Genomic DNA, 56,409 nt, shown 5'->3' on the forward strand with positions numbered 1-56,409 from the left:
CCGCCGTGGCCCATGCCTTGCGCGAAAGCCTGCGCCTCATCAGCAGCGCCGAGGGCGAGCAGCGGCGCGCGCATCTGCAGCAACTGATCATCCAGCTGCGCACGCAGCTATCCGCCCTGATCGGCGCGCACCCGACCCTGGGTTGGCGGCTGGCGGACTCCAGCACCGCGATTCAGCCACTGATCGTGGGCGACAACGCCGCCGCCCTGGCCCTGATGGCGGCACTCGATGCGCAAGGTCTGTGGGTGCCGGCCATCCGTCCGCCCACGGTGCCGGTGGGCACGGCCCGGCTGCGCATCACGCTCAGCGCCACTCATAGCGCCGCGGATGTGCAGCGCCTGGTCGATGGCCTGGCCTGCGCAGCCCGGGAGTTGCCATGACAACACTGCCTCCGTTACACGGCGGTTTCGTCACTCGCCGCGTGGCGGCCCATCTGGACAATACGGCCCTCAGAAGCGTGTTTTCATGGCTATCCCTTTTTTCTCTTCCCTCTTCACCTGAGAAATGCACTCATGATGAGCATTGCCACGATTCCCGTTTCGTCCCTGCGTCGCGCGCCCGCGCCCACCACCGCGCCGCAGGCACCGCTTCGCTGGCAGGTCGAAGACATAGCCGCCCTGTACGAACTGCCGTTCATGGACTTGCTGTTTCGCGCCCAGCAGGTGCACCGCGAACACTTTGACGCCAACGAAGTGCAGCTGTCCACACTGCTGTCCATCAAGACCGGCGGCTGCGCCGAAGACTGCGGCTACTGCCCGCAGTCGACCCATTTCGAGACCGAGGTGAAAGCCAGCAAGCTGATGCCACTGGCCGAGGTCATCGAGGCAGCCCGGGCCGCCAAAGACCAGGGCGCCACCCGCTTTTGCATGGGCGCGGCCTGGCGCAGCCCGAAAGAGCGCGACATGGAGCGCGTGACCGAGATAGTGCGCGAGGTCCGCTCGCTGGGCCTGGAGACCTGCATGACCTTGGGCATGCTGCAGGCCGAGCAGGCCCAGGCCCTGAAGGACGCCGGGCTGGACTACTACAACCACAACCTGGACAGCGCGCCCGAGTTTTATGGCGACATCATCAGTACCCGCACCTACCAGGACCGGCTCGACACCCTGGGCCATGTGCGCCAGGCCGGCATCAACGTCTGCTGCGGTGGCATCGTCGGCATGGGCGAAAGCCGGCTGCAGCGCGCCGGGCTGATTGCGCAGCTGGCCAACCTGAGCCCCTACCCGGAGTCGGTGCCCATCAACAACCTGGTCCCGGTGGCAGGCACGCCGCTGGCCAACACCGCGCCGCTGGACCCGTTCGAGTTCGTGCGCACCATCGCCGTGGCCCGCATCACCATGCCGCTGACCATGGTCCGCCTGTCGGCCGGTCGCGAGCAGATGGATGAAGCCCTGCAGGCGCTGTGCTTCGCGGCGGGCGCCAATTCGATTTTTTATGGCGACAAGCTGCTCACGACCAGCAACCCGCAAGCCGATCGCGACCGCCAGCTGTTTGAGCGCCTGGGACTAAAAACCCAGGGCGCTCGCCCCGCAGCGCAACAGGCGCAGTAGACATGAACGCAGACCTGAGGCCGCCAGCGCCGGCGTACCCCATCATTGATGCCGCGTTCCTGGCCAACCCTTACCCGACTTACGACGCCCTGCGGGAGGCCGGCGCTATCCACTGGAGCGAGGAGTTTTTTGGCGGTGCCTGGCTGGTGACACGCCATGCCGATGTCGAACTGGTGCTGCGCGACCCGCGCTTTTCTGCGCAGCGCACGGGCGCCTGGGTCAAGGACCGCGAAGAAACTTCGGGTGAACTGAGCGGCTTTCAACAGCTGTTTGCCCGCGCCTTGCTGTTTCTCGACGCACCGGACCACCCGCGCATCCGCAAGGTGCTGCATGCGGGCTTTCGGATGGATGTGCTTCAGCGGCTGGTGCCGCACATTGAGCAGGCTGTCACTGAACTGCTCGACCAGGGGGAGGGCGCTGACTGCTTCGATTTCATCGAGACGGTCGCCCGGCCGCTGCCGGTGCGGGTGATCACGCGGCTGCTGGGCATCGAGAACCTCCAGTACGATGACTTCATGGCCTGGTCGGAGGATCTTGCCAGCTTCATCGGCGCACCGCAGCCCACGCGGGGGCAGGCGCGCCGGGCCCAGGTGAGCCTGTTGGCCATGAGCCGCTACTTCGAGACCCTGCTGGAACAAAAACGCCAGACGCCAGGCGACGATCTGACCAGCCGCCTGGCGCAGGCCGAGGCCAGGGGCGAGATCCAGGGTGGCGCCGAGCTGCTCGCACAGTGCGCCATGCTGCTGTTTGCCGGCTTTGAGACCACGCGCCATTTGCTGGGAAGCGGCTTGCAGGCATTGCTGGCGCATCCCGACCAATGGCAGCGTCTGCAGCAAGCCCCCGAACTGCTGCCTGGCGCGGTGCGCGAGCTGCTACGTTTTGACAGCCCGGTGCAGTACACGGGACGGCGCGTGAGCACCGATCTGGTTTTGCACGGCCAGCAACTGCGTCGCGGTGACCTGGTCGTGCCCCTGATTGGCGCCGCCAACCGGGACCCAAGGCGCTATGCGCAGCCAGACGTTCTCGACATCACTCGGCGCGACGGCAGTTCGCTCTCATTCGGTTCGGGCCCGCACGTTTGCATTGGCGCGGCGCTCACGCTGATGGAGGCCGAGATCGTCTTCCAGCAACTGCTGCGACGCTGGCCGGAACTCAGTCTGGTCGATGCCACGCCGCGCAGGATCACCAACCCGCTTTACCGCGGGTTGGTGACGCTGCCGCTGCGGTGCAGGGCGCCCGCTTAACCAGCGGCACTCAAACCAGCATGGCGCCGTTTGCAATTTCTATGCTGTCAACCACTACTCAAGCAGCCGGGCCGGGCCGCGCCGCTCGATAGGGAATACGACGGAAAGGCTGGGAAGTGGGCTCGGTCGATTTTGACTGGATCATGGGCAGGTTGCGAGCGAAATTCCTTTAAAGCCGATCGACAAACACCGGACAGTCAGACGCGTGGTGCTGAGTACGCGCTGAAGACTGACTCCAGACATTCGGGGCGGCCGACAGCAGTCGTTCAACGTGGAGCTAACCGGCCGCCGGAGGCCGAAGGCCGGAGGGAACCCAACAGCGCAGCTGTTGGGCGGTCCGCGTTGAGCGTAGGGTTAGACATTGGCATTGGATAAGACTTCCACAGCCTCGACCTCGACACGCGAACAACGCAATATTCCACCGAACCCCCAGATTGACTCAATTGCAACACGGAGGTTGGCAGATTCGTCTGTTGTGACTGGAGTAACCACTATGGCGTCAATTACGTTTTGGTGATTGAACCCGGAAAACTCAAAATCGCATGCCCCGGTAAACAGAAAGTGGATGAGCACGCTTGCAGAAAGAACCTGAGCATACTGTGCTGTACCTTCGCCTACGGTTGTGTAATTGCGTACATGAACCGTCATACGAAAGATGGAGTAACCGCACTTGACTGGGAGTGCGCGCTCGGCCGCAAACGAAATTACCTCGGCGTCGTGAAACGTTGGCCAATAACCCAACGTTTCTACGACCTTGCTTGTGCCGATAATGTGCTCGATAGGCTGCATGAAATGTCTAACGTTGGAGTAGACCGGCACGCAGCGGCATTGCGCCGCGAGGCGTACGCTCGCCAGCACGCTTCGCGGCGCAATGCCGCTGCGTGTCCGTGTCGAACGACCTGTTAGCCTGCGTGCTTCGGCTCACGCCGCTACCTTCCCAAAACGAAGTCCAACGCCTGCTCGCCAGGAGGGACGCGCCCGTTGTAGAACTCCGTAAAGCTACACCGACGGCAGATGACGGCGGTGTACTTGGCGCTCTCGACTCCAAACACCGAGCCCAAAAGGCTGCGAGCGGTGCGGATCGCCTGGACCTCAAACTCACCGTTTCCGCACTTCATGCACCTGTACTTCGCCGTTGGCGACCGTGACTCCAGCTCTTTCTCCAAGAGCGGGGTCACGTGCAGATAGTGCCCGGGATTCACCTTGCTGAGGCGGAGATGTTCCGAAAGCTCGCTGTGACTGAGGCGAGGAATCGCTTCGGCGTCGGGCACAGACCAAGAGTGGTTGGACATTGTTCGCGCAGGCTAACGAATAGCGTTTATCTGCCGCGAGGCGATGCAAGAGATGCAAGCGATGTTCATACGCGGCAGATAAACCTTGTTGGACTGAACCGGCGTCCAGGATGGCCGCCGGTGGACGGCATAGGGGGTTACTCAAGCGCCCCCGGCCGATTCACTCAAATTATGGCGCAGGCCCGGAGCGTTTCAAGTCTCTTTTTCTGTGACGGATGACCCAACCCTGCACCGCTGCCTGGCCGGCGGCATCGGCAATGTGCTTTGGTCGGCCCCCTTGCAGATGCCGTCCTTTGTCGCCCACAGCGCTGCCCCGAACACCAAGCAAAGTGCCCTGTAAATCCCCCCCCAGAACCCATCCGCCCGGCATGTCACGGTGGCCCTCTGCAATCTACCTGCCCCGTGCGACTGGGCGCTGGCAGCGACTGCTGTCCCTGTAGTCCTGCCGTGACGCGCATGCGCCCCAGCTTGCAACACGGGCACAGCAGCACGTCCAGCTGGGCCACCCGCGCCATGAAGTCCTTCGCCGACTCGGCCGCTTCTCGGTTACGCGCAGGCATCTGCAGCGCCTGGCGTGCAGCCTCCAGCTTGACCCCTTTGCAGCTGGCAGCCAGCACCCCGTAATGCCGGATGCGCTTGACCCCGGTGGGCAGCACATGCAGCAGGAAGCGGCGCACAAACTCCGCACCCGGCAGGCGTAGCAGATGTTTGCCGCCCTTGTCATCGGCACGCACCGTGAACGCCACCGCGTCAGGAGTCACGGCGCGGATGCGCGCGTTGCTGATCGCCGTGCGATGCGTGTAGCGGCTCAAGTACTCCAGCACCTGGGCCGGGCCGCCCAGCGGCGTCTTGGCATACACCACCCAGTGGTGGCGGTACAGCTGCCGGTGCCGCTCGTTCCAATCGGTGGCGTTGCCTTGCGGATCGTGTTCGATCAGGTTGTCGCAATGCGCCGCCGCCAGCGCCGCCAGGAACTTGCCGCGAAACACCGTGGACAGTGCATGCACCGGGAACAGGAAGTCGGGCTGGCGTACGGGTGTAGCCCATTGCCCCGCGCCTTCTGGGTCCAGTACCCCGCAGGCCATCACCGCATGCACGTGGATGTGCCGGCGCAAATCCTGCGTCCAGGTGTGCAGCACCAAGCTGAAGGCCGGCGTGCCGTCTACGCGGCCCATCCATCGGGGGTTGGCAGCAAATTCGCTCAGGGTCTGTGCCGTGCAACGAAACAGCGTATCGATCACCCAGCGCGGATGGGCCCCGTACAAACCGTTCAGGCTGTGCGGCAAAGTAAACACCAGGTGCGCATACGGCACCGGCAGTACTTCGGCCAGCCGCCCCTGCAGCCAGGCATCTTTGGCCCGGCTGCCGCACTGCGGGCAGTGGCGGTTGCGACAGGAGTGGTATTGCCAGTGGCTGTGGCCGCAGGCATCACAGGCCAGTTGCTGACCTCCCAGTGCTGCGGTACGGCAGGCAACAATGCCCCGCCACGCTTTGGCTTGCGGGGTCGAGAGGGAATGGGTTGCCAGATACGCCGCGCCATGCTGGCGCAGCGCATCGGCCAAGGTGGCCATGGCGGGGGTGGCTCAATCTCAGAACAGGCGCAGCGCGGCCAGCAAGTCCAGTGGATCGAGTTCTTTGGGTGGTCGAAACTGGGGGCTGATCAGGTGCAGATAGCGTCCCGTGGTGGCGATGTGGCCGTGGCCCAGCAGTTTTTGGATGGTGAAGAGGTCCACGCCGCCTTCGAGCAAATGGGTCGCAAAGCAGTGGCGCAGGGTGTGGATGCCTCCGCTCTTGGTGATGAGCGCGTGCGCTCGGGCCGCGTGGTAGGCGCGCTGGGCGATCTCGATATTCATGGGCTGGGTACCGCTGGCGTTGGCAAACAGCCAGGTGGTGGGTCGGTAGTTGCGCACATACGCACGCAGCAGATCAAGGAGCGTGGGACTCAAAATGCTATAGCGCCCCTTGCCGCCTTTGCCGCAGGCCACGCGGATGCACATGCGGTCGGGCGCGCTGTCGATGTCGCTCACCCGCAGCGCACAGGCCTCAGACACGCGCAAGCCACTGGCATAGATGGTTTGTAGCAGCATGCGCCGCTTGGGGTGGGTGCAGGCTACCAGCAGGCGCGAGATCTCCTCGCGCGCAAGCAGTTCGGGTTGTTTGGCGGGCACTTTGGCAAACGGAACATGGAAGTGTTCGCGCCCGTGCCCCAGCACGGTTTGGAACAGGAACTGTGCCGCGCAAGCGGCCTGGTTCATGCTGCTGTAGGAGAGTTGCTCATCTTTGACCATGTGCAGCAGGTAGGCTTGAACCTCTTGTGGCGTGTACAGCGCCGGATCGCGTCGGTAGTACTTGGCCATGCGCCGGATGGCGCGGATGTAGCTCTCCTGGGTGCGTGCGGCAAAGCCGCGCTGCACCATGGCATCGATCATGCGCTGACGTAGTTCTGTCATGAGGTTTCTCCTTGAAGGCCGGGGAACATTCCCCGCCCCGAAGGCTTGTCCTCAACCCTCTCCCGCGCAAGCAGCCCACCAATGCAAAACGCGGTGGCGGGCTCAAGGACCACACCACCGCGTCAGCGGTTTAGTTCAACGTAATGTATACCGCAAGGTGCTGCGGTATAACGTGGCGACTTCAACTGCAAAACCTGGCATTTAGGCTTGTCTCATTTGAATAGTTTGCTCCATTAAAGATAGCGACAAACCCGGCAACTTGCAAGAAATGGCGCGACCCACATTTGGAGCGATTCTCGACCAAACGTTGTGATGTGAACATCCCCTATTTGAGGGGGGCGGCCGAAAGACCGCTCTCGCTGCAAAGCGGGTGCTCGTCGCGCTCCAAAGCTGCCCTTGAAGCTGCCAGGCCGATCATTTGTCGCATTGGCCAGAGGTCATTTGAACTATTTTTTTGTAATTTTGACCATCACGATTCGTGAACATCAGGCCATCGAATTAGTTGATCACACTCACTGATGCGCAAAATCTGTAGGGGTGATCATGCGTATCAGTTGCGGCACGTATTTCTCGCGGGGGCTGCGGACGCACTCAGCCGCAGATACGAGCAGTCAGTACAAAATCCCGTACTGATGGCTACATGGTGGCTACATGACCCGAAAAAAGCAAAAGCCCGCTATCAAAACGATAGCGGGCTTTCCTTGTGGATATTGGTGCCGGAGAGATGAATCGAACACCCGACCTTCTCATTACGAATGAGCTGCTCTACCGACTGAGCTACACCGGCGTGGTATGAATTACAGCCCGCAATTATAGCCCGGAGTGGTAGCCGGTCACCCGCTCTACCTCATTTTTGGACCCGAGGATGACGCTGACCCGCTCGTGCAGCTTGCCGGGCTGGATGTCCAGAATGCGCTGTTTGCCGTTGGTGGCGGAGCCGCCGGCCTGCTCGACGATCCAGCCCATGGGGTTGGCTTCGTACATCAGGCGCAGTTTGCCGGCCTTTTCGGGCTCGCGTTTGTCCCAGGGGTACATGAAGATGCCGCCGCGGCTCAGGATGCGGTGTACGTCGGCCACCATGGAGGCAACCCAACGCATGTTGAAGTCCTTGCCGCGCGGGCCTTCGGTGCCCTGCAGGCATTCGTCGATGTAGCGCTTCACCGGCGCATCCCAGTGGCGCATGTTGCTCATGTTGATGGCGAATTCCTTGGTGTCTTCGGGGATGCGCACGTTTTCCTCGATGAGCACAAAGGAGCCCTGCTCGCGGTCGAGGGTGAACATGGCCACGCCGTCGCCCACGGTCAGCACCAGCGTGGTTTGGGGGCCATAGACGCAGTAGCCGGCGGCCACCTGTTTGTTGCCCGGCTGCAAAAAGTCTTTTTCTTCAACGCCGGCATGGTCGTCGGGCTTTTTGAGCACGCTGAAGATGGTGCCGATGCTGACATTCACGTCGATGTTGCTGGAGCCGTCGAGCGGGTCGAACAGCAACAGGTATTCACCTTGCGGATAACGGTTGGGCACCAGGTAGATGCTGTCCATTTCTTCCGAGGCCATGGCGGCCAGGTGGCCACCCCATTCGTTGGCTTCGATCAGCACTTCGTTGGCGATGATGTCGAGCTTTTTCTGGACTTCGCCCTGCACGTTTTCACTGCCGGCCGTGCCGAGCACGCCGCCCAGTGCGCCTTTGTTGACGGACTGGCTGATGCCTTTGCAGGCGCGGGCCACCACTTCAAGCAGCAGCCGCAACTGGGCAGGAATGTGACCTTCCCTGCGTTGCTGCTCAACCAGGTAGCGGGTGAGGGAAATTCTTTGAGACATGGTGTACTCCTGTGGTGTGGGACGTTAATCGCGTTAGTCCCGTTAATCGGCCAGTGCGCGCGTGACGACTTCGAGCGTGTCCTTGCTCAGGTCCGTCTTGGCCGCCACCCGGGCAATCGCTTCGCGGGCTGCGCTGCGGTAAGGCTCGGCCAGTTTGCTCCAGCGGTCGAGCGCACGTGCCAGGCGGGCTGCCACCTGGGGATTGATGGCGTCGAGCTCCATCACGCGGTCGCTCCAGAACACGTAGCCGGCGGCATCCGTGCGATGAAAGGCCGCCGGGTTGGCCTGGCAGTAGGTGCTGATGACGCTGCGGGCGCGGTTGGGGTTGCGCAGGCTGAAATCGGGGTGCTTCATGAGCTGCCTGACGGCCGGCAGGACATTGCCGCTGCGGTCGGGGGCGCCGGCCTGCAGGCCAAACCATTTGTCGATGACCAGTGCCTCGTCCTTGAACATGGCATGGAACTTCGCCAGCGCCTGAGCGGCCAGCGGGTGGCCGCTGGACACCAGGGCGGATAGCGCGTTGAAGCGGTCGGTCATGTTGCCTGCATCCTTGAAGCGCTGCAGCGTTTTGCCGGGCCACACGGTGTCTCCGGTGGTCATCGCGGCCAGGCAGAGCTGGGACAGGGCCATGCCCGCCAGCGCACGGCGGCCTGAAGAGGTGGGGTCGGGTGTGTAGGCGCCTGTGCCCTGGTTGGCTTCGTAGACCTGCTGCCAGTCGCCGGCCAGTGCCACGGCAAGTTGCTGGCGCATGGCCTCGCGCACGGCGTGAATGCGCTGCGGGTCGACCACATCGAGCTGCTCGGCGAGGTAGGTTTCGGAGGGCAGGGTGAGCACCAGTTCCTTGAATGCGGCATCCAGCCTGGGGTGGTGCAGCACGCTGCGCATGGCCTGCACATAGGCCTCATCGAGCGGCGCAGCATCCACGGGATAGGCGACGGCAGCGATTGATTTGATAGCGCGCCTGACGGCCAGCCGCTGGCCGGCTTCCCAGCGGTTGAACGGGTCGCTGTCGTGGGCCAGCAGGTGCAGCAGCTGGGCGTCGGTGTAGTCGAACTCCAGCACCACCGGGGCGGTGAAGCCGCGCAGGATGGACGGCACGGGCTCGGCATCGACATTCACAAAGGTCAGCGTTTCGCTGGCTTGCGTGAGCACCACGGTGCGCGACGTCCCCGCTGCGGCAGTTTCGTGGGCCAGTTGCAGGGGCAGGTCGGCTCCGTCTGCGCCCAGCAGGCCCAGGCCCACGGGAATGACGAACGGCTCCTTGACCGCCTGGCCGGCGGTGGGTGCGCAGCTTTGGGCGAGCGTCAGGGTGTAGGTGCGGGCGGCTGCGTCATGCACGCCCTGGGCATGCACGCGCGGCGTGCCGGCCTGGCTGTACCAGCGCTTGAACTGCGGCAGCAGGCGTGCCAGGTCCGAGCCGGGGTTGGCATCGGCAATGGCTTGCGCAAAGTCGTCACACGTGACAGCTTTGCCGTCGTGCCGCTCGAAGTACAGGGTCATGCCTCTGGCAAAGCCTTCGCGGCCAACCAGGGTCTGCATCATGCGCACGACCTCGGCGCCTTTTTCGTAAATGGTGACGGTGTAGAAGTTGCTGATCTCGATATAGCTGTCGGGCCGCACCGGATGGGCCATCGGGCCCGCGTCTTCCGGGAACTGGGCAGTGCGCAGCACACGCACGTCTTCAATGCGCTTGACGGCGCGGGCCGACGCCTCGCCGCACAGGTCCTGCGAGAACTCCTGGTCGCGGAATACGGTCAGGCCTTCCTTGAGGCTGAGCTGGAACCAGTCGCGGCAGGTGATGCGGTTGCCGGTCCAGTTGTGGAAGTACTCGTGGCCCACCACGCTTTCGATGTTCGAATAATCGGTGTCGGTGGCCGTCGCCTGATTCGCCAGCACGTACTTGGTGTTGAAGATATTCAGGCCCTTGTTTTCCATGGCGCCCATGTTGAAGTCGCTGGTGGCCACGATCATGAACCGCTCCAGGTCCAGCGGCAGGCCGAAGCGGGCTTCGTCCCAGGCCACCGAGTGCATCAGCGAGTTCATCGCATGCTCGGTCTTGTCGAGGTCGCCGGGGCGCACATAGACCTGCAGCGTGTGTTCCTTGCCGGCGCGCGAGGTGATGCGCTGCTCGCGGCTGACCAGCTGGCCGGCCACCAGCGCAAACAGGTAGCTCGGCTTTTTGTGCGGGTCCACCCATTTGGCGAAATGGCGCGGGCCGTTGGGGCCGTTTTCCAGCATGCCTTGTTCCACCAGATTGCCGTTGGACAACAGCACGGGGTACAGGGCCTTGTCGGCGCGCAGCGTGACGCTGTAGCTCGCCATCACATCAGGGCGGTCCAGGAAGTAGGTGATGCGCCTGAAGCCTTCGGCCTCGCACTGTGTGAAGAACGAGTCGTTGCTGACGTAGAGACCCATCAGCTTGGTGTTTTTGGCGGGGCAGGTGGTGGTGAAGATTTCCAGCTCGAAGTCGTCGGGCAGGTTGTCCAGCACCAGCCGGTTGCCTTCCATCCTGAACGAGGTGCCTTGCCCGTTGACCAGCACGCGGGCGAGATTCAGCTCTTCGCCGTCGAGCTTCAGGGGCTGGGTCGGCACATCCGGGTTGCGGCGCAGCTTCATCTTGTTGAGCACGCGCGTTTTGGCCGGGTCGAGGTCAAAACACAGGTCGACGGTGTCAATCCAGTAAGCGGGCGCGACGTAGTCGGCGCGGTTAACTACCACGGCGGGCATCTGTCCGTTTTCTCTGTCATCTGGCATTTGCAGCATGTCGGGTTCCTGAAAAAATGGTTTGTTGTTGGTGATGAACGTCGGCGGCCGTCGTCAGACGCCCTGCTTCAGGGAAGCCTCGATAAACGGGTCGAGGTCGCCGTCAAGCACCTTTTGCGTGGCCGAGGTTTCGTAGTTGGTGCGCAGGTCCTTGATGCGGCTCTGGTCGAGCACATAGCTGCGGATCTGGTGGCCCCAGCCCACGTCGGTCTTGCTGTCTTCGAGCTTTTGCTGCTCGGCCTGGCGTTTGCGCATCTCGTGGTCATACAGGCGCGAGCGCAGGCGCTTCCACGCCACATCGCGGTTGCTGTGCTGCGAACGGCCGTCCTGGCATTGCACCACGATACCGGTCGGGATGTGCGTCAAACGCACGGCCGAATCGGTCTTGTTGATGTGCTGGCCGCCGGCGCCGCTGGCGCGGAAGGTGTCGGTGCGCACATCCGATGGGTTGATGTCGATCTCGATCGAGTCATCAATCTCGGGGTAGACAAACACCGAGGCAAACGAGGTGTGGCGCCCGCCGGAGGAGTCAAACGGTGACTTGCGGACCAGGCGGTGCACGCCGGTTTCGGTGCGCAGCAGGCCAAAAGCGTATTCGCCCTCGATCTTGATGGTGGCGCCCTTGATGCCGGCCGTGTCGCCCGCGGTTTCATCTTCAATGGTGGTCTTGAAGCCCTTGCGCTCGGCGTACTTGAGGTACTGGCGCAGCAGCATGCTGGCCCAGTCACAGGCTTCGGTGCCGCCGGCGCCGGCCTGAATGTCCAGAAAGCAGGGCAGCGGATCGGCCGGGTTGTTGAACATCCGGCGGAATTCCATCTTTTCGACTTCGGTGGCCACCTTGCCGGCTTCGTCTTCAATGGCCAGCATGCCGGCTTCGTCGCCTTCGCCCTTGGACATCTCGAACAACTCGGTGTTGTCGGCCAACTCCTGCGTGAGCCGGTCGATGACATGCACCACGTCTTCAAGCGATTTCTTTTCCCGGCCTAGTTCCTGTGCGCGCTTGGGGTTGTCCCAGACCTTGGGGTCTTCGAGCGCGGCGTTGACTTCGTTCAGTTTTCGTTCTTTGGCAGGGTAGTCAAAGATACCCCCGAAGTTCGTTTACCCGGTTGCTCAGGTCTGCGAGCTGGTTGCCGATGATGTTAATGCGTTCTGCGTCCATGAGTGTTCAATCCTGAAGGGTAGGGGTCGTTTGGCCATTTTTGGCCATTTGGCGGTCTGGCGAATGATCTGGCGATTTATGCCAATTAACCTGTGATTTTCTCACGAGGATAGCCCCCACGCTCCAATACGGTTCAGTTAGCACACCGCATGCAGCGCCGATCATCTCCTTCCCCGCTGGGGGAAGGCCGGGATGGGGGCTCACGGCGTGGGCGTCGGGCCGCCGTGTTGACCTGGTCGCCGCTGGCCCCCACCCCAACCCTCCCCCGGAAGGGGAGGGAGCTTACGGGCCCTTGACTGAACCGTGCGGCCCTTAACCCAGGAAATCCTCGATCCGCCTGGCCAGCTGCTCGGGCTGGTCATGGTGCAGCATGTGGCCCGCATCCTGAACCACGGCGACCTGCGCTTGGGGTATCTGCTTGAGCCTTTCGTGGTATTGCGCCAGGGTGTAGGAGCCCTTCCACCAGGTCGCCAGGGAGTCGTCAGACGCCTCAACGGACAGCGTGGGCGCGCTGATCTGCCGGTAGATCTCCAGCGCTTCGTCCAGCCGGTACAGGTGCGCGCTGGTGATCTTGTGCGCGGCATCGCCCAGAATTCGCCATTTGCCGCTGGCGTCGGGGCGGGCCCAATGGTTGGCCAGCCAGTGGGCCTTGTCGGACGAGAGCCGGGGGTTGGTCCTCATGAGCCGGCGCGCCACGCCGTCCACGTCGTTGTAGGCCTTCAGGTCGAGTTCGCCCCGGTGCAGGCTTTTGAGCTCGTCCATCCATTTCGCATAGCGCGCGGGGGCCTGGCTGGGTTTGCTGGCCGGCAGGCCAAACCCTTCGAGGTTGACGAGCTTGCGAATGCGTGCCGGCCGCACGCCGGCGTAGAGCATGGCTACATTGCCGCCCATGCTGTGCCCCACCAGGTCCACCGCCTGGCCGGCCGCATAGTGGTCCAGCAGGAAGTCCAGGTCGGCCAGGTAGTCGGCGAACCAATAGGTGTCAGCGGCCCCCACGCTTTTCACTTCGTGTAATGCGCTTCCCCCCGAGGGGGCTAATTTTCCTTGGGGCGGCCCGGCGGAAAATTGGGCGTCCCCCACGTGGCGCTGCTCGGCGCTGCAAGTCAGGCCAAAGCCGCGCCAGTCAGGCGCAATAATCGTGCGGCCCTGCGCAAACGCGTCTGACAAGGCATCGACCATGAACTGCCAGGAGGCCGCGACGTCCATCCAGCCATGCACCAGCACCAGGGGCGGGCGGGTGGAGGCGGAGGCGGGGCCAGCTGCGGCCGGCCAGACCTGGACGTGGTAGCTGAGCCCGCGTATAGGGACAAACTCGCTGCGGGAAGAACGTTTTTCTTTGTACATTGGGTCCTCATCATAAGGAGGCCCGAGTTGAAACGCAGTCAAAACAGGGACAAGCCCGCGGGAGGGCCGTCGGGCCCGGCGGCAGACCACTACGCAGCCATGCACAGCGGTTTTCGCTGGCAGGTCCCTGAGCACTTCAACATCGCCGAGGCCTGCTGTGGTCGCTGGGCCCGGGATGGGGGCGACGGGCGGGATGCTGCAAAAAGAATAGCCATACGCGAGCATCAAACCGGAGCTCGCACCACTTTGTATACCTATCGGGCGCTGCAGCAGGCGGCTGACGCGCTGAGCCACGTGCTGGCCGGCCTGGGCGTGCAGCGCGGCGACCGCGTCGCCATCGTGATGCCGCAGCGCTTTGAAACCGCGGTGGCCTACATGGCAATCTTCCAGATGGGGGCAGTGGCCATGCCGCTGTCCATGCTGTTTGGCCCTGAAGCGCTGGAGTTTCGTTTACACGACAGCGAGGCCGTGGTCGCCATCTGCGATGAAAGCGCCATCGCCAGCATCAGGGCAGTCAGGCCGCAATGCCCGGCGCTGCGCACCGTGGTCGCAGCCGGCGCCGCAAAAGGCCAGGGCGATATTGACTACGAGACCGCGCTGGCGGCGCAGCAACAGGCCTTCACCGCCGTCAGGACAAAGGCAGAAGACGCGGCCATCCTGATCTACACCAGCGGCACCACCGGCCCGCCCAAGGGCGCGCTGCTGCCGCACCGCGCGCTGATCGGCAACCTGCCGGGTTTTGTTTGCAGCCAGAACTGGTTCGGATTTGATGGCAAGGCCAACGCGGGGACGGACGCCGTCTTCTGGAGCCCGGCAGACTGGGCCTGGACCGGTGGCCTGATGGATGCCTTGCTGCCCACCCTGTATTTCGGCCGCCCCATCGTCGCGTTCAACGGCCGCTTCAGCCCGGAGTTGGCGTTCACGCTGATGGCCGGGCAGGGCGTGACGCATACCTTTTTGTTTCCCACCGCACTCAAGGCCATGATGAAGGCCTACCCGCGGCCGCGCGAGCATTTCCAGTTGAAACTGCAGGCCATGATGAGCGCGGGCGAAGCGGTGGGCGATGCCGTGTTTGCTTACTGCCAGGAGCAACTGGGCGTGACGGTCAACGAAATGTTCGGCCAGACCGAAATCAATTACGTGGTGGGCAATTGCAGCAGCCTGTGGCCAGCCCGGCCGGGCAGCATGGGTAAGGGCTACCCTGGCCACCGCGTGGCGGTGATTGATGATGAGGGTCAGGAATGCGCGGTCGGCGTGCCCGGCGATGTTGCGGTGAACCGTTACGACATCCATGGCGATCCCGACCCGATTTTCTTTCTGGGCTACTGGAAGAAGGACGCTGCGACACAGGCCAAGTTCACCGGCGACTGGTGCCGCACCGGCGACCTGGCCCGCCGTGACGCCGAGGGCTACCTCTGGTACGAGGGCCGGGCCGACGATGTCTTCAAGGCGGCCGGCTACCGCATCGGCCCCGGTGAAATCGAGAACTGCCTGGTCAAGCATCCGGCGGTGGCCAATGCGGCGGTGGTGCCCAAGCCGGACCGGGAACGGGGCGCCGTGGTGAAAGCCTATGTGGTGCTTGCTCCTGATTTCATGGCTGATCGTTCAGGGTTTCCAGGAGGCGCGGACCAATTCGATCTGGAAATGACTGCGACACTGCAGGCCCACGTGAAAACCATGCTGGCGCCGTATGAGTACCCGAAGGAAATCGAATTCATTGACGCCCTGCCGATGACAACCACCGGCAAGGTGCAACGGCGCGTGTTGCGGCTCCGTGAGGAAGAGCGCTTCAGGGCGTCGCCAGCGCCGCGGTGATCGGGCACAAAAAAAAGCACCCGGGTCGAGTGCTTTTTCCAGCAGGCGCCGCGGATCTGGCTACGCCAGGCCGCAGGCGCCGTCCCCTGCAAGAGGAGAAGGCGCTACACGAAGTGAGCGCCGACAGGGGTGTGTCTGTTATCGCCCAGCGACCTGCTCGGCCACATAGATCTCGACACGGCGGTTCTTGTCGCGGCCTTGCTGCGTGTTGTTGTCGGCAACCGGCTCGCGTGAACCGCGGCCATCGGTTGCGATGCGGGTGCGGGCCACGCCGCGGCTCACCAGGTAATCGCGGGCTGCATTGGCGCGGTCTACGGACAGCGGGTTGTTGATCGCATCCGAACCGGTGCTGTCGGTGTGGCCGATGATGGTCACCGTGGTGACCTGGTTCTGGTTCAGGCTGGTGGCAAACTGGTTCAGGATAGGCGCGAAGTTGGGCTTGATGGCGGCGCGGCCCACGTCAAACGACACGTCGCTGGGAATGTCCAGCTTCAGGCGGTTGTCGGGGGTCTGGCTTACCGCCACACCGGTGCCGGCGGTAGCGCGCTCCATGGCCGCTTTCTGTTCCTGCATTTTCTTGGACCAGATATAGCCGCCACCCGCACCGACGGCGCCGCCCAGCACTGCACCGGTGGCAGCTCCTTTTGAGCCACCGGTTGCCGCGCCCAGCACCGCGCCGGCCAAGGCGCCAATGCCCGCGCCCTTGGCCGTATCCTGCTGGGTTTCGCTCATGTTGGCGCAACCGGAGAGGCCGCCAATGGCGAGTGCTGCGGATGTCAGGGCTGTGATGGCCAGTTTGTTCATGTTCATGTTTATGTTCATCGAAAAGCTCCTCATGGAAATTGATTGGCTTGGCAGCGCGGCAAAGCGCTGGCAGGCAGATGGTACGCCCAGCGAAAGGTGACGATTTGTAAGACAAGCGCGCGACTTCGGCACGGGCGGATAGGCCTTGAAGCCTTAAACTAGCCGTTTTTCGAGTGCTGTCATCGCAGACCAGATGATGGCTTCGCGCTCCCGGTAACCGGGGGCCTTCCTCATTCTTCAGCTGAAATTTTCATGAATAAAGTTCAACTCGGCGCCAGCGATCTGCAGGTCACCCCCATTTGCATGGGCACCATGACGTTTGGCGAACAGGTGGATGAAGTCACGGCGCACGCCATCCTGGACCGGTCTTTTGAGCGCGGTGTCAATTTTCTCGACACGGCGGAAATGTACTCGGTGCCGGCACGGGCTGAAACCTTTGGCGCCACTGAAACCATCATTGGCAGCTGGTTCGCCAAAAATCCCGCAGCCCGCAGCAAGCTGGTGCTGGCCACCAAGGTGGCGGGGCCGGCGCGCGGCATGTCCTGGATTCGCGAGGGCAGCCCGGATCTGACCGCGGCGGATATCACGCAGGCGTGCAACAACAGCCTGAAGCGCCTGAAGACCGATGTGATTGACCTCTACCAGATTCACTGGCCGGCCCGCCATGTGCCGGCCTTCGGCATGCTGTATTTCGAGCCGGCCAAGGACCAGGCGGTGACGTCCATCCACCAGCAGCTGGAGGCGCTCGGCGGCCTCGTCAAGGCGGGCAAGGTGCGCGCCATCGGCCTGTCCAATGAAACCCCTTACGGCGTGCACGAGTTCGTGCGCCTGGCCGAGCAGCATGGCCTGCCGCGTGTGGCGACGGTGCAGAACCCCTTCTGCCTGGTCAACCGCACCGTGGAAAACGGCCTGGACGAAACCATGCATCGCCTCGGTGTTTCGCTGCTGGCTTATTCACCGCTGGCCTTTGGCCTGCTGACTGGCAAATACGACGAGTCGGGCACGGAAGGCCCGCGGGCGCCGAAAGACGCGCGCATTGGCAAGTTCGAGTCGGTGCGCAAGCAGCGCTGGGGCCGCCCGGAGGCCCTTGCAGCTGCGCGGCGCTACAACGCGCTGGCGCGCGCGCATGGCCTGACGCCTGCGCAACTGGCGCTGGCCTTTTGCTACACCAAGTGGCAGGTCGCCAGCACCATCATCGGCGTGACCACTGTGGCACAACTCGACGAAGACCTGGATGCCTTTGGGACCACACTTTCCCCGGAGGTATTGGCCGAGATTGACACTATCCGCTGGGAACTCCGGGATCCGGCGCAGTGAGCTCCACACATGTTTCAGCGCCTGTGATCCGCGAATTGCAAGTTCGAGCCGTGGAACCGGCTTTGCCGGGCCACAGGCGGGCGGCCCCCGAGGGGCTGGAGCCTGCGGCTCCAAAGCTGCTTGAGCAGCTTTGGACAGGCGACAGAGGCGAAGCGTCTCGCGAGCCGCGGCCTGCAAGGCCTCGGGAGCTACACGGAGTGAGCGACCGTGGGGGCTAAGAATCACGTCAGCGAAACGCCAGCCACCCAGATGCTCAAGGCCCATCATGTGGCTTTCACCGAGCATCCCTACGACTACGTGGAGCACGGCGGGGCGCAGCACAGTGCCGAGGTGCTGGACCTGGACCCCTTCACCGTGGTCAAGACGCTGGTCATGCAGGACCAGGACGGCAAGCCCCTGCTGGTGCTGATGCATGGCAACCGCAAGGTCTCGACCAAAAATCTTGCGCGCCAGATCGGCGCCAAATCGGTCGAGCCCTGCAAGCCTGAAGTGGCGAATCGCCACAGCGGCTACCTGGTGGGCGGTACCTCACCCTTCGGAACGCGAAAGCCCATGCCTGTCTACATCGAGGAAACCATTCTGGCTTTGCCGCGGATCGCCATCAACGGGGGCCGGCGCGGTTATCTGGTCGGCATCGATCCGCAGGTGTGCGTTACGCTGCTGGGTGCAAAATCGGTGCAGTGCGCACTTAGCGAATAGCCAGACAAATAACCAGACAAATAGCTAGACGAATAACAAGGGGAGAAGACATTGGTTTATGCATACTCACTCGGCGCAACGCTTGCGGCCTACCTGCTCGGCTCGCTGTCTTTTGCGGTCATTGTCAGCAAGGTGATGGGCTTGCACGATCCCCGCAGCTACGGCAGCAAAAATCCGGGTGCAACCAACGTGCTGCGTTCAGGCAACAAGGTGGCGGCGGTGGCCACCTTGCTGCTTGATGGCTTGAAGGGCTGGCTGCCCGTGATGCTGGTCCGGTGGCTGGGTCGCGACTATGGCCTGGGCGACGGCACCGTAGCGGCCGTAGGCTTTGCGGCTTTTATTGGCCATCTGTACCCGGTGTTTTTCCACTTCAAGGGCGGCAAGGGCGTGGCCACGGCTGCGGGCGTGCTGCTTGGCATCAGCTGGGTGCTGGGTTTGGCAACCCTGCTGACCTGGGTGATCGTGGCGTATTTCTCGCGCTATTCCTCGCTGGCGTCCCTGGTTGCCGCAGTCTTTGCGCCCCTGTATTACCTCTTTGGTGACCGGGCCGCGTGGTACGTGGACAAAGGCATCCTGGTCGCCATGTTCGCCATCAGCGCGCTGCTGGTGTATCGCCACCGCGAGAACATCAACAAGCTGCTGAAGGGCACCGAGTCCAAGCTGGGCTCCTCGGGCAAGACGGCGCGATAGCACCGCAACTGCGCCGGTGCGTGAATGCCGGCGGGTTGTGTGTGGACAGGTCTAGTACCGCTTGTCCAGCGTCATCTGGTTGTTTTCCCGCCTCATCTGAAAGCGCGTCAGAAAACTGTTGCCCAACAGCAGGAAGGGCATGGGTTCGGGTGTTACCACAGCCGCCACGTCGTACACCTCCACGTCGCCGATGCGTACCGAGTTGAGCTGGATGCGAAAGCCCTGCGTGTTGCCGTTGGCGGTGGAGATGCGCACCGGCTGCCCGTTCTTGTAGTTGATGCCCGCACGGTCGGCATCGGCGACGCTCATCGCAATACTGGTGGCACCGGTATCAACCATGAATTGCACGGCGCGGCCATTGATCTGCCCGGCGGTCATGAAGTGGCCGCCTCCGCTTTCCGTCAGGATGATGCGGGTGCCCCGGCCCGCCGAGGCGCCGCTGCCGCCCGTGCTCACCGGTGCGTCACCCACCCGCAGGGTGTGGCGTTTGCCGGATTGCTCAATGACGGCCTGGTCGCCTGAGGTGGAAATGACCTTGACCCCCTGGTGGGTCTCACCCGCCGCCACAGACTTTGGCGTGCTGCCATCAACCACCAGCAGGGCCTTGCTGCCCATCATGCCGGCCAGCGCCACCGACTGGGCATAAGCCGCGCCGTGCAGCAGTGTGAACGCCGTCAGCAACCCTGCTACAACGGAAATACGCGAGGAGGGCAAAGTGCGCCGCGCCGGGCCGCCCCAAGCAAGCACAGCCCCCTTTTCTTGTGAAAGGGGCAGCGCAGTACGCAAAGCGACAAGCGTGGGGGCCATGTTTAATCCCTGAAATTATCAAAGCTCAGTGGAAGATCTTTCATGTCCGCCCGGATTAGCGCCATGGCAGCTTGCAGGTCGTCGCGCTTGGCGCCCGTGACACGGACTTTGCCTTCCTGGATGGCAGCCTGCACCTTCATCTTGCTGCCTTTGATGAGTTGCTGGATTTTCTTGGCCTGCTCGGTTTCGATGCCGTCACGTACCTTGGTCACCTGCTTGACCTTGTCGCCACCAATTTTTTCGATCTTGCCGACGTCCAGAAAGCGGATGTCGACACCGGCCTTGGTGAGCTTGTTGCGCAGAACGTCGTTGATCTGGTCGATCTGGAAATCACTATCGCCCACCAGCGTGATGTCCTTGTCCTTCAGTTCGATCGAGGCGGCGGTGCCCTTGAAGTCAAAGCGGGTTCCGATTTCCTTGCTGGTGTTTTCAACGGCGTTCTTGACCTTGACCATATCGGTTTCTAAAACGGTATCAAAGGAGGGCATGATGCGGGTCTTTGCTGGAAGTAAGAGAAAAGGACAGGTGAAAAAGGGGGGCGTAGAGGGCGGTAAAAGGGCGGGAAGAGGTGGGGCAGGGGCGGGCAGGGATGAGACAATCCCGTGATGTTAGTCGAGAAAAACGTTCCGCTCCAGCATTCCAACAGCTTTGGCATTATGGCCAAGGCGCTTTCCCTCGTCCGGGTCAGTGCCGAGTCCGACATTGCCGCCGTGCTGCAGGATGATGCGTTGCGCGCCATGTCCAAGTTTGTGCTGGGCGGTGGCAGCAACATCGTGCTGACCGGTGACGTCAAACCCCTGGTGCTCAAGGTGGAGATCATGGGCAAGCGCCTGGTCGGCGAAACCGCCAAGGCCTGGATCGTCGAGGCCGGGGCTGGCGAGAACTGGCACGATCTGGTCACCTGGACCCTGCAGATGGGCTACCCGGGCCTGGAAAACCTGGCACTGATCCCCGGCACCGTCGGCGCATCGCCTGTGCAGAACATTGGCGCCTATGGGGTGGAGCTGCAGGACCGCTTCGAGTCGCTCGATGCCGTGGACCTGACCACCGGCCAGCGCTTTACCCTCAATGCCGCGCAGTGCGCGTTCGGCTACCGCGATTCCGTGTTCAAACACACCAGCATCGCCACCAGTGCGGGCACGCCCGGTTTCGGCTTGGCGGGCAAGGCGCTGATCACCCATGTGCGGTTTTCCCTGCCCAAGGCCTGGAAGGCCGTGCTGGGGTATGCCGATATCGAGAAAAAGATGCAGCAGGCCGGGGTCCATGCGCCGGATGCGCAGCAAATTTACGACTGGATTTGCGAAATCCGCCGGGCCAAGCTGCCCGATCCGCAGGTCATCGGCAATGCCGGCAGCTTCTTCAAGAACCCGACCGTTTCACCCGAGCAGTGCGCCGACATCATCCAGCGCGAGCCCAAAATTGTTCACTACCCGCTGGCCGACGGCACGGTCAAGCTGGCCGCAGGCTGGCTCATCGACGCCTGCGGCTGGAAAGGCAAATCCGTAGGCAATGCCGGCGTGTACGACAGGCAGGCACTGGTGCTGGTGAACCGCGGCGGCCCCGGCAACCCGGTGACGGGCGGTGAAGTGATGACCCTGGCCAAGGCCATCCAGACCAGCGTGTACGAACGTTTTGGCATCCTGCTGGAGCCCGAGCCGGTGGTGGTCTGATGGACCTTTTCCATCTGAATTTCCGCCGCCGCATCAACGCGCTCGTGTGGGCGCGGCGCGCGGTGGTGCTGGCCGCGGTGCTCGCGGTATGGGTCTGGCACCGGCATTGGGGCGGGGTGATCGCGCTCGTGGCCGCGGGTCTGGTGCTGGTCGGGTCGCTCCAAGCCTGGGAGGCTAGTGCGAGGCGCCAATTCATCCGGGAAGCCAGCCTGCCGGGTTTCCTCATCGGCAAACTGCGTGCGGCGCATCCGCAACTGCAGGAGCGCGATGCGGAGCTCGTGCTGCGCGGCTTGCGCCAGTTCTTCATGGCGCATCTGCGCAGCAACCGCAAGTTCGTGGCCATGCCCTCGAAAGTGGTCGATACCGCCTGGCATGAATTCATCCTGCACACCCAGGGTTATCAACGCTGGTGCGCTGCGGCCTTCGGTGGCCTGCTGCATCACAGTCCGGCCGAGGTGCTGGGCCGGGACGCGCGCCGCAACGACGGTCTTCGCCGCACCTGGTACTGGGCCTGCAAGGAAGAAAGCATCGACCGGCGCAAGCCGACGCGGCTGCCGCTTCTGTTTGCGCTAGATGCGAAGTTCGGCGTGCCGGGTGGATTCCAGTATGTGCCGGACTGCCAGGCGATCGACCGGCAGAGCGGGTCGGATGCCCATTGCGGCACCAGTTTCAGCGACTCGGGCGGCGGTGCGGGGGATGCAGGGGGTTTCGGCGGCAGCGAGTCCAGCGGCGGCGACGGCGGTTCGTCAGGCGATGGCGGCTCGGGCTGCGGCGGAGGGTGCGGCGGCGGAGGCGACTGATCGCGGCCCCGGCCTCCGCAACGGCTCACTTGCGTTCGTCGTTCTTCAGTTGCGGCGGCGACGCGCCCTGGCCGGCTGACAGCAGGCCGGCCTGCGTGTAGATCGCGAGCTTGTCGCGCGTGTCGACGATGTCGAGGTTGCGCATGGTCAGCTGGCCGATGCGGTCCAGCGGGGAGAACGGCGCGTCCTCCACCTTTTCCATGCTCAGCCGCTCGGGCTTGTAGGTCAGGTTCGGCGAGACCGTGTTCAGGATCGAGTAGTCGTTGCCGCGGCGCAGTTCCACCGTGACCTCGCCGGTGACCGCACGCGCTACCCAGCGCTGCGCCGTCTCGCGCAGCATGATGGCCTGCGGGTCGAACCAGCGGCCCTGGTACAGCAGGCGGCCCAGGCGCCGGCCGTTGTCGCGGTACTGCTCGATCGTGTCTTCGTTGTGGATGCCGGTCACCAGGCGCTCGTAAGCGATGAACAGCAGCGCCAGGCCGGGTGCCTCGTAGATGCCGCGGCTCTTGGCCTCGATGATGCGGTTTTCGATCTGGTCGCTCATGCCCAGGCCGTGGCGCCCGCCAATGCGGTTGGCTTCGAGGATCAACTCAACAGTGTTGGAAAACGTCTTGCCGTTGAGCGCGACGGGCTGGCCTTCCTCGAAGCGCACGGTGACTTCCTCGCGCTTGACCTCGACCTCGTCTTTCCAGAAGGCCACGCCCATGATCGGGTTCACGATCTTCATGCCGCTGTTCAGGTGCTCCAGGTCCTTGGCTTCGTGGGTGGCGCCCAGCATGTTGGAGTCGGTGGAGTAGGCCTTTTCGGCCGACATCTTGTAGCCGAAACCGGCCTGCGTCATGAAGGCCGACATTTCGGCGCGCCCGCCCAGCTCGTCAATGAAGAGCTGGTCCAGCCAGGGCTTGTAAATCCGGAGGTTGGGGTTGGTCAGCAGGCCGTAGCGGTAAAAGCGCTCGATGTCGTTGCCCTTGAAGGTGCTGCCGTCGCCCCAGATGTTGACGTCGTCGTCCTTCATGGCGGACACCAGCATTGTGCCGGTCACGGCGCGGCCCAGCGGCGTGGTGTTGAAGTAGGTGACGCCTGCGGTCGTGATGTGGAAGGCGCCGCTTTGCAGGGCGGCAATGCCTTCGGCGGCGAGCTGGCTGCGGCAGTCGATCAGGCGGGCCTTCTCGGCGCCGTACTGCAATGCCTTGCGTGGGATCTCGTCGTAGTCGGGCTCGTCGGGCTGGCCCAGGTTGGCCGTGTAGGCGTAGGGAAGGGCGCCCTTGAGTTTCATCCAGTGCAGCGCGGCGCTGGTATCAAGGCCGCCGGAAAAGGCGATGCCGACTTTCTGGCCGGCGGGCAGGTTCTGGAGGATGGTGGCCATGAAATGGGTTCCTGAGGGGAGGGGCGATTAACCGAAGTGGCAGATGTAGTGGTAGGCCTCGAAGCCTTCTGCCACGCGGATGTCAAACTTCGCGTTGCCCGGCACGCTGAATTTCTCGCCCGCTGCGGATTTGACCCAGCTGTCGCTGCCGGCCAGCCTGTACTCGCAGGCGCCGGCCACGCATTCCATGATTTCCGGCGCGCCGGTATTGAAGGTCAGGGTGGCGGGAAGAATCACGCCGACGGACTTTTTGGTGCCGTCAGTAAAAGTGATGCCATGGCTCACGCATTTGCCGTCAAAGTAGACATTGGCCTTGGTGGTAACGCTGATGTTGTCGATTTTTTCGGTAATCATGAATGGATGGGGGTAAACAGGAAAAACGTCGCAGACAGAGGTTGCTGCGGTAATCCCTGATTTTAGGTTACCCGGGCCTTGCCCTAGCCCCGTGCCCCACCTCTGCCGAATCCATCTGTCGCTGAAGCCGACAGGGGCATAAAAAAGGGGGCATTCAATGCCCCTTTTTTATGATTCGCTGAAAGCTCAGTTCAACTCAGTTCAACTCAGCTCAACGCCAGTGATGATGTCCGCCATAGCCCCGGCTGTAGCCGAAGTTCAGCGAGAGGCCAATGGGTGCGTAATACGGCGCGTAGTAAGGCCGGGCGTAGTAGGCGGGATAAGACTGATACATCACAGGGGCTGTCACCACGGGCTGCACGTACACCGGCTGCTGCGGTGCCGGCTGGATGAAGCTCTGCGGCTGCGTGGGCTGTGCCGGTTGGGCGCCGGGCGTTATGGCGCCGACCGGTGTGACCTGCAGCCGTACATACTGGCCCGGGTCGTTGGCCATCTGCACGTTGTACTGGGTGCCCTGGTATTCGTACACGACGTTGTAGTGGCTGGGCCGGTTTTCATAGAAGGTCTGCGTGCTGCACTGCTGCACGTTTTGCACCTGGTTGTTGGGCCCCTCGATGCGGTCGCCAATCATGGCACCCCCTACCAGTCCGATGACGGTGGCCACAGCCCGGCCGCCGCCATTGCCGATGGCGTTGCCGGCCGCGCCACCCGCCAGCGCACCCATCAGGGCGCCCGCGCCCGACTTGGGCGCCTGCATGATGACCGCCTCGTTGCTGCACACCTGGCGGGGCACGGCAACCTGCTGCACCACCGGTGTGCTGGAAATCACCCGCGCCAGGATGTCGGTGGCAAAGGCGGGCAGGGCCGCCAGGGTTGCTGCAGCCGCAACGGTGGAAATAACAAATGCTTTTTTCATGATTCAACCCCTTTTTCAGCTGGTGGCTGAGTTTCAAGCGTTTGCCGCCTTGTACCCGGTCCCGAACAATCGCCCTGCGGGAGGCAAGGACTGTTCGCCGGAGCGGCGGCTCAGGCAATTACCCTGATTTTAGTGAATCAGAGCCGTTTTGGCCGGCAGAGTTCTGCAAATTCACTGTAAAGCTGGCTGGCAGTCGCCTTGGCTGCCGCAGTCGTCAGGTGCGCACCCGCGCAGCCCAGCCGGCCACATCAAACCCCAGCGTGATGCCCGTGTCCCACTCTACGACCGGGCGCTTGATGACGCTGGGATTGGCCCGCATCAGCGTCTGGGCGGTAGCGGCGTCGTGCACGGCCGCCTGCGTCGCCGGGTCCAGTTTGCGCCAGGTGGTGCCCTGCCGGTTGAGCAGCTTGTCCCAACCCGCCGCCTGGGTCCACACTGCGAGTCTTTCTGGCGGGACGCCCTGTTTTTTAAAGTCGTGGAACTGGTAGTTCACGCCCTGGGCGGTGAGCCAGGCGCGTGCCTTTTTGACAGTATCGCAGTTGGGAATGCCGTAGAGGATGATCATCTGTTTATTCTTGCAGAGTGTTAGAGGAATTTGGCTTTTTACCCTGATTCGACGGGGACCAGAAGCTATCAAATAAATAGCTGATCCGGTGGATTCCGGCAAACCGGGACGCCCGCGACGGTGCCGTCGGTTGATGGTGGGCCAACACTGGAATAATGCCAGCACGCCCCTGCAGTAGCCCGTAGCTGTTGCGGCCTTTTCCCTGCCCCCATTTTGATGGACGACGCCCATGACCTCCTCGGCCTCTGACCTCCCGACCCGCCCTTCCGGCCGCTCCAGGCCGTTTCTCTACCCGCCCATCGAGCCTTTCCGCACCGGCGTGCTGGAGACGGGTGACGGCCATTCGATTTACTGGGAGCTGTGCGGCAACCCGGCAGGCAAGCCCGCGGTTTTCCTGCACGGCGGGCCTGGCTCCGGCTGCTCCCCCGACCACCGGCGGCTGTTTGACCCCAAGCGCTACTGTGTTTTGCTGTTCGACCAGCGCGGCTGCGGCCGCTCGCGCCCCAGTGCCTCGCTGGACAACAACACCACCTGGCACCTGGTGGCCGACATCGAGCGGCTGCGCACCCTGCTGGGCGTGGAACGCTGGGTGGTATTTGGCGGTTCCTGGGGCAGCTCACTGGCGCTGGCCTATGCCCAGACGCACCCCGCCCAGGTGTCGGCCCTCATCGTGCGCGGCATTTTTACGCTGCGGCGCGCCGAACTGCTCTGGTACTACCAGGAGGGGGCCTCCTGGCTGTTTCCGGACCTGTGGGAGGCGTTTCTGGCGCCCATCCCGCCGGCTGAGCGAGGCGATCTGATGGCCGCCTACCGCAAGCGGCTGGTGGGGTCCAACCGGGCCGAGCAGCTGGCCTGCGCCCGGGCCTGGAGCCTGTGGGAGGGCCAGACCATCACGCTGCTGCCCGATGAGGCCGCCACCGCCAAACATGCAGCGGATGACTTCGCGCTGGCATTCGCCCGCATCGAAAACCATTACTTCGTGCATGCCGGCTGGCTGGAGGAGGGCCAGCTGATCCGTGACGCCGGCAAGCTGGCTGGCATTCCCGGCGTCATCGTGCAGGGACGCTACGACATGGCCACGCCCGCCAAAACCGCCTGGGACCTGCACCGCGCCTGGCCGGAGGCGGACTTTCACCTGATCGACGATGCCGGGCACGCCTTCAATGAGCCTGGCATCCTGCAGCAGCTGATGGCCGCGACCGACCGTTTCGCAGCATGAACGAGCGCTGGATGAGGCGTCTCGCGTTAGCAGGGGCCGCCGGTCCGGCTTTGCCGGCCGCAGGCGCCGCCCCCTGCAAGGGGGGAGGACCCTACACGCAGTGAGGGTCAACGGGGGTGTGCCATGGCTTGCGCGACAATGCGGGCCTGTATGGAACAACTCAAGACACTGCAAGACTGGCTGGCCCACTGCGAGCGCCTGCACCCCAAAAGCATCGACATGGGGCTGGAGCGGGTGCAGGCCGTGGCCAGGCGCATGGGGCTGGCGTTTGCCTGCCCCGTCATCACGGTCGCCGGAACCAATGGCAAGGGCTCGACCTGCGCGATGCTCGAAGCCATCCTGCTCGAGGCGGGCTACCGCACCGGCGTTTACACCTCGCCGCACCTGGTGCATTTTGAAGAACGCTGCAGGGTCCGCGGCGACATCGTCAATGCGACTGATTTGGTCGCAAACTTTGCCCGTGTTGAAGCGGCCAGGGTCCAGAACGGCGATGAAATCTCGCTGACCTACTTTGAATTCACCACGCTGGCTATCCTGCAGCTGCTGGCCGATGCGAAGCTGGACGTTGTCATCCTGGAAGTGGGGCTGGGCGGCCGGCTGGACGCTGTCAACATCCTGGACACCGACTGCGCCGTGATCACCAGCATCGACCTGGACCACATGGAGTTTCTGGGCAACGACCGCGAGAGCATAGGCCGGGAGAAAGCCGGCATCATGCGCGCCGGCAAGCCGGTGGTGGTGAGCGACCCGGTGCCGCCGCAAAGCATTCTTGACCATGCCGCCGCACTGGGCGCTGACCTGTGGCGCTTCGGCCAGGACTTCAATTTTTCGGGCGACAAGCAGCAATGGAGCTGGGTGGGGCGTGCGGACACCGGGCCGCCCCAAGGCAGCACAGCCCCCTCGGGGGGCAGCGCAGTACACGAAGTGACAAGCGTGGGGGCCAAAGTGCGCCGCGCCGGGCCGCCCCAAGCAAGCACAGCCCCCTCGGGGGGCAGCGCAGCACACGAAGTGGCAAGCGTGGGGGCCAAAACATACCGCAGGTATGCCGGGCTGGCTTACCCGGCACTGCGCGGCGCCAACCAGCTGGTCAATGCCTCTGGTGTGCTGGCGGCGCTGACGGCCCTGCGCGATCGCCTGCCGGTGACGGCCCAGGCGGTGCGCAATGGCCTGTCCATGGTCGAGCTGCCAGGGCGTTTCCAGATCGTTCCGGGCCAGCCCACGCTGGTGCTGGACGTGGCGCACAACCCGCATTCGGTGGCGGCCCTGGCCGAAAACCTGGACGCCATGGGCTTTTACCCCTGCACCCATGCGGTGTTTGGCGCCATGGCCGACAAGGACCTGGCACCCATGCTGGCGCGGGTCGGCCCGCTGATCGATAAATGGTATTTCACTGATTTGCCCACGGCCCGGGCCGCGAGCGGCGAAGAGCTGGCGGCGAAATGGCAGGCGGTGGAAAGCCGGCCCGACGTGACCGCCACCACGCACAAAGACCCCGAACTGGCGCTGCAGGCCGCCGTGAGGGCTGCAGGGCCCGCTGATAGAATTGTGGTGTTCGGCTCGTTCTACACGGTGGGCGGTGTTTTGAAGGGCGGGGTGCCGCGCCTCATGGCCCCGCACCTGGCTTCTTGATGCCGGATAAACCTGTCTGACCCGGGGCCTGTGATGCCTGGAAATGCAGACCGACAGCCCACGTTAACCGTCAACGGATTCAAGCCACACCATGCCGTTTTTCAACTTCCGCCGGGGCGGCTCCAACGCTGCTCCCACTGCCGGATCAGCCGTTCAAACGGAAAGCGTGGAGGTGGTGCGCAAGCGCGCCAAACACCGCCTGATCGGCTCGGCCGTGCTGGTGCTGATTGGCGTGGTGGGTTTTCCGCTGCTGTTTGATACCCAGCCGCGGCCGATTGCCGTGGACATTCCGATTGAAATTCCCGCCAAGGGCACGGTCAAACCTCTCGCCGCTCCCGCGCCTTCCGAAAAAGTGGCCGCCACCGCCAGCCTGGCCCCGCAGGAAGAAATCCTGCCATCCAAACAGGCTGCGGGCCCTGTAACGCCGGCGCCTGCAGCTATCAAAAGCGAAGCAAAGCCGGAGTCAAAAGCTGAACCTAAACCTGAACCCAAATCCGAGCCCAAGCCGGAAGTGAAGGCGGAGCCCAAAGCAGCCCCCAAGCCAGCCGCTGCGAGCGACGATGCGGTGCGGGCCAGCGCGTTGCTCAGTGGCTCGTCCGCGCCGGCCGGCAAGGTAGCCGAAGAGGCCGCTGGCCGTGTCGTGGTGCAGGTTGGTGCCTTTGCCGATGTGGCCAAGGCCCGCGAAGCGCGGCTCAAGCTGGAAAAAGCCGGTCTGAAAACCTATACACAGGTCGCCGAAACCAAAGATGGCAAGCGTATTCGTGTCCGCGTCGGGCCGTTTGCCAGCAGGGCAGAGGCTGAAACGGCGGCCAGCAAGATCAAGGCCCTTGATTTGCCGGCCGCCATCCTGACCTTGTAAGCAGCGGGTCGGGACATTCGTGGCGGCTGTTGACTGGATTTTGCTGGCGGTATTGGTCTTCTCGCTGGTGCTGGGCGCCTGGCGCGGGCTGGTTTATGAGGTTTTGTCGGTACTGGGGTGGGTGGTGGCGTTTTTTGCGGCGCAATGGTTTGCGCCCGAGGTGGCCGCCCGGTTGCCCATCCAGTCCGCCTCGAATCCGGTGCGCTATGCGGCTGCGTTTGTGCTGGTATTCATTGTTGCGGTGTTTGCGGCCGGTTTGCTGGCTTTTTTGCTGAAGAAGCTGGTCGAAGCCGTTGGCTTGCGGCCGGTGGACCGCGTGATGGGCGCGGGATTTGGCCTGCTGCGCGGACTGATCCTGCTGCTGGCCGCCACGGTGGTGATTGACATGACGGGGCTCAAGACCACTGAATGGTGGCGGGAGTCCAGAGGCGCGGCCATGCTGACGGCCACGCTCAAAGGTTTGCAGCCGGTTCTGCCGGAGAAGTTTGCGAAGTATTTGAAATAGAAGTATGACCCCCACGCTTTTCACTTCGTGTGAGGTGCGGCCCCCAAAACGGGCGCATTTTCCCCGGGGCGGTCCAGCGGAAAATTTATGAATGGAAATATAAGCTTATGTGTGGAATAGTCGGCGTCGTCAGCAAAGCCCCGGTCAACCAGCTGATCTATGACGGCCTGCTGCTGCTGCAGCACCGCGGCCAGGATGCGGCAGGCATCGTCACGCAGCAGGGGCGCAAGTTTTACATGCACAAGGCCAAGGGCATGGTGCGCGACGTGTTTCGCACCCGCAACATGCGCGCGTTGCCGGGCAATGTGGGCCTGGGCCAGGTGCGTTATCCCACGGCCGGCAATGCCTACAGCGAAGACGAGGCCCAGCCGTTTTACGTCAATGCGCCGTTCGGGCTGGTGCTCTCGCACAACGGCAACCTGACGAATGCGGCCGAACTCAAGGCCGAGCTGTTCAACACCGACCACCGGCACATCAACACCGAGAGCGACTCTGAAGTGCTGCTCAACGTGCTGGCGCATGAGCTGGAAAAAACCACGCGCGGCCTGCCGCTCAATCCGGTTGATGTGTTCGCGGCGGTGCGCGGCGTGCACAAACGGGTGAAAGGCTCTTACGCCGTGGTGGCGCTGATTGCCGGCCACGGCCTGCTGGCTTTCCGCGATCCGTTCGGCATTCGCCCGCTGTGCATAGGCCACGGCCAGAACGAGGATGGCGGCACCGTGATGGTGGCCAGCGAGTCGGTGGCGCTGGAAGGCACCTCGCACCAGTTTGACCGCGACATTGCGCCGGGCGAAGCGGTGTTCGTGGATATGGAAGGCACCGTGCATGCCGAGCAATGCGCGGCTTCACCCAAGCTCAATCCCTGCATTTTCGAGTTTGTCTACCTGGCCCGGCCCGACTCGGTGCTGGACGGCATTTCGGTCTACCAGGCGCGGCTGAACCTGGGTGAAACGCTGGCCAAGCGCGTGGTCTCCACCGTGCCGCCCAGCGAGATTGACGTCATCATCCCGATTCCCGAATCCAGCCGCCCCAGCGCGACACAATTGGCACACCTGCTGGGCATTCCGTATCGCGAAGGTTTTGTGAAGAACCGCTACGTCGGCCGCACCTTCATCATGCCGGGGCAGGGCGTGCGCAAAAAATCAGTGCGCCAGAAGCTCAATGTGATTGCGAGTGAATTCAAGGGCCGCAATGTGCTGCTGGTGGACGACTCCATCGTGCGCGGCACCACCAGCCGCGAAATCGTGCAGATGGCGCGTGACGCCGGCGCGCGCAAGGTGTATCTGGCCAGCGCGGCGCCGCCCGTGCGTTATCCCAACGTCTACGGCATTGACATGCCCACGGCGACGGAACTGGTGGCGCATGACCGCACCGTTGAGGAAATCCGCCAGGTGATTGGCTGCGATGCCCTGATTTACCAGGACGTGGAGAGCATGAAACGCGCCGTGGGCTCGCTCAATCCCAAGCTGGACGGTTTTGATGCATCGTGCTTTGACGGCGTTTACATCACCGGGGACGTGACCAGCGAGACGATTGAAAAGATGAACCAACAACGCGTGGATACCAGTGAAGAAGGCGATGTGGATGTGTCGCGCCTGGCGCTTCCCAATCCGCAAGAGGCCTGAACGATGAGCAACAAGAAACTGCCTGAGAACCTGCACCTCGACACGCTGGCCGTGCGCGCCGCCGTCGACAAAAGCCAGTACGGCGAAAACTCCGAAGCGCTGTACCTGACCAGCAGCTTTGTGCAGCCCGATGCCGCCACTGCGGCGCGGCGCTTTGCCAATGAGGAAGAGGGCTACATCTATTCGCGCTTTACCAACCCCACGGTGACCAGCATGGAGCAGCGCCTCGCGGCGATGGAGGGAACCGAAGCCTGCATCGGCACCTCCAGCGGCATGGCGGCCATCCTGCTGATGTGCATGGGCCTGCTCAAAAGCGGCGACCACGTGATCTGCTCGCAGTCGGTGTTTGGCTCCACCATCAAACTGATTGGCAGCGAGTTCGGCAAGTTCGGTGTCGAAAGCACTTTTGTGTCGCAAACCGACGTGGCCGAGTGGAGGGCGGCGATCAAGCCCAACACCAGGCTGCTGTTTGCCGAAACGCCGACCAATCCGCTGACCGAGATATGCGACATACGCGCGCTGGCCGACATCGCGCATGCCGCAGGCGCCCTGCTGGCCGTGGACAACTGCTTTTGCTCACCCGCGCTGCAGCAGCCCGTGAAACTGGGCGCCGACCTGATCATCCATTCAGGCACCAAATACCTCGACGGTCAGGGCCGTGTGATCGCCGGTGCGATTTGCGGCACCAGGCAACTCATTGACGACAAGCTGGTCCCCATCATGCGCAGCGCCGGCATGACGCTGTCGGCGTTCAACGCCTGGGTGGTGCTCAAGGGCCTGGAAACACTGTCCATTCGCATGCAGGCGCAAAGCGCCAATGCGCTGGCGCTGGCCACCTGGCTGGAGGCGCAACCGGGCGTGGCCCGCGTGTATTACCCGGGCCTCGAGTCGCACCCGCAATATGCGTTGGCGATGCGGCAGCAAACCATCAACGGGCAGGGCTGCGGCGGCGCGGTACTGTCGTTTGATGTCAATGGCAGCGATGTCGAAAGCGCCCGCAAAAATGCCTTCCACGTGATCGACAGCACGCAAGTCTGCAGCATCACGGCCAACCTGGGCGACACCAAGACCACGATCACCCATCCGGCCACCACTTCGCACGGCCGGCTCAGTGAAGCGCAGCGGCAGGCCGCCGGCATAGGCCAGGGCCTGATCCGCGTGGCCGCGGGCCTGGAACACATTGACGATTTGAAAGCCGATCTCCGCAGAGGTCTGGACGGTCTGGGCCGTTTGAAATGACACAGAAAATACGAACGCGTTTTGCGCCATCGCCCACGGGCTTTATCCACCTGGGCAACATCCGCTCGGCGCTGTACCCGTGGGCATTTGCCCGCGCCACCGGCGGCGATTTCATTTTGCGCATTGAAGACACGGACGTGGAGCGTTCCAGCCAGGCCGCGGTCGACGTGATCATCGAGGGCATGCGCTGGCTGGGCCTGGACCATGACGAGGGCCCTTTCTACCAGATGCAGCGCATGGACCGCTACAAGGCCGTGCTGGCCGAGATGCAGGCGGCCGGCCAGGTCTACCCCTGCTACATGAGCGTGGCCGAGCTCGACGCGCTGCGCGAAAAGCAGATGGCCGCCAAGGAAAAACCGCGCTATGACGGCACCTGGCGGCCCGAGCCGGGCAAGACGCTGCCGCCCATTCCCGCGGGCGTGCAGCCCGTGCTGCGCTTTAAAAACCCGCAGGGCGGCTCGGTGGTCTGGGACGACAAGGTCAAGGGCCGCATCGAGATCAGCAACGACGAGCTCGATGACCTCGTCATTGCGCGGCCGGATGGCACACCCACCTACAACTTCTGCGTGGTGGTGGACGATATCGACATGGCCATCACGCATGTGATTCGCGGCGATGACCATGTGAACAACACGCCGCGCCAGATCAATATCTTCCGCGCGCTCGGCAAGGACGTGCCGGTTTATGCCCATTTGCCCACGGTTCTGAACGAACAGGGCGAAAAGATGAGCAAGCGCAACGGTGCCAAGCCGGTGACGCAGTACGCGGCCGAAGGTTACTTGCCCGACGCCATGGTGAACTACCTGGCGCGCCTCGGCTGGAGTCACGGCGACGACGAGATTTTCAGCCGCGAGCAATTCCTGAAGTGGTTCAACCTCGATCACCTCGGCAAGAGTGCCGCACAGTTCGATGAAGCGAAGCTGCGCTGGGTCAATGCACAGCACCTCAAGGCTACGGCAGACGACAAGCTGGCCGAACTTGTGCAGCCCTTCCTGGCTGCGCGCGGCGTGGGCCTGGACACCGCACGCATGGTCGGTGGTTGCGGGCTTTTCAAGGACCGCTGCAGCACGCTGGTGGAGCTGGCCGACTGGCTGCAATTGCTGGTGACGGGCGGACAGCCGAGCGCACAGGATATCAGCACCCACGTGACCGAAGCCGTGCGCCCGGCTCTGGGCAAACTGGCCGATGCGCTGGTTGCCTGCGAGTGGAGCAAGGCGGCCATTGCGGCGGCGATCAAACAGGTGCTCGCGGAGACCGGACTGAAAATGCCGCAGCTCGCGATGGCGGTGCGCGTGCTGGTGATGGGCACTCCGCAAACGCCCTCGCTGGATGCGATTCTGGAGCTCATGAAACGGGAAGATGTGATCTCGCGTTTGAAGATTTGAAAAACCGCGAATTTTCGGGCTATAATTCAAGGCTCGACAACTGCTGAGAAATCTGCAGGGTTTTGGGGGTATAGCTCAGCTGGGAGAGCGCTTGCATGGCATGCAAGAGGTCAGCGGTTCGATCCCGCTTACCTCCACCAAAAATTGTTGAGAGAGATTTAGCAGAGTTTTTTTGTCAGGCCTTTGTGTAAAAACAAAAAGCCTGTCCGGAAAGTTCCAAGGCTTTGACCCCATCGTCTAGAGGCCTAGGACATCACCCTTTCACGGTGAGTACCGGGGTTCGAATCCCCGTGGGGTCGCCAGCATTCATCACCCTATGTGATGTACAAGGCGCAAGTCAGTAACAGCCAGCCCGCAAGGGCAGGCGACTTGGCTCGAAAGAGCGAACGTTGCTACTACCAGGAGTGGTAGTTCAGTTGGTTAGAATACCGGCCTGTCACGCCGGGGGTCGCGGGTTCGAGTCCCGTCCACTCCGCCAAGGTTACGTTTTAGACTGTCCAGCACAGTACTAAAAACACCCCTAAAAGCCCCTATCCACGGGGCTTTTTTGTTTTCTAACGTCCAACAATGGGTATTGCAAGCCGGTGCTTGTGGGGGGTATCTTTGGGGGCGTAGTGTGTATTCGATTGGGGGTATCGCCAGAAATTGCACTCCCTGGAGAGCCCATGCCACTCACCGACACCGCAGTCAAAAAAAAGCAAAGCCTGGGGATAAACCCGTCCAGCTCAGCGACGGCGGGCGAAGTACTGGCGCTTGGCCCGCTCATTGTGGGCGTTGTGATTCGTCATGGCTGATGCTCCTTATCTCAAGTCACCGTGTACGGAAGGGTCACCGGCGCCTGCCCCCCAACCAGGAGGCACCCGTCCGTTCATGCACGTTCCCACTAACCACGAAGAATCACCATGCTCACTAAAAAACGCACCCTTCAAGCCTGCGTGCTCGCATTGGCATTGGGCGTCATTGCGGCGTCCCCGATTCGCGCTGGCGAGCCTGTCATGCTGATGCATGTCCACGGGCTGTCCTACAGCGCTGACGGCAAGCAGCTCCTGATCCCCAGCCACCATGGCCTGGCCGTGTACGCGGACGGGCGCTGGTCCAAGGCCGCAGGGCCGGCGCACGACTACATGGGCTACTCCGCCACGCGCGACGCGTTGTACAGCAGCGGGCACCCGGCACCGGGTTCCGGACTGACCAACCCTTTCGGCCTGATCAAGAGCCGCGACGGCGGCAAGAACTGGCAGCAGTTGGGGCTCACGGGCGAATCGGACTTCCATATGCTGGCGACCAGCTACGCGACCAACGCGGTGTACGTGCTCAATCACCAGCCGAACTCCCGCATGAGCCAGGCCGGCATCTACCACACACTAAACGATGGCCTGAAGTGGACGCGCGCCGCCGCCAGGGGGCTGGGTCCCAAGCTCAACAGCCTGGTCGTGCACCCCACGGACGCCAAAGTCGTCGCTGCCGGCATGGACGACGGGCTGTATCTGTCCCGGGATTCGGCCGAGAGCTTCGAGCGGCTGGCGGGTGGCCAGCGCGTACTCGCCCAAAGCTTCGACCTGGACGGTCAGCATCTGTGGTTCAGCACCCATGCAGGCAAGGCGGCGCTGGCGAGGATCGCATTGAAGGCCGGTTCCAAGGCAGAGGAGGTCACTGTCCCGGCACTGACGGAGGACGCCGTGGCCTACATCGCGCAGAACCCCGTCCGGCGATCCGAGATCGCCATCGCGACCTTCAAACGAAGCGTGTTTCTCAGCAAGGACCAGGGGCGGACCTGGACGCAGATCGCGAAGGACGGAACAACGCATCAGTGATTCAAAGAACGACCCTGCACTCAGGATCGTTGTGATCGTGCTGGCGCCCATGGGTGACGTAGATGGCCGGCGACGGCATCAACGACGCGCTGGCTCTGGCCGAGGCATATGCCGGTGTCGCCCTGGGCGGTACGGGCACGGATGTGGCGATGAACAGTTCGCAGGTGACGTTGGTCAGGGGAGATCTGCGCGATGTTGCTACGGCTCGCGAGTTATCCCAAGCGACCATTGCCAACATCAAGCAGAACCTGGGGTTCACCTTCGTTTACAACTCCCTCGGCGCGCCCTTGGCCGCGGGCCTGCTTTTCCCCTTTACAGGTGGGCTGTTGTCACCCATGATTGCTGTTTTGGCGATGAGTCCAGGTTCAGCATGGGTCATCGCTAACGCACTGCGTTTACGCTGTCCAGGCTGGTCAGCAGGCCAGACAAGCGGAAAGTGAAAGTGTTATCACCGTGCCAAAGCCGATTCAAGAACCATTCAGCAGCGCTACCTCGCTTTTTTGCACAAATTTGAGCCGCAGTGCCTTCTCGCTCTTGTTGATGGCTTGCGCATTGTGCAGCCAAAGCGCGCAAGCCGTGCCCAGCAGTGTTTATCTCGATGAGCTGACCTGGACGGAAGTCCGTGACACCCTGCGCGCGGGAGCGACAACCATCATCATTCCCGTCGGTGGCACCGAGCAAAGCGGCCCCCACATGGCCTTGGGAAAGCACAATGTTCGAGTTCAGGCGCTCGCTGGGCGCATAGCTGACAAACTGGGCAATACACTGGTGGCGCCGGTCGTTTCCTACGTCCCTGAGGGCCGTGTGTCTCCGCCTTCCGGTCATATGAGGTTTGCCGGCACCATATCGGTCCCTGACGATGCATTCGTTGCAGTGCTGTCGGGTGCCGCCCGCAGCCTGAAGCAGCACGGCTTCCTCCATATTGTGTTCATCGGTGACCATGGGGGCTATCAGAACCTTTTGAAGGAGGTGGCCCAACGCCTGAACCGCGAATGGACCACTTCAAAAACACGAGCACACTATATTTCTGCCTACTATCGCGCAGCGGATGAGGATTTTGCGCAGGCATTGCGAGCGCGTGGCCTGCCCAGCAATCAAATTGGAACCCATGCGGGACTGGCAGACACCTCCCTCATGCTGGCCATAGATCCCGGCCGTGTGAGAACCGGGCAACTGAACGGTTCTGCCATGACGGGACCATCCTCTGGTGTCTCGGGCGATCCCGCAGGATCAAGTGCGCTGTTGGGCCGCATTGGCACAGACATGATCGTGGACAAGAGCGTTCAATCGATTCGCGAGGCAATTACGGCCCGTCCCTAGCGACACATCATTTTTCAACTCACAAAACTTTATCTGACATGCACTTCTTTAAAACTCCAGCGATCGCAGCCGCGCTCGCGATCCTTCTGTCCTTTGCCCAGACTGAACACGCAAGTGCACAGGCTGGTGTGCAGGCAAACACTGCTGCAAATGGCCCAGGGATGCCTGCAGTGCCAGACCGGAACAACCTCTATAGCGAAACGGTCGCCGGACGCTTTTCCGCGGCGGTGTCCGGAGCACTGGAGAGGGTATATGTTCCCAATCGATCGGCCAATACCGTAACCGTTATTGATCCGGGCACGCTGAAAGTGGTCGACACGCTCAAGGTGGGCGTGCACCCGCAACACATAGTTCCCTCCTGGGATCTGAAAACCTTATGGGTGGCCAACAACGCAGAAGGAAGAACAGACGGCAGCCTGACGCCGATCGACCCGCGTACAGGCAAAGTCGGTCCCTCGATTCCCGTGGATGATCCGTACAACCTGTACTGGTCGCTGGATGGCCGCTATGCCATCGTGGTCGCTGAAGCCTTCAAAAGGCTGGATTTCCGCGACCCCCAAAGCATGAAGCTGGAATTCTCAATCAGCACACCGGCATGTGCGGGCATCAATCATGCGGATTTCTCGATGGACGGGCGTTATGCCGTATTTACCTGCGAGTTCGGCGGCGCGATTACCAAGATCGACCTGGCTACCCGTCGAATCGTGGAGACGATCAAACTCAGCGCTTATTTCAATCGCCCCGACGTGCTCGCGTTGTTGGCCAAACCAGGCAAGAAACCGATGCGCGTGCCGGACCCCAGCAACCCTGAAGCCAGGGTCAACACCAAATTAGGCATGCCCCAGGACATTCGAATGTCCCCAGACGGTAAAACGCTCTTCATTGCGGACATGATCTCCGATGGCGTGCATGTGGTGGACTTTGAATCATTTCGACAGGTTGGCTTTATTTCCACCGGCGTCGGTGCGCATGGGCTATACCCGAGCCGCGATGGGAAGAGTCTGTATGTCGCCAACCGGGGCAGCAACAAGATTCGCGGTGACGCTAAAGGCAAGGGCGGCGTTTCGGTGATCGACTTCGCGACCCGAAAAGTGACGGCCACCTGGGTGGTGCCCGGAGGAGGAAGCCCGGATATGGGAAATGTCAGCGCTGATGGCAAATATCTTTGGCTGTCCGGTAGATACGACAATGAGGTTTACCGTTTTGACACCAGCACGGGCGCAGTAGACAAAGTCAAAGTTGGCCGCGAGCCGCACGGCTTGACTGTGTGGCCGCAGCCCGGCCGGTATTCATTGGGCCACACGGGCAACATGCGTTAATTTTCTCGCCCATGCGGGCCTTGGATGCGACACTTTTTTCTGTCGATTGTCCCGGGAAAGCCCAATCCGTCACTCGCCGGTGTTGGACAACGAGGGTATCGAGGTCGTCCAGCCAGTGCTCTTGAGGCTGCCCAGCCCGTCCTTCGGGATCTACGCCACGGTTTCAGCCTTCAGCATGTGGCCATGCGATCCGGCACCGTCGTTGAGCGCCATGCGGATGAATTGCATGTATTCGCCCACGGTGGCGTACAGCCCGTGGTCGCCGCAGTCCATTTCGGGCGGCTGCGGCAGCATCAGGTCGGGTCGCGGCGTGAGCTTGCCGTCGGCAGCGCGGCCGTGGATCGTCACGTGGCGCGGCTTCATCGAATCGGTCATCGTCAAGGCGATGTCCTGCATGGCCAGCGGTGCAAGGATGCGCTCCTTCATCACCTCGCCGGGGCGCTTGCCACGCTGCTGCTCAATAATGCGGCCCAGCCAGTCGATGTTGCCATTCAGACGGGCCAATGATAGGCACGGATGCTTTCTACAAACAGCCTTGAAGCAGGTGCCCGCTGGCGGCCGCGCACGTCGGCTATCAGCACAGCACGCTCAACCGGCGGATCGACCAGTGGACGTTGCTGTAATCCGCTCAGGCGCACTGAATATTCCGGCATGAAAGCGAAGCCGAGCCCGGCCAGCACCATGGATTCGACCCAGTCCTCGCGCTCGCTGCGAAATGCGGCGTACAGCTCGACCTTGCGCTGTCCGCACGCGGCCATGACTGCCTCGCGCAACTCGCAGGCGAGCCGGTCCACATAGTCTTCCCCGGCAAGGTCATTCAAGGCGATGCCCTCCAGGCGCTCAAGGCGGTGGCCCGGCGGAAACACGACGACGTAACGCTCCCGGTAGAGCGGTTCAGAGCGGAAGGTGTCGCCCAGGCCCTTGGGCGTGCTCACCACCGCGAGATCGAGATCACCGCGCTCCAGGTCATGCAGCAGCCCGGGCAGCGTGGCGTCGCGTACCGTGAGCTCTATGCCAGGGTTGTCTTGATGAAAGTGTTGAAAAAAGCGGGACATCCTGGTCGGACCAATCGTGGTCATGACGCCGATCCGTAGCGGAGCCTGGCGCAGCAGCGTGAAGTCGCGCGCTATCTCGCGCGCGGTCTGCGTCCCCACCAGCACCTGCTCGAGGTGCGGTTTCACCATACGGCCAAGCTCGGTCAACACCAGGCGCTTGCCTTCGCGGTACAGAAGTGGCGCACCGATTTCGGTTTCGATCTTTTTGATGGCCGCTGTCAATGCCGGCTGCGAAACATCGCAGGCCTGTGCGGCGCGGGAGAAGCTGCCATGCTCATGGATGGCGAGGAAATAGCGAATCTGCTGCAGTTCCACGATGCCTCCCGTCAGTACGAGTGAATATACCCCTCCAGCGTCCCTCCAGCGGGGCAGTCATTGCTTATGGATGCATAAGCGCTAGCGGCTTCCCCGCGCCCAGGCTGAAGCCTAGACTGAATCCGGGGTTCTTCCCCGTCAACAGGAGAACACGATGCAAGTCTATATGGTAGAGCGCTCACTCAAGGGCATACAGATGAACGATCTTGCTGCCGCGCAGAAGAGGGCGATCAGCACCGGCGTGGAAATGACCCAAGCGGGTATTCCGGTGCGGTATATCCGCAGTACATTCGCACCCGATAGCGGCCGTTGCATGTGCCTGTTCGAGGCCAACGACGCCGAGCAGGTGAAGAAGCTGAACGAGACGGCGAACATTCCGTTTGACAATATTGTTCCGGCGCTTGATTTGACGCCGTAGCCATCGCGCATCCGGATGCCGCTGCGCTGTGTGGTCGTGTTGCGACGGGCCAGAGGAGTATCTTCCAATTCAGGTAAGAGCCTGAGAGGCCGGTTTGGGTCGATCATTTTCCGCGTGGTGATCCCGCTGAACGCGCCCGTGAACGGTAAGGCTGAGGCCGAAACCACGGGCCTCCAGCGATTGACCTTTGGTTTGCTGGGGGCTGGTCACCGTGGGGTTGCCAGCATTCATCGCTCTGTGTGATGTACAAGGTGCGAGTCAGTAACAGCCAGCCCGCAAGGGCATCCTGAAAACGCTCTGTCGCCTGGCGCGTTATTTTTTTAGCGCTCCCTGGCCATTGATGATTGAAAGCTCCACGCCTCCCCAGCCCTGGCGTTTGACTGGCGTGTATTTGACATAGAGTCCACCCAGATCGAACTCACCCAGGTTCGTCAATGCCGCCAGGACTTTCGCTCGTGTGGGTTGACTGCCTGCCCGGTGCACTGCTTCTGCGGCTATCTTGGCGCCCAGGTAGCCCTCAAGGCTGGAGAAGGAGAGTGGCTGTCCTGCCGCATATTTATTCATGTCCGTCAGGTATTCGTTGATGACGGCCTTGCTTGGAATGAAGGGGTAGGGAACCGCCTGGCTCAACACGATACCCCGCGCCTTGTCTGCGCCAACGGCGTTGACCAGCGCGTCGTGCAACAGTACAGACAGCCCATAGACCTGGGTAGCGCCACCCGGTGCCTCGCGGAAGGCCCTGATGAATTCAGAGGCGGGTTTGCCGGCGGCCAGCACCAGGACTGCTTTCGGCTGGGACTTCGACACTGCTGCAACCGCCGCTTTAACGCTGGCGTCAAATGCTGCGGGACTGACATCAATCACTTGATGGGTAGCGATTTTCAGGCCTTGTGCATTGGCCTGCTGGATTGCCAGTTGGGCCAGGGGCGGTCCAAAAGCAATGTTCATGTTGACGATCGCGACTTCGTTCTTGTCCCAACTCTTTGCTTCCTTGAGCAAGGCAGTGACTTCGTCCGCGTAACCACTGCGCAGAGGAAATACATTTCCGGCGCTGATCACATGCTTGTCACCCTGAAGCGGTGTGATCAACGCGATGCCCGCCTTCACGGGCAAATCCTGTTTGGCCATTTCAGCCAGCCCTGCGCTGTTGAGGAAGCCCAGCAGGCCAACAATGGAGGGGTCGGCAACCAGCTGCTGGGTCAGTTCCAGCATTTTCGGGCCCTGCAGGTCATCGTCAAGCGTCACCAGCTTGAGCTTGTTGCCCGCGATGCCGCCTTTGGCGTTGACTTTGGCGAAGTAAGTCTGGATGCCAACGGCAAGGCCCTTGGCGTTGGCTGCCGACGCCGGGTTGGTTTGCGATGCAACCTGCCCAAAAACAATCTCCTGCGCAGCGTGGCCGGCGCTGGAAAAACTGCAGAGTGTGGCGAGAAGAAGCCGGGCGAGGAGAGGCGAGGAGATTTTTTTCATGCCAATGTTTTTTTGAATTCAGGAAAATGGCCAGAGCATGCAAGCGAAGGCTCGCATGCTCAAACCCCCAGATACAGCTCAAGCAGTTCAGGCCTGGCGTGCAGCTCGTCGGAGGAGCCCTCGAACACCACCTGGCCCTTGACCAGGATCACATTGCGGTCGGTGATCTGCGTGACATGCTTCCAGTTCTTGTCCACGATGACGCTGGAGATGCCTGTTTCCCGCACGATCTGGCAGATGCGCCAGATGTCCCGGGCAATCAGCGGCGCCAGGCCCTCGGTGGCCTCATCCAGGATCAGCACATCCGGATTGGTCATCAGCGCCCGGCCAATCGTCAGCATCTGCTGCTCCCCGCCCGACAGCTGCTGGCCGCCATGGCCCAGGCGCTCCTTCAGGCGCGGAAACGTCTCCAGCACCCGCTCATAGGTCCAGTCGCGCTGGCCCCGCGTGCCCGCGCGCGCCGCCATCTTCAGGTTCTCCACCACACTCAGGTTGCCAAAGATGCCCCGGCCCTCCGGCACATAGGCCACGCCCAGCCGCGACACCTCATACGGCGCCCGGCCCAGCATCGGCCGGCCCATGATGTCGATCGAGCCCGAGCGCGGCCTGACCAGCCCCATCAGGCTCTTGAGCAAGGTGCTCTTGCCCATGCCATTGCGCCCCATCAGGCCAATCGTCTCACCGCGCGCCACCCGGAAGTTGATGCCGCGCAGGATGTGGCTGGCCCCGTAGTAGGTGTGGATCTCTTTCGCATCAATCAACAGATTTGTCATAAAGTCTCCAGCCGGCCGCAGCGCCGGGCCGCCCCAAGCAAGGCCAGCCCCCTCGGGGGGCAGCGAAGTACACGAAGTGACGAGCGTGGGGGCCATATCATGCGTGTTCCTCCCCCAGGTAGGCCGCCTGCACCCCGGCATCGGCCCGGATCTGCGCCGGCGTGCCAGTGGCGATCACCTGGCCGTTGACCATCACCGTCAGCTGGTCGGCCAGCGCAAACACCGCATCCATGTCATGCTCGACCAGCAAGATGCCGTGCTCTTGTTTCAGCGCCAGCAGCAGCGCCACCATGCGCTCGGCCTCCGCCACGCCCATGCCGGCCAGCGGCTCGTCCAGCAGCAGCACCTGCGGCTCGGTGGCCAGCGTCATCGCGATCTCCAGCTGGCGCTGCTCGCCGTGGCTGATGGTGCCGGCGATGCTGTGCTGGCGGCTGTGCAGCCCGGCCAGCGCCAGCGCCCGATCGGCCCGCTCGTTGATGGCCGCAAAACGGCTGGCACGGCTGAGCCAGCGTGCCGCCCGCGGCTGGCGCGACTGCGCGGCCAGCCGCACGTTCTCCCAGACCGTGAAGGGCAGGAAGATGTTGGTCTTCTGGTAGCTGCGCCCCAGGCCCTTGTTTGAAATCTTCTCCGGGCTCCAGCCCGTCACGTCGTGCTCGCCCAGCAGGACCGTGCCCGAGGTCGGCGGCAGATCGCCCGACAGCAGGTTGGTCAGCGTCGACTTGCCCGCGCCATTGGGGCCGATCACCGCATGGATGTGGTTGCGCCAGAGATCGACAGAGACATCGTTGACCGCCGCCAGGCCGCCAAAGCGCTTGGTCAGGTGCTGCGCCGACAGCAGTAGTTCAGCCATGGTCCGCTCCCTGTTTCTGGACCAGGACCTGTTTCTGGTCCTGTTTCTGGTCCTGGCTGTCTTTGCTGTCTTGGCTGTTCCTGGCAAAGCGCTCCACCAGCCCGAGCAGGCCGCGCGGCGCAAATACCACCACCGCCACGATGAACAGACCCATCCACAGCTGCCAGTGCTTGCCCAGGTTCACGCTGCCGCCCCCCAAGCCTACCACCCCCCCGGCATCGACGGTGGGCAGGTCCTTGAACACATGCAGCAGGTACTCGAAGGCAAAGGCGCCCACAATGGCGCCGGCAAAGTTGCCCATGCCGCCCAGGATCACCATCATGATGGCGTGCGCGCTCATGTGAAAGCCCATCAGCTCCGGGTTGATGTAGCCGGTCTGCGCGCCCCACAGGTAGCCGGCCAGCCCGGCCAGGCTGCCGGCCAGCGTGAAGGCCGCCAGCTTGTAGCCGAAGGTGCCGTAGCCCATGGCCCGCATGCGGTGCTCGTTGACGCGGATGCCGGCCAGCGCCCGGCCGAACGGGCTCCACAGCAGGCGCCGCAAAAAGGCATAGACCGCCAGCAAGGTGGCCAGCGTGAAGTAGTACAGCGTGCGCTTGCCGTCCAGATCAAAGGGCGTCCAGCCGAAGAGCTCGGCGCTGGGCTTGAAGTTGATGTACAGCCCGTCCGAGCCGCCCAGCACCTTGTTGTCAAAGAACAGGTAAAACACCATCTGGGCAAAGGCCATGGTGACCATGATGAAGTAGATGCCGTGGGTGCGCACCACAAAAAAGCCGATCACCAGCGCCGCCAGGCCCGAGGCCAGCACGGCCACGGGCAGGGTCCACCACAGGCTGACGGGCTCGCCCTGCGGGGTGAGGAAGGCCAGGGCGTAGCCGGCAATGCCGAAGAAGGCGGCGTGACCCAGCGAGACCAGGCCGGTCACGCCCTGCAGCAGGTCCAGGCTCATCGCAAAAATTGCCATGATCATCATGCGCGTGACCATCTGGGTGTAAAAGTCGGTGCCGGCAAAGGGAAAGGCCACGAGGGCGATCAGCCCCAGCACGAGCGCCACCTGCACGCCGCGCGGCAGGACTTCGAGGTTGGATTTTTGTGCGCTCATTGCTTGAACAGCCCTTCAGGTTTCCACAGCAGAACGCCGGCCATCAGCATGTAGACCAGCATGCCGGCCACGGAGGGCAGCAAGACCTTGCCAAAGGTATCGACCAGCCCGACCAGCAGGGCGGCAATCAGGGCGCCGCGCACCGAGCCGATGCCGCCGATCACGACGACGACAAAACACATGATGAGCACCTGCGAGCCCATGTTGGGGTAGACGCTGGCGATCGGTGCGGCGATCATGCCGGCGACGGCCGCCAGGCCGACGCCCAGGGCAAACACCACGGCATGGATGCGCTTGATGTTGATGCCCAGCGATTCGGCCATCTCGCGGTTGAAGGCGCCGGCGCGTATCTTCATGCCCAGGCGGGTCTTGGAGATCAGCCCATACAGGCCCAGCGCCAGCGCGATGCAGACGCCGGCCATGAACAGGCGATACACCGGGTAGGACAGGTTCTCGGTCAGCGGGATGGAGGCGCCGAGCAGCTCGGGAATGGTCACGCCGTGCACGTCGTCGCCCCACAGGATGGAGCGCAGCTCTTCGAAGATGTAGATCAGCCCGAAGGTCAGCAGCACCTGGTCGAGGTGGTCGCGCTGATAGAAGTGGCGAAACAGCAGCCATTCGAGTGCCAGGCCAAAGATGACCGAGAGCACGGCGCCCACGACAATGGCCAGCGTCAGGCTGCCGAACTGGGCGCTGAGCGACCAGGCCAGATAAGCGCCCAGCATGTAAAAGCTGCCGTGCGCCAGGTTGACCACGCCCATGATGCCGAAGATCAGGGTCAGGCCGGCGGCCAGCATGAACAGCAGCAGCCCGTACTGCACGCTGTTGAGCAGCTGGATGAGGAAGTTGGCTAAATCCATAAATCGGTCATGTCAAGTCGTCATGCCAGATCACAGGCGGCAACCGCGCGCAGGATCCGCCAGCCCCTTGGCGGCGACACTGACCATTTTGTTTTCCTTGTTCTCGACTTTGCGCAGGTAGATGTCCTGCACCGGGTTGTGCGCCTTTGACAGGGTGAACGCGCCACGCGGGCTGTCGATCTTTGCCTGCTCCATGCCCTTGATGAGCACCTCGCGCTTGCTGAAGTCGCCGCCAGCGGCTTTCAGTCCGGCCGCCAGCATTTGCGCCGCGTCGTAACCCTGGACCGCGTACACATCGGGCTGCAGCTTGTAGGTCTTGGCGTAGCTGAGACGGAAGGCGCGGTCTTTCGGCGTGTCGAGGCCATCGGCATAGTGCAGGGTGGTGAGCAGGCCCGTGGCCGCGTCTCCCTGCGCCTCCAGCGTGCCGTCGGTCAGAAAGCCTGCGCCGTACAGAGGAATCTTGCCCTTGAGGCCGGCGGCGGCATAGTCCTTGACAAACTTGACGGCACCCGCACCCGCAAAAAACGTGTAGACGGCATCGGGCTTCGCCGCGGCGATTTCGGCCAGCAAGGCCTGGAATTCCACCGTCGGGAAAGGCACGCTCAGCTCCTTGGTGACCTTGCCGCCTTTGGCTTCAAAGCCCTCCTTGAAGCCCTTGACCGACTCCTCGCCGGCTGCATACTTCCAGGTGATGGTGACGGCGCTCTTGTGTTTGCGCTCGGCGGCCACCAGTCCCATGGCGTAGGCCGGTTGCCAGTTGGTGAACGAGGTGCGAAAGATGTTGGGTGCGCACAAAGACCCGGTGATCACGTCTGCCCCCGCATTCGGAATGATGAGCAGGGTCTTGGTGTCTTTCGCCACCTTGGCCATGCCCATGGCAACGCCGGAGTGCACGGTGCCAATCAACACATCCACCTTGTCGCGCTGAACCAGCTTGTTGGCGTTTTCGATGCCCTTGGACGGCTCGGACTCATCGTCGACCTTGAAGAACTCGATCTTCTTGCCGGCGAGCGCGCCACCCTGTTCCTGCACAAACAGCTTGAAGCCGTTTTCGATGGCCACGCCGAGCTGGGCAAAGGTGCCGGTATAGGGCAGCATCAGGCCGACCTTGATGGTGTCGCTGCTCTGCGCCTGGGCGACTGAGGCAGCGAGCAAGGCACAGGACAGGGCCAAGAGGGAAGGGGTAGAAAGTTTTTTCATTGGTATGTCTCCGTTGGATTGGGCGAATAAGGGGCAAATACAGGGGGCAAGCAAGGGGCGAACGAGGAATGCGGAAAATGCGGGGAATTCGGGTCTACGCCGCAGAGGCGGCAACGCAGGGGTGTTGATCGATGAATTCCGTGACGGCGCGGATCAATGCTGCAGGCTGGTCGCGATGGGGCGAGTGCCCGCATTGCGCGAGTTCGAGCAGCTGCGTTTGTGGCAGACGGCGGGCAATGCCGTGGATATGTTCCAGCGTGCCGTATTCGTCGTCCACCCCTTGCACGGCAAGAATCGGGCAGGTGATGGAAGTCAGCTCGGCCTCGATGGTCCAGTTGGGAAAGCTGGGGTCCAGCCAGATGTCGTTCCACCCTTTGAAGGCGGAATCAACATCGTCGTGGTAGCGCGCCAGTTTCTCTTTGAGGCCAGTCGTGGCATAGGCTTCGCGGGCGATGCGGATGCTTGCCAGGCCATACTCTTCAACCATCAGGTGGGGAGCGACAACCACCAGGCCCGCTACCGAGTCTGGAAAGCGCGATGCGTACAGCAATGCAATGGAGCCGCCATCGCTGTGGCCCAGCAGCCAGGGTTTCTCCCTGACGTTCAGTGCTTCCAGCAGGGCGGGCAGAACCTCGTGTGCCTGTGCGTGCATGAAGTCGGCGTTCCAGCGCTCAGCGGCTGCGCGCGGCGTCGAGCGTCCATAGCCGGGGCGCGAATACACCAGGCCGCGAACATCGGCCGCATCACACAGCGCCTGCGGGAAGTCCTTCCACATGGCCACCGATCCCAGCCCTTCGTGCAAGAACACGATCAGGGGGCGATCCTGCTTCTCTGCGTTGACCCATTGATGCTCGATACGCACCGGCCGACCTGCCCAGTCGATGTCGACGAATTCGGTGGCGCTCATGGTTGTTTGAAGTGGCTGCGCTGCACTCATGCCTTGCGCTCCAGTTCCCGCAAGCGAAAGCGCTGGATTTTTCCCGTTGCCGTTTTCGGCAGTTCGGTCATGAACTCGATGAAACGCGGGTACTTGTAGGGCGCGAGCCGCTCTTTCACAAAAGCTTGCAGGGTGGCCTCGTCGACCTGATGGCCTGGTTTGACCACGACAAAGGCCTTCGTCTTGGTCAAGCCTTTTTCATCTTCCTTGCCGATCACGGCGCACTCCAGCACTGCCGGGTGCTGCACCAGCGTGGCCTCGACCTCGAACGGCGACACATAAATGCCGCTGACCTTGAGCATGTCGTCACTGCGGCCCGAGTAGGTGTAAGTGCCGTCGGCGTTGCGCACGTATTTGTCGCCGCTCTTGGTCCACGCACCCTGAAAGGTCTCGCGCGATTTCTCGCGGTTGCCCCAGTACATGAGTGCCGAACTTGGGCCGTGGATGTAGAGGTCGCCGGTTTCGCCATCGGGCACCGGGCGGCCGTCGTCGTCCCGCAGCTCGACCTCATACCCTGGCACGGGCCAGCCCGTGGTGCCATAGCGCACCTGTCCCGGGCGGTTGGACAGGAAGATATGCAGCATTTCGGTCGAACCCAGGCCGTCGATGATCTCGACCCCGAAGTGGGCCGTGAACCGCTCGCCCAGTTCGCTGGGCAAGGCTTCGCCGGCCGAGGAGACCAGGCGCAGCGCAATGTCTGTTTTAGCCGGCAGGGCAGGCGAGGCCAGCATGCCGGCAAAACCGGTGGGCGCACCGAAGAATACGGTTGGACGCATGCCGCCCACCTCGCCGCGCCAGCGTTTGAACGTGGCCTCCGGTGTTGGCCGCTCGGCCATCAGGATCGTGGTGGCGCCCACGCTCAAGGGAAAACTCAGCGCATTGCCCAGGCCATAGGCAAAGAAAAGTTTGGCCGCCGAGAAGCAGACATCCTGCTCGGTGAGGCCCAGCACCGGCGTGCCATAGAGCTCGGCGGTCCAGTAAGGATTGCCGTGGCTGTGCAGCGTGCCTTTGGGTCTACCGGTGGAGCCGGAGGAATAGAGCCAGAAGCCGGGGTCGTCCGGGCTGGTGCCCGCCGGTTCGGCCAGTGGCGCGTGTTGTTCCATCAAGGTGTCGAGTGCCACGGCGCCCTCGGGCAAGGCCGCGTCCGGGCGTGAGACGATCACGGTTTTGAGCTCGTGGCCACCCTGGACCATGGCCGCCTGCAGCGTGGGCAGCAAGGCCCCGGACACGATGGCCGCCTGTGCCCGGCTGTGTTGCAGCATGTAGGCGTAGTCGTCGGCGGTGAGCAGTGTGTTGACGGCCACCGGCACGATGCCGGCGTACATGGCGCCCAGAAAGCTCACCGGCCAGTCGCTGCAGTCGTGCATCAGCAGCAGCACGCGCTCTTCGCGGCGCACGCCCGAGGCCAGCAGCGCTGCAGCCAGACGGCGAATGTGCCCGGCCAGATCGCCGTAGCTCAGGGTGCCCTGGTCGTCAATGTAGGCTGGTTTGGCGGGTCGGGCCAGGTTGCGCTCGATCAGGTGGTGGGCAAAGTTAAAGCGCGCGCCGGGCGGCGCGACGGGGAGGGTGGGGGTCAAGTCTGTCTCCTTGATTTTTGCAGGGCAGTCGGCGGTGCTTAGAGGGTTTTGAGCACGGCGGTGCTGGCTTGCACCGCGCTGCGGCGGTGGTAGAAGTTCAGGGCACGCACGCCACCGAGTTCCTCTCCGCCGCCCGCGCGCCCGGGGCCACCGTGGAGCGACTGCGGCATCACATTGCCATGGCCGGTGTGCAGTTGCGCCACATCGGGCGAGATCACATGCACGCGGCCGTGGCTGTCGGCCAGCTCCAGCGCGGTGGCGGCCAGCGCGGCCGGGTCGCTGCCATAGAGCGAGGCCACCAGCGAGCCGTGGCCGCGACGCACCAGAGTGAGCGCGTGAGCCATGTCGCTGGCGGCATGGCGATAAGGCATCAGGGTGGCCACCGGGCCAAACACTTCGGTGTCGTGGATGCGGTCCGCCGCGTCGGCATCGCGGGCGCCCAACAGCGTGGGCCCGACACAGCAAGCCACGGCGGGGTCGGCATCGACCAGCGCGTGCGTGCTGCCATCGTGCAGCAGCTCGGCTTGGGTTTGCAGGTGGGCCAGGCCCTCGCGGACGCTGGCCAGCTGCGCGCGGTTAACCAGCGCGCCCATGCGAACGGTTTCATTGCGCGGGTTGCCGACAACGGTTTTGGACAGGCGCGCGGCGATCGCCTCGGCCACCGGGCCATACAGGTCCTCGGGGACGAAGACGCGGCGAATCGCGGTGCATTTCTGGCCTGATTTGACCGTCATCTCGCGCACCACTTCCTTGACCAGCAAATCGAAGGCGGCGCTGCCAGCGGCTTCACCGGGCAGCAGCAGGGCCGAGTTGAGGCTGTCCGCTTCGATGTTGACGCGCACCGAGCGTTGCGTCACGGCGGGATGCGAGCGGATCACGGCTGCTGTTTCTGCCGATCCGGTGAACGACACGACGTCAAAAGGTTGCAGCGCGTCCATCAGGCCCGCAGAGCTGCCGCACACGACCGACAGTGCGCCGGCCGGGAAGATGCCGGCCTCGACCACGTCCTGCACCATGCGCTGGGTGAGCCAGGCTGTGGTGGTGGCGGGCTTGACGATCACCGGCACGCCGGACAGCAGCGCGGGCGCCGCCTTTTCCCACAGGCCCCAGCTCGGAAAGTTGAAGGCGTTGATGAACAGGGCGATGCCCCGCGTGGGCGTCAGCACATGTTGCGACTGGAACAGGTCTTCCTTGCCCAGCCGAGTCATCTCGCCGTCGAGCAGAAAGCGGCGGTCGCCCAGTGAGTCGCCGAGTTTTGCGTAGTTGCCGAGCGTGAAGATGCCGCCGTCGATGTCCACCGTCGAGTCGTTCTTGACGGTGCCGCTGTTGGCCGTGGCGATGTCATAGTAGGCATCGCGGTTCGCCTGCAGCACCTTGACGGCGGCGGCCAGCATCGCGGCGCGCTCGCGGTAGGTCAGGCGCTGCAGCGCTGCGCGGCCCTGCTCGCGTGCAAACGCAAAGCCTGCCGCGAGATCAAGCCCGGTGGCGTCCACGCGGACCAGCTCGGTGCCGAGGGTGGGGTCGAACAGGGGCGTGCCGGCGCCGCTACCGGCCTGCCAGCGGCCGCCGAGGAAGTTGGAAATCAGTTCAGTCATGCAATTCTTTCGTGAGGAGTAATCGTGACGCCGCCGGGCCGCCCCAAGGGAAATTAGCCCCCAAGGGGCTGGAGCCTGCGGCTCCGAACCTGCCTGCGCAGGTTTGGACAGGCGACAGAGGCGAAGCATCTGGCGAGCCGCGGCCTGCAAGGCCTCGCGCAGCACACGAAGTGGCAAGCGTGGGGGCCATATCAGCGGGTAAATTCAATGCGGCCCTCGGGCAGCAGGTAAAGCACGAGGGCGCGGCCGCTGGATACGGTGGGCCGGTGCGCGCTGCCCGGCGGGTAGACCAGCCAGCCAGCCGGGTGGCCATCAAACTGCGCATCGCCTTCGATCGGCATGATCAGGTCGATCTCGCCATTCGGATGGCTGTGGTGTGGCCCGGCGATGTCTTTCATGTCGACCACGTCGACCGAGAAACCGTGCAGGTCGGCGGAGGGTTTGAAGATGCGGCCGTAGCGGATGCCGCCGCCTTCGCGGTCACACAGCCAGCCCTCGGCAACCCCGGTTTCGCAGGCCTGTTTCAGGCGCTCGTAGGTGATACTGCCGGGGCCGTGTTCGGCATTCAGCCAGGCTTGCAGGCTGGCATCAAGAGGGCGCCCGGCCAGTTGAACCGTGAGTTCTGCGATGTTTTCTTGAAAGTGTGTGGGTGACATGTCCATCTCCGTGCTTGCAACTGCGCCGCGTTCAGGTGTAATATGAATTATTGTGCAAGACGAACAATAAATCTTCGAAAATCCCATGTCAAGCAATATATTGCATCAATCAGGGTTAACACTTAGCGAAGTGGCCACTGACTTTGAACCGGTGAAGACCGAGGCCGCGCAGCTGGATGGTGGGGCGGCGGCGGGTAAAAACCCGTTTCTGGTGGCGCTGGGGCGGCGGGTGGCGGCCTTGCGCGCGCGCCGCGGGCTCACGCGCAAGGCGGTGGCCCTGGCCGCCGATGTGTCCGAGCGCCACCTCGCCAACCTGGAATATGGCCTGGGTAACGCCTCAATACTGGTCCTGCTGCAGGTGGCCGGTGCGCTTCAGTGTTCCCTGGCCGAAATCATTGGCGACCGCACCACCACCTCGCCCGAGTGGTTGATGATCCGCGAGCTGCTCGAGCAGCGTGATGACGCGACGCTCAGGCGCGTGCGCATCGTGATCGGCGAAATGCTGGGAACCGGCGGCGGCAATGTCATACGCAGTCCGCGTATTGCATTGATTGGGCTGCGTGGCGCCGGCAAGTCCTCGCTGGGGCAGTTGTTGGCCGACGACCTGGGGTTCCCGTTTGTTGAACTGAGCCGGGAAATTGAAAAATTCGCGGGCTGCAGCGTGTCGGAAATCCAGGCGCTCTACGGCATGAACGCCTACCGCCGCTACGAGCGGCGCGCCCTGGAGGAAACCATCCAGATCTATCCGGAGGCGGTGATCGCCACGCCGGGCGGGCTGGTGTCGGATCCGGCGACGTTTAACCTTTTATTGAGCCATTGCACGACGGTCTGGCTGCAGGCCACGCCCGAGGACCACATGCGGCGGGTGATGGAGCAGGGAGACCTGCGCCCCATGGCCAACAGCAAGGAGGCGATGGAAGACCTGAAAGACATCCTGGCCGGTCGGGCACCTTTTTATTCCAAGGCGGAGTTCACCGTGAACACCAGCGCGCAGCCCCTGCTGCCGACTTCTGCTGCGCTGCGCGAACTGGTTCGCAATGCCCTTGACCTCCCGCTGGATGAAAAAATCAGGAAACATGCATAAAAGTGCTTGACGTCTTTCTGTTATAGGCATTATTATTCGTGTATGAATTCTGGTTCCTGCACTATTTTGCTTATTTTGAGGAGATGATGTGAACATTGACACTCGCGTTGACTATCAAACCAACCCCGGTCGCTATAAACACTGGGCACTGAAGTTTGAAGGGCCCGTCGCCACGCTGACGGCTGACTTTGACGAAAACGCAGGCCTGCGACCTGGCTACAAGCTCAAGCTCAACAGCTACGACCTTGGCGTTGATATTGAGCTCAATGATGCGATCAACCGCATTCGCTTCGAGCATCCGGAAGTCCGCACGGTGGTGGTGACCAGTGCCAAGGAGAAGGTCTTCTGCTCTGGCGCCAACATTTTCATGCTGGGTGTCAGCAGCCACTCCTGGAAGGTGAACTTCTGCAAATTCACCAACGAAACCCGCAACGGCCTGGAAGACTCCTCCAAATACAGCGGCCTGAAGTTCCTGGCCGCCGTCAATGGCGCATGTGCCGGTGGTGGCTATGAACTGGCGCTGGCCTGCGACGAAATCATCTTGGTGGATGACCGCTCCAGCGCGGTGAGCCTGCCCGAGGTGCCGCTGCTGGGCGTGCTGCCCGGCACCGGCGGCCTGACACGCGTCACCGACAAGAAGCATGTGCGCCACGACCTGGCCGATCTGTTCTGTACCAGCGTCGAAGGCGTGCGCGGCCAGAAGGCCAAGGACTGGCGCCTGGTGGACGACATCGCCAAGCCGCAGGTCTTTGCCCAGAAGGTGCGCGAGCGGGCGCTTGAATTGGCCGCCACCAGCGACCGGCCGGCCGATGGCAAAGGTGTCATGCTGTCACCGGTGGCGTGCGTGCTCGAGGCAGATGCACTGCGCTACCCGAATGTGACGGTCGAAATTGACCGCGCCAAGCGTACCGCCACCTGGACCGTCAAGGGCCCCACGGGTGCCCAGCCCACCGACGTGGCCGGCATCGAGGCCGCGGGCGCAGCCTGGTACCCGTTGCAGATGGCGCGCGAACTGGAAGATGCCATCCTGCAAATGCGCACCAACGAGCTGGACATTGGCACCTGGTTGATCGAGACCCAGGGCGATCCGGCTGCGGTGCTGGCAATGGACGCCACCTTGCTGGCCCATCAGAACCACTGGCTGGTGCGTGAAACGATTGGTTTGCTGCGCCGCACGTTCAGCCGTCTGGATGTGTCGTCGCGCAGCCTGTTTGCGCTGATCGAGCCAGGTTCCTGCTTTGCCGGTACCTTCCTGGAGCTGGCCCTGGCCTGCGACCGCAGCTACCACCTGGCGCTGCCCGACGACGAGTCTGGTGCGCCGAAGATCACCGTGGGCGAGGTCAACTTCAGCCTGTACCCGATGGTGACGGAACAGAGCCGCCTGGGCCGCCGTTTCTACAACGAGCAACCCGCGCTGGACGCTGTGCGCGCCAGCATGGGCCAGCCACTCGATGCCGACGCCGCGTTCGCCCTCGGCCTGGTCACGTCCAACCCGGACGACATCGACTGGACCGACGAAGTACGTATTGCCGTCGAAGAGCGCGTGTCGATGTCGCCCGATGCCCTCACCGGCATGGAGGCCAACCTGCGCTTCAACGGCCCTGAAAACATGTTCACCCGTGTCTTCGGGCGACTCACCGCCTGGCAGAACTGGATCTTCCAACGCCCCAACGCCGTCGGCGAAAAGGGCGCCCTGAAGGTCTATGGCAAAGGCGACAAGGCCCAGTTCGACTGGAACCGCGTCTAGACACACCAGCTCTCGTTGTGCGGCGCGAGTCCGGGTGGCGCACCGCAACCGAATCCATCCCCCGAATCAGCCTTGTTTTTTGGAGACCATGATGTCCAGCATTAACTACAGCGAAAAGATTCCCAACAACGTCAACTTGAGCGAAGACCGCACGCTGCAGCGTGCGCTCGAACAGTGGCAGCCCAATTTCATCAACTGGTGGGACGACATTGGTCCCGAAGGTTCGACCAACTCGGACGTCTACCTGCGGACTGCCGTGAGCGTGGACCCGCAAGGCTGGGCCCAGTTTGGCCATGTGAAGATGCGCGACTACCGCTGGGGTATCTTCCTCAACCCGGGCGAAACCGACCGTACCATCCACTTTGGCGATCACAAGGGTGAAAAGGCCTGGCAGGACATTCCTGGTGAATACCGTGCCAACCTGCGCCGCATCATCGTCACGCAGGGCGACACCGAGCCAGCATCTGTCGAGCAGCAGCGCCACCTCGGCCTGACCGCCCCCAGCATGTATGACCTGCGCAACCTCTACCAGATCAACGTCGAGGAAGGCCGCCACCTGTGGGCCATGGTCTATTTGCTGCACAAGCATTTTGGCCGCGATGGCCGCGATGAAGCCGAGGGCCTGCTGGAGCGCCGTAGCGGTGACGCCAACAACCCGCGCATCCTGGGCGCCTTCAACGAAGCGACGCCAGACTGGCTGAGTTTCTTCATGTTCACCTATTTCACCGACCGCGATGGCAAGTTCCAGCTGTGCGCGCTGGCGGAAAGCGCTTTTGACCCGCTGGCCCGCACGACCAAGTTCATGCTGACCGAAGAAGCGCACCACATGTTCGTGGGCGAAAGCGGCATTTCCCGCGTCATCCAGCGCACCTCGCAGAAGATGAACGAACTCAAGACCGACGACGTGGCCAAGCTGCGCGCCGCCGGCGTGATCGACTTGCCGACCATCCAGCGCTATATCAATTTCCATTACAGCGTCACGATTGACCTGTTTGGTGCCGATGAGTCCAGCAATGCCGCCACTTTCTACAGCACCGGCCTGAAAGGCCGCTACGAAGAAGGCAAGCGCGTGGATGACCATGCGCTCAAGGGCCAGACCTACAAGGTGCTCGAAGCACGCAATGGCGAGCTGGTGGAAAAAGAAGTGCCGATGCTCAACGCGCTCAATGAAGTGCTGCGCGACGACTACATCAAGGACTCGGTGGCCGGTGTCGAGCGCTGGAACAAGGTGCTTGAAAAAGCGGGGATTTCCGTCAAACTCAGGGTGCCGCACAAGGCTTTTCACCGCAACATCGGCGCGCTGGCAGGCGTCAAGGTGTCGCCGGATGGCCGCGTGGTGTCCGAAGCCGAATGGAATGCCTCGGTGGGCCAATGGTTGCCCAGCAACGAAGACCGCGCTTACGTCGCCAGCCTGATGGGCCGTGTGGTCGAACCAGGCAAGTTTGCCAACTGGATTGCGCCGCCTGTCATGGGCATCAACCGCCAGCCGGTGGACTTCGACTACGTCCGTTTTAACTGATCTCCCCCAGCAAGGAAGATCATGCAGGGGGCACTTGGCGCCTCCTGCATGCCAATCAAGCCGATGACCGGGAACCGCCATGGATATGACCGAAATACACGTTATCAAGCAGCACCTGATTGATCCCGAAATCTGCATCCGCTGCAACACCTGCGAAGCCATCTGCCCGGTTCAGGCCATCACGCACGATTCACGCAACTACGTGGTCGATGCCGAAAAATGCAATCTCTGCATGGCCTGCATATCCCCGTGCCCGACCGGCTCGATTGACAACTGGCGCACCATGCCGCGCATCAAGGCCTACAGCCTCACCGAGCAACTGGGCTGGGACGAGTTGCCCCCCGAACTCACCCCGGAAGAACTTGCGGCCGAGGGCGTGGTCCCCGGTGCGATGCCCGAGATCGAACCGGTGGCGCCTTCACTGCCGGCTGCGGTCAGTGGCGAGACGGCCTTCAACAGTGCGCAGTACGGCGCCACAATGCCGCCCTGGTCGGCGGCGCACGGCTACACCAACCTGTACGGCGCCAAGGCGGCTGAAAAATTCATCACGGCCACGGTGGTTGGCAATGTGCGCGTCACCGAAGTAGGCAAGGAGTACGACACCCACCACATCGTGCTCGACTTTGGCAGCATGCCCTTCCCGGTGCTTGAAGGCCAGTCGATCGGCATTTTGCCGCCGGGAACCGACGAAGCGAGCAAACCGCACTATGCCAGGCAGTATTCGATTGCGAGCCCGCGCAACGGCGAGCGGCCCGGTTACAACAATGTGTCGCTCACCATCAAGCGCGTGCTGCAAGACCACCAGGGCAACGCGGTGCGCGGTGTCGGGTCGAACTACATGTGTGACCTGCAGATCGGCGACAAGGTGCAGGTGATCGGCCCGTTCGGCACCAGCTTCCTGATGCCCAACCACCCGCGGTCGA

The 56,409-nt window shown here is 62.7% G+C and carries 52 protein-coding genes, 4 tRNA genes and 1 pseudogene (2 of these 57 only partly in view); 29 read left to right on the plus strand and 28 right to left on the minus strand.

Features of this window, described 5'->3' with window-relative positions:
- The 3 genes from bioF to BPRO_RS07850 form a co-directional block, all read left to right on the plus strand.
- Nucleotides 1-380 carry the final stretch of an 8-amino-7-oxononanoate synthase gene (gene bioF / locus BPRO_RS07840; RefSeq protein ID WP_011482517.1) on the plus strand. Its footprint begins 838 nt before the window's first position, so the window shows 380 of its 1,218 coding nt (coding positions 839-1,218); its start codon lies off the left edge, out of view; its stop codon occupies nt 378-380.
- Nucleotides 381-512: 132 nt separating this feature from the next.
- On the plus strand, nt 513-1,547 hold the full coding sequence (gene bioB / locus BPRO_RS07845; RefSeq protein ID WP_011482518.1) for a biotin synthase BioB: 1,035 nt from the start codon (nt 513-515) through the stop codon (nt 1,545-1,547).
- A 2-nt stretch (nt 1,548-1,549) separates the two neighbouring features.
- Nucleotides 1,550-2,791 (plus strand): cytochrome P450, encoded by a 1,242-nt coding sequence (locus BPRO_RS07850; protein WP_011482519.1) that lies wholly within the window; start codon nt 1,550-1,552, stop codon nt 2,789-2,791.
- Between the two features lie 354 nt (nt 2,792-3,145).
- Here the strand turns inward: BPRO_RS07850 and BPRO_RS07855 are convergent, their stop codons facing one another.
- From BPRO_RS07855 to BPRO_RS07895, 9 genes are all read right to left on the minus strand, one after another.
- Entirely contained in the window at nt 3,146-3,580 is a 435-nt protein-coding gene (locus BPRO_RS07855; RefSeq protein WP_041388554.1) for an immunity 50 family protein, read from the minus strand.
- A gap of 140 nt (nt 3,581-3,720) precedes the next feature.
- A complete protein-coding gene (locus BPRO_RS30890) occupies nt 3,721-4,083 on the minus strand; it encodes a zinc ribbon domain-containing protein (RefSeq protein ID WP_041388556.1) in 363 nt (120 codons plus the stop codon).
- A gap of 371 nt (nt 4,084-4,454) precedes the next feature.
- Entirely contained in the window at nt 4,455-5,654 is a 1,200-nt protein-coding gene (locus tag BPRO_RS07865) for an IS91 family transposase (RefSeq protein ID WP_011482522.1), read from the minus strand.
- A gap of 18 nt (nt 5,655-5,672) precedes the next feature.
- Nucleotides 5,673-6,533: a tyrosine-type recombinase/integrase gene (locus BPRO_RS07870; protein ID WP_011482523.1), complete on the minus strand. Its 861-nt coding sequence runs from the start codon at nt 6,531-6,533 to the stop codon at nt 5,673-5,675.
- Nucleotides 6,534-7,244: 711 nt separating this feature from the next.
- Nucleotides 7,245-7,320: transfer RNA gene (locus BPRO_RS07875), tRNA-Thr, on the minus strand.
- 23 nt (nt 7,321-7,343) lie between these two features.
- Nucleotides 7,344-8,351: a class 1 fructose-bisphosphatase gene (locus tag BPRO_RS07880; RefSeq protein ID WP_011482524.1), complete on the minus strand. Its 1,008-nt coding sequence runs from the start codon at nt 8,349-8,351 to the stop codon at nt 7,344-7,346.
- Between the two features lie 42 nt (nt 8,352-8,393).
- Entirely contained in the window at nt 8,394-11,114 is a 2,721-nt protein-coding gene (gene pepN, locus BPRO_RS07885) for an aminopeptidase N (RefSeq protein WP_011482525.1), read from the minus strand.
- Nucleotides 11,115-11,168: 54 nt separating this feature from the next.
- Nucleotides 11,169-12,273, minus strand: a protein-coding gene (prfB, locus tag BPRO_RS07890; RefSeq protein WP_157045755.1) for a peptide chain release factor 2 whose coding sequence is annotated in 2 segments (ribosomal slippage) — nt 11,169-12,191 and nt 12,193-12,273 — 1,104 coding nt in all. Because the reading frame shifts where the segments join, the coding sequence is not laid out codon by codon here.
- Between the two features lie 312 nt (nt 12,274-12,585).
- Nucleotides 12,586-13,617 (minus strand): alpha/beta fold hydrolase, encoded by a 1,032-nt coding sequence (locus BPRO_RS07895; RefSeq protein ID WP_011482526.1) that lies wholly within the window; start codon nt 13,615-13,617, stop codon nt 12,586-12,588.
- A 99-nt stretch (nt 13,618-13,716) separates the two neighbouring features.
- Here BPRO_RS07895 and BPRO_RS07900 point away from each other — a divergent pair, with 99 nt between their 5' ends.
- The gene (locus BPRO_RS07900) at nt 13,717-15,432 is read left to right on the plus strand and encodes an acyl-CoA synthetase (protein ID WP_011482527.1); all 1,716 of its coding nucleotides are present in this window, start codon (nt 13,717-13,719) and stop codon (nt 15,430-15,432) included.
- A 138-nt stretch (nt 15,433-15,570) separates the two neighbouring features.
- On the opposite strand, the gene BPRO_RS07905 is transcribed toward BPRO_RS07900, so the two are convergent.
- Complete coding sequence (locus tag BPRO_RS07905) at nt 15,571-16,236, minus strand: OmpA family protein (RefSeq protein ID WP_041389417.1); 666 nt, start codon at nt 16,234-16,236, stop codon at nt 15,571-15,573.
- Nucleotides 16,237-16,488: 252 nt separating this feature from the next.
- Here BPRO_RS07905 and BPRO_RS07910 point away from each other — a divergent pair, with 252 nt between their 5' ends.
- From BPRO_RS07910 to plsY, 3 genes are all read left to right on the plus strand, one after another.
- Nucleotides 16,489-17,553, plus strand: coding sequence for an aldo/keto reductase (locus tag BPRO_RS07910; protein ID WP_011482529.1), 1,065 nt, complete (start codon nt 16,489-16,491; stop codon nt 17,551-17,553).
- Nucleotides 17,554-17,760: 207 nt separating this feature from the next.
- Complete coding sequence (locus BPRO_RS07915) at nt 17,761-18,252, plus strand: aminoacyl-tRNA deacylase (protein WP_011482530.1); 492 nt, start codon at nt 17,761-17,763, stop codon at nt 18,250-18,252.
- A gap of 51 nt (nt 18,253-18,303) precedes the next feature.
- Complete coding sequence (gene plsY / locus BPRO_RS07920) at nt 18,304-18,942, plus strand: glycerol-3-phosphate 1-O-acyltransferase PlsY (RefSeq protein ID WP_011482531.1); 639 nt, start codon at nt 18,304-18,306, stop codon at nt 18,940-18,942.
- Nucleotides 18,943-18,993: 51 nt separating this feature from the next.
- On the opposite strand, the gene BPRO_RS07925 is transcribed toward plsY, so the two are convergent.
- Both BPRO_RS07925 and BPRO_RS07930 read right to left on the minus strand, forming a co-directional pair.
- Nucleotides 18,994-19,656, minus strand: coding sequence for a retropepsin-like aspartic protease family protein (locus BPRO_RS07925; RefSeq protein WP_011482532.1), 663 nt, complete (start codon nt 19,654-19,656; stop codon nt 18,994-18,996).
- A 95-nt stretch (nt 19,657-19,751) separates the two neighbouring features.
- A complete protein-coding gene (locus BPRO_RS07930; protein ID WP_011482533.1) occupies nt 19,752-20,237 on the minus strand; it encodes a YajQ family cyclic di-GMP-binding protein in 486 nt (161 codons plus the stop codon).
- A gap of 117 nt (nt 20,238-20,354) precedes the next feature.
- Between BPRO_RS07930 and murB the strand changes: the two genes are divergently transcribed.
- Together murB and BPRO_RS07940 are read left to right on the plus strand one after the other, a co-directional pair.
- Nucleotides 20,355-21,419, plus strand: a complete 1,065-nt coding sequence (gene murB / locus BPRO_RS07935; protein ID WP_041388561.1) for a UDP-N-acetylmuramate dehydrogenase — start codon at nt 20,355-20,357, stop codon at nt 21,417-21,419.
- On the plus strand, nt 21,419-22,219 hold the full coding sequence (locus tag BPRO_RS07940) for a glycine-rich domain-containing protein (protein ID WP_011482535.1): 801 nt from the start codon (nt 21,419-21,421) through the stop codon (nt 22,217-22,219). The genes murB and BPRO_RS07940 overlap by 1 nt, the downstream gene beginning before the upstream one ends.
- 25 nt (nt 22,220-22,244) lie before the next feature.
- Here BPRO_RS07940 and argG read toward each other — a convergent pair whose 3' ends face one another.
- The 4 genes from argG to BPRO_RS07960 all read right to left on the minus strand — a co-directional run bounded on the left by argG (nt 22,245) and on the right by BPRO_RS07960 (nt 25,420).
- Nucleotides 22,245-23,585: an argininosuccinate synthase gene (gene argG / locus BPRO_RS07945; protein WP_011482536.1), complete on the minus strand. Its 1,341-nt coding sequence runs from the start codon at nt 23,583-23,585 to the stop codon at nt 22,245-22,247.
- A 27-nt stretch (nt 23,586-23,612) separates the two neighbouring features.
- Nucleotides 23,613-23,939, minus strand: coding sequence for a pyrimidine/purine nucleoside phosphorylase (locus BPRO_RS07950; protein ID WP_011482537.1), 327 nt, complete (start codon nt 23,937-23,939; stop codon nt 23,613-23,615).
- A 211-nt stretch (nt 23,940-24,150) separates the two neighbouring features.
- Nucleotides 24,151-24,855 carry a glycine zipper 2TM domain-containing protein gene (locus BPRO_RS07955; protein ID WP_011482538.1) on the minus strand — a complete coding sequence of 235 codons (705 nt, stop codon included), beginning with the start codon at nt 24,853-24,855 and terminating at the stop codon, nt 24,151-24,153.
- 214 nt (nt 24,856-25,069) lie between these two features.
- On the minus strand, nt 25,070-25,420 hold the full coding sequence (locus BPRO_RS07960; protein WP_011482539.1) for an ArsC family reductase: 351 nt from the start codon (nt 25,418-25,420) through the stop codon (nt 25,070-25,072).
- Between the two features lie 229 nt (nt 25,421-25,649).
- Between BPRO_RS07960 and pip the strand changes: the two genes are divergently transcribed.
- From pip to BPRO_RS08030, 15 genes and pseudogenes are all read left to right on the plus strand, one after another.
- Entirely contained in the window at nt 25,650-26,639 is a 990-nt protein-coding gene (pip, locus tag BPRO_RS07965; protein ID WP_011482540.1) for a prolyl aminopeptidase, read from the plus strand.
- 150 nt (nt 26,640-26,789) lie between these two features.
- Nucleotides 26,790-28,268 carry a bifunctional folylpolyglutamate synthase/dihydrofolate synthase gene (locus tag BPRO_RS07970; RefSeq protein WP_157045756.1) on the plus strand — a complete coding sequence of 493 codons (1,479 nt, stop codon included), beginning with the start codon at nt 26,790-26,792 and terminating at the stop codon, nt 28,266-28,268.
- A gap of 91 nt (nt 28,269-28,359) precedes the next feature.
- On the plus strand, nt 28,360-29,127 hold the full coding sequence (locus BPRO_RS07975) for an SPOR domain-containing protein (RefSeq protein WP_011482542.1): 768 nt from the start codon (nt 28,360-28,362) through the stop codon (nt 29,125-29,127).
- Between the two features lie 19 nt (nt 29,128-29,146).
- The gene (locus BPRO_RS07980; protein ID WP_011482543.1) at nt 29,147-29,632 is read left to right on the plus strand and encodes a CvpA family protein; all 486 of its coding nucleotides are present in this window, start codon (nt 29,147-29,149) and stop codon (nt 29,630-29,632) included.
- A gap of 107 nt (nt 29,633-29,739) precedes the next feature.
- Nucleotides 29,740-31,257 (plus strand): amidophosphoribosyltransferase, encoded by a 1,518-nt coding sequence (gene purF, locus BPRO_RS07985; protein WP_011482544.1) that lies wholly within the window; start codon nt 29,740-29,742, stop codon nt 31,255-31,257.
- Nucleotides 31,258-31,260: 3 nt separating this feature from the next.
- Nucleotides 31,261-32,496: an O-succinylhomoserine sulfhydrylase gene (locus BPRO_RS07990; RefSeq protein ID WP_011482545.1), complete on the plus strand. Its 1,236-nt coding sequence runs from the start codon at nt 31,261-31,263 to the stop codon at nt 32,494-32,496.
- A complete protein-coding gene (gltX, locus tag BPRO_RS07995; protein ID WP_011482546.1) occupies nt 32,493-33,881 on the plus strand; it encodes a glutamate--tRNA ligase in 1,389 nt (462 codons plus the stop codon). Before BPRO_RS07990 ends, gltX begins: the two co-directional genes overlap by 4 nt.
- Nucleotides 33,882-33,945: 64 nt before the next feature.
- Nucleotides 33,946-34,021 (plus strand) — tRNA-Ala (locus BPRO_RS08000).
- A gap of 86 nt (nt 34,022-34,107) precedes the next feature.
- Nucleotides 34,108-34,183: transfer RNA gene (locus BPRO_RS08005), tRNA-Glu, on the plus strand.
- Nucleotides 34,184-34,282: 99 nt separating this feature from the next.
- Nucleotides 34,283-34,359, plus strand: a tRNA-Asp gene (locus BPRO_RS08010).
- A 187-nt stretch (nt 34,360-34,546) separates the two neighbouring features.
- Nucleotides 34,547-34,675 carry a hypothetical protein gene (locus BPRO_RS30715; RefSeq protein ID WP_255349056.1) on the plus strand — a complete coding sequence of 43 codons (129 nt, stop codon included), beginning with the start codon at nt 34,547-34,549 and terminating at the stop codon, nt 34,673-34,675.
- A gap of 108 nt (nt 34,676-34,783) precedes the next feature.
- Nucleotides 34,784-35,695, plus strand: a complete 912-nt coding sequence (locus BPRO_RS08015; RefSeq protein WP_011482547.1) for a F510_1955 family glycosylhydrolase — start codon at nt 34,784-34,786, stop codon at nt 35,693-35,695.
- A 62-nt stretch (nt 35,696-35,757) separates the two neighbouring features.
- A pseudogene (locus BPRO_RS08020) lies at nt 35,758-36,135 on the plus strand (copper-transporting ATPase); the annotation flags it as partial.
- Nucleotides 36,136-36,148: 13 nt separating this feature from the next.
- Entirely contained in the window at nt 36,149-37,015 is an 867-nt protein-coding gene (locus BPRO_RS08025; RefSeq protein ID WP_232291514.1) for a creatininase family protein, read from the plus strand.
- A 38-nt stretch (nt 37,016-37,053) separates the two neighbouring features.
- Entirely contained in the window at nt 37,054-38,334 is a 1,281-nt protein-coding gene (locus BPRO_RS08030) for a YncE family protein (RefSeq protein ID WP_011482549.1), read from the plus strand.
- A 150-nt stretch (nt 38,335-38,484) separates the two neighbouring features.
- On the opposite strand, the gene BPRO_RS08035 is transcribed toward BPRO_RS08030, so the two are convergent.
- Together BPRO_RS08035 and BPRO_RS08040 are read right to left on the minus strand one after the other, a co-directional pair.
- Complete coding sequence (locus BPRO_RS08035) at nt 38,485-38,838, minus strand: serine hydrolase (protein ID WP_049764086.1); 354 nt, start codon at nt 38,836-38,838, stop codon at nt 38,485-38,487.
- Nucleotides 38,826-39,704: a LysR family transcriptional regulator gene (locus BPRO_RS08040; RefSeq protein ID WP_011482550.1), complete on the minus strand. Its 879-nt coding sequence runs from the start codon at nt 39,702-39,704 to the stop codon at nt 38,826-38,828. The genes BPRO_RS08035 and BPRO_RS08040 overlap by 13 nt, the downstream gene beginning before the upstream one ends.
- A gap of 154 nt (nt 39,705-39,858) precedes the next feature.
- Between BPRO_RS08040 and BPRO_RS08045 the strand changes: the two genes are divergently transcribed.
- Nucleotides 39,859-40,122 carry a DUF4242 domain-containing protein gene (locus BPRO_RS08045; protein ID WP_011482551.1) on the plus strand — a complete coding sequence of 88 codons (264 nt, stop codon included), beginning with the start codon at nt 39,859-39,861 and terminating at the stop codon, nt 40,120-40,122.
- 312 nt (nt 40,123-40,434) lie between these two features.
- On the opposite strand, the gene BPRO_RS08050 is transcribed toward BPRO_RS08045, so the two are convergent.
- The 10 genes from BPRO_RS08050 to BPRO_RS08095 form a co-directional block, all read right to left on the minus strand.
- Complete coding sequence (locus tag BPRO_RS08050; protein WP_011482552.1) at nt 40,435-41,589, minus strand: ABC transporter substrate-binding protein; 1,155 nt, start codon at nt 41,587-41,589, stop codon at nt 40,435-40,437.
- Between the two features lie 59 nt (nt 41,590-41,648).
- Nucleotides 41,649-42,362 (minus strand): ABC transporter ATP-binding protein, encoded by a 714-nt coding sequence (locus BPRO_RS08055; protein ID WP_011482553.1) that lies wholly within the window; start codon nt 42,360-42,362, stop codon nt 41,649-41,651.
- Nucleotides 42,363-42,459: 97 nt separating this feature from the next.
- A complete protein-coding gene (locus tag BPRO_RS08060; protein ID WP_011482554.1) occupies nt 42,460-43,212 on the minus strand; it encodes an ABC transporter ATP-binding protein in 753 nt (250 codons plus the stop codon).
- Nucleotides 43,205-44,311, minus strand: a complete 1,107-nt coding sequence (locus tag BPRO_RS08065; protein ID WP_011482555.1) for a branched-chain amino acid ABC transporter permease — start codon at nt 44,309-44,311, stop codon at nt 43,205-43,207. Before BPRO_RS08065 ends, BPRO_RS08060 begins: the two co-directional genes overlap by 8 nt.
- The gene (locus tag BPRO_RS08070) at nt 44,308-45,171 is read right to left on the minus strand and encodes a branched-chain amino acid ABC transporter permease (RefSeq protein WP_011482556.1); all 864 of its coding nucleotides are present in this window, start codon (nt 45,169-45,171) and stop codon (nt 44,308-44,310) included. Before BPRO_RS08070 ends, BPRO_RS08065 begins: the two co-directional genes overlap by 4 nt.
- A gap of 30 nt (nt 45,172-45,201) precedes the next feature.
- On the minus strand, nt 45,202-46,371 hold the full coding sequence (locus BPRO_RS08075; RefSeq protein ID WP_011482557.1) for an ABC transporter substrate-binding protein: 1,170 nt from the start codon (nt 46,369-46,371) through the stop codon (nt 45,202-45,204).
- 94 nt (nt 46,372-46,465) lie between these two features.
- Entirely contained in the window at nt 46,466-47,278 is an 813-nt protein-coding gene (locus BPRO_RS08080) for an alpha/beta fold hydrolase (RefSeq protein WP_041388568.1), read from the minus strand.
- 26 nt (nt 47,279-47,304) lie between these two features.
- Nucleotides 47,305-48,885: a benzoate-CoA ligase family protein gene (locus BPRO_RS08085; RefSeq protein WP_011482559.1), complete on the minus strand. Its 1,581-nt coding sequence runs from the start codon at nt 48,883-48,885 to the stop codon at nt 47,305-47,307.
- 38 nt (nt 48,886-48,923) lie between these two features.
- Nucleotides 48,924-50,480 carry a 3,4-dehydroadipyl-CoA semialdehyde dehydrogenase gene (locus BPRO_RS08090; protein ID WP_011482560.1) on the minus strand — a complete coding sequence of 519 codons (1,557 nt, stop codon included), beginning with the start codon at nt 50,478-50,480 and terminating at the stop codon, nt 48,924-48,926.
- A 191-nt stretch (nt 50,481-50,671) separates the two neighbouring features.
- Nucleotides 50,672-51,136 carry a DUF4863 family protein gene (locus BPRO_RS08095; protein ID WP_011482561.1) on the minus strand — a complete coding sequence of 155 codons (465 nt, stop codon included), beginning with the start codon at nt 51,134-51,136 and terminating at the stop codon, nt 50,672-50,674.
- An 85-nt stretch (nt 51,137-51,221) separates the two neighbouring features.
- On the opposite strand from BPRO_RS08095, the gene BPRO_RS08100 reads away from it, so the two are divergent.
- The 4 genes from BPRO_RS08100 to boxA form a co-directional block, all read left to right on the plus strand.
- A complete protein-coding gene (locus BPRO_RS08100; protein WP_011482562.1) occupies nt 51,222-52,220 on the plus strand; it encodes a helix-turn-helix transcriptional regulator in 999 nt (332 codons plus the stop codon).
- A gap of 88 nt (nt 52,221-52,308) precedes the next feature.
- A complete protein-coding gene (boxC, locus tag BPRO_RS08105) occupies nt 52,309-53,967 on the plus strand; it encodes a 2,3-epoxybenzoyl-CoA dihydrolase (RefSeq protein WP_011482563.1) in 1,659 nt (552 codons plus the stop codon).
- 91 nt (nt 53,968-54,058) lie between these two features.
- On the plus strand, nt 54,059-55,486 hold the full coding sequence (gene boxB / locus BPRO_RS08110; protein ID WP_011482564.1) for a benzoyl-CoA 2,3-epoxidase subunit BoxB: 1,428 nt from the start codon (nt 54,059-54,061) through the stop codon (nt 55,484-55,486).
- A gap of 79 nt (nt 55,487-55,565) precedes the next feature.
- A protein-coding gene (boxA, locus tag BPRO_RS08115; protein ID WP_011482565.1) for a benzoyl-CoA 2,3-epoxidase subunit BoxA crosses the window boundary here: on the plus strand, nt 55,566-56,409 show its 5' portion. The gene runs 437 nt beyond the window's last position; the window shows 844 of its 1,281 coding nt (coding positions 1-844); the start codon lies at nt 55,566-55,568; the stop codon falls past the right edge of the window.

The organism is Polaromonas sp. JS666 (assembly GCF_000013865.1).
Taxonomy (GTDB): domain Bacteria; phylum Pseudomonadota; class Gammaproteobacteria; order Burkholderiales; family Burkholderiaceae_C; genus Polaromonas.

What these genes read in the sequence shown, in the direction of transcription:
- BPRO_RS08055 (WP_011482553.1), bottom strand. Translation starts at nt 42,362, where the DNA reads ATGACAAATCTGTTGATTGATGCGAAAGAGATCCACACCTACTACGGG.
- BPRO_RS07975 (WP_011482542.1), top strand. Translation starts at nt 28,360, where the DNA reads ATGCCGTTTTTCAACTTCCGCCGGGGCGGCTCCAACGCTGCTCCCACT.
- BPRO_RS07990 (WP_011482545.1), top strand. Translation starts at nt 31,261, where the DNA reads ATGAGCAACAAGAAACTGCCTGAGAACCTGCACCTCGACACGCTGGCC.
- BPRO_RS07900 (WP_011482527.1), top strand. Translation starts at nt 13,717, where the DNA reads ATGCACAGCGGTTTTCGCTGGCAGGTCCCTGAGCACTTCAACATCGCC.
- argG (WP_011482536.1), bottom strand. Translation starts at nt 23,585, where the DNA reads ATGGCCACCATCCTCCAGAACCTGCCCGCCGGCCAGAAAGTCGGCATC.
- BPRO_RS08100 (WP_011482562.1), top strand. Translation starts at nt 51,222, where the DNA reads ATGTCAAGCAATATATTGCATCAATCAGGGTTAACACTTAGCGAAGTG.
- BPRO_RS07905 (WP_041389417.1), bottom strand. Translation starts at nt 16,236, where the DNA reads ATGAACAAACTGGCCATCACAGCCCTGACATCCGCAGCACTCGCCATT.
- BPRO_RS08050 (WP_011482552.1), bottom strand. Translation starts at nt 41,589, where the DNA reads ATGAAAAAAATCTCCTCGCCTCTCCTCGCCCGGCTTCTTCTCGCCACA.
- BPRO_RS08060 (WP_011482554.1), bottom strand. Translation starts at nt 43,212, where the DNA reads ATGGCTGAACTACTGCTGTCGGCGCAGCACCTGACCAAGCGCTTTGGC.
- pip (WP_011482540.1), top strand. Translation starts at nt 25,650, where the DNA reads ATGACCTCCTCGGCCTCTGACCTCCCGACCCGCCCTTCCGGCCGCTCC.
- BPRO_RS08045 (WP_011482551.1), top strand. Translation starts at nt 39,859, where the DNA reads ATGCAAGTCTATATGGTAGAGCGCTCACTCAAGGGCATACAGATGAAC.
- BPRO_RS07880 (WP_011482524.1), bottom strand. Translation starts at nt 8,351, where the DNA reads ATGTCTCAAAGAATTTCCCTCACCCGCTACCTGGTTGAGCAGCAACGC.
- BPRO_RS07970 (WP_157045756.1), top strand. Translation starts at nt 26,790, where the DNA reads ATGGAACAACTCAAGACACTGCAAGACTGGCTGGCCCACTGCGAGCGC.
- BPRO_RS30715 (WP_255349056.1), top strand. Translation starts at nt 34,547, where the DNA reads ATGCCACTCACCGACACCGCAGTCAAAAAAAAGCAAAGCCTGGGGATA.
- BPRO_RS08095 (WP_011482561.1), bottom strand. Translation starts at nt 51,136, where the DNA reads ATGTCACCCACACACTTTCAAGAAAACATCGCAGAACTCACGGTTCAA.
- BPRO_RS08065 (WP_011482555.1), bottom strand. Translation starts at nt 44,311, where the DNA reads ATGAGCGCACAAAAATCCAACCTCGAAGTCCTGCCGCGCGGCGTGCAG.
- BPRO_RS08090 (WP_011482560.1), bottom strand. Translation starts at nt 50,480, where the DNA reads ATGACTGAACTGATTTCCAACTTCCTCGGCGGCCGCTGGCAGGCCGGT.
- BPRO_RS07870 (WP_011482523.1), bottom strand. Translation starts at nt 6,533, where the DNA reads ATGACAGAACTACGTCAGCGCATGATCGATGCCATGGTGCAGCGCGGC.
- BPRO_RS08030 (WP_011482549.1), top strand. Translation starts at nt 37,054, where the DNA reads ATGCACTTCTTTAAAACTCCAGCGATCGCAGCCGCGCTCGCGATCCTT.
- BPRO_RS07895 (WP_011482526.1), bottom strand. Translation starts at nt 13,617, where the DNA reads ATGTACAAAGAAAAACGTTCTTCCCGCAGCGAGTTTGTCCCTATACGC.
- BPRO_RS07865 (WP_011482522.1), bottom strand. Translation starts at nt 5,654, where the DNA reads ATGGCCACCTTGGCCGATGCGCTGCGCCAGCATGGCGCGGCGTATCTG.
- BPRO_RS30890 (WP_041388556.1), bottom strand. Translation starts at nt 4,083, where the DNA reads ATGTCCAACCACTCTTGGTCTGTGCCCGACGCCGAAGCGATTCCTCGC.
- purF (WP_011482544.1), top strand. Translation starts at nt 29,740, where the DNA reads ATGTGTGGAATAGTCGGCGTCGTCAGCAAAGCCCCGGTCAACCAGCTG.
- boxB (WP_011482564.1), top strand. Translation starts at nt 54,059, where the DNA reads ATGTCCAGCATTAACTACAGCGAAAAGATTCCCAACAACGTCAACTTG.
- BPRO_RS07955 (WP_011482538.1), bottom strand. Translation starts at nt 24,855, where the DNA reads ATGAAAAAAGCATTTGTTATTTCCACCGTTGCGGCTGCAGCAACCCTG.
- BPRO_RS07910 (WP_011482529.1), top strand. Translation starts at nt 16,489, where the DNA reads ATGAATAAAGTTCAACTCGGCGCCAGCGATCTGCAGGTCACCCCCATT.
- BPRO_RS07960 (WP_011482539.1), bottom strand. Translation starts at nt 25,420, where the DNA reads ATGATCATCCTCTACGGCATTCCCAACTGCGATACTGTCAAAAAGGCA.
- BPRO_RS07930 (WP_011482533.1), bottom strand. Translation starts at nt 20,237, where the DNA reads ATGCCCTCCTTTGATACCGTTTTAGAAACCGATATGGTCAAGGTCAAG.
- BPRO_RS08075 (WP_011482557.1), bottom strand. Translation starts at nt 46,371, where the DNA reads ATGAAAAAACTTTCTACCCCTTCCCTCTTGGCCCTGTCCTGTGCCTTG.
- BPRO_RS07855 (WP_041388554.1), bottom strand. Translation starts at nt 3,580, where the DNA reads ATGCAGCCTATCGAGCACATTATCGGCACAAGCAAGGTCGTAGAAACG.
- murB (WP_041388561.1), top strand. Translation starts at nt 20,355, where the DNA reads ATGTTAGTCGAGAAAAACGTTCCGCTCCAGCATTCCAACAGCTTTGGC.
- pepN (WP_011482525.1), bottom strand. Translation starts at nt 11,114, where the DNA reads ATGCTGCAAATGCCAGATGACAGAGAAAACGGACAGATGCCCGCCGTG.
- gltX (WP_011482546.1), top strand. Translation starts at nt 32,493, where the DNA reads ATGACACAGAAAATACGAACGCGTTTTGCGCCATCGCCCACGGGCTTT.
- BPRO_RS08015 (WP_011482547.1), top strand. Translation starts at nt 34,784, where the DNA reads ATGCTCACTAAAAAACGCACCCTTCAAGCCTGCGTGCTCGCATTGGCA.
- bioB (WP_011482518.1), top strand. Translation starts at nt 513, where the DNA reads ATGATGAGCATTGCCACGATTCCCGTTTCGTCCCTGCGTCGCGCGCCC.
- BPRO_RS07950 (WP_011482537.1), bottom strand. Translation starts at nt 23,939, where the DNA reads ATGATTACCGAAAAAATCGACAACATCAGCGTTACCACCAAGGCCAAT.
- BPRO_RS07850 (WP_011482519.1), top strand. Translation starts at nt 1,550, where the DNA reads ATGAACGCAGACCTGAGGCCGCCAGCGCCGGCGTACCCCATCATTGAT.
- BPRO_RS08070 (WP_011482556.1), bottom strand. Translation starts at nt 45,171, where the DNA reads ATGGATTTAGCCAACTTCCTCATCCAGCTGCTCAACAGCGTGCAGTAC.
- BPRO_RS08080 (WP_041388568.1), bottom strand. Translation starts at nt 47,278, where the DNA reads ATGAGCGCCACCGAATTCGTCGACATCGACTGGGCAGGTCGGCCGGTG.
- BPRO_RS07940 (WP_011482535.1), top strand. Translation starts at nt 21,419, where the DNA reads ATGGACCTTTTCCATCTGAATTTCCGCCGCCGCATCAACGCGCTCGTG.